Source organism: Pseudomonas sp. RIT288, assembly GCF_000631985.1.
Taxonomy (GTDB): domain Bacteria; phylum Pseudomonadota; class Gammaproteobacteria; order Pseudomonadales; family Pseudomonadaceae; genus Aquipseudomonas.
Genome location: NZ_JFYN01000012.1, coordinates 341,057 through 398,727 on the forward strand (window position 1 = coordinate 341,057; position 57,671 = coordinate 398,727).

Consider the following 57,671-nt stretch of genomic DNA (forward strand, 5'->3'; position numbering starts at 1 on the left):
ACTGCGCTCGTTCCATGGCTTGAGCAGGAAGCCGCCGATGCCCGCTTGCACACCGTTGTAGCCGTTGATCTGGAACGAGGAGTAGTACTCCGGAAACTCCTTGAAGATCTTGATGAATTCGTCGGTATAGGTGCTCAGGTAATCGAGGTTGGTCGGCTGCGGGGCGCTGGCCATCATGAAAATGATGCCCTGATCCTCATCCGGTGCCAGTTCCGACTTGGTGAATTTGAGAAACACCGGGATCAGGCACAGCACGATCACCGCGAACACCAGCACCACCGGCCGCGTATTCAGTGTGCCGTGGAGCATGCTCTGGTAGCGGCGCTTGAGTCTGTCGAAAATACGGTCGAGGCGGTGCGCCAGGCCACTGGGGTTTTCTTCGTGGCGCAACAGCAGGGCGCACATCATCGGCGACAGGGTCAGGGCAACGATCCCGGAGATCACCACGGCGCCGGCCAGAGTCAGGGCGAACTCCTTGAACAAGGCCCCGGTCAGTCCGGTGAGGAAGCCGATCGGCGCATACACCGCCGCCAGGGTGATGGTCATCGACACCACCGGCATGGCGATTTCCCGTGCACCTTCCAGCGCGGCCTCCAGCGGCGTCTTGCCCTCCTCGATATGCCGGTGGATGTTCTCCACCACCACGATGGCGTCGTCCACCACCAGACCGATGGCCAGCACCATCGCCAACAGGGTCAGGAGGTTGATCGAGTAGCCCATCATCTGCATGAAGAACATCACGCCGATCATCGACAGCGGGATGGTCACCACCGGGATCACCACCGAACGCAGCGCGCCGAGGAACAGGAACACCACCACGATCACGATCAGCACCGCTTCGAACAGGGTTTTCACCACTTCGTCGATCGAGGCCTGGATGAACTGGGTGGCGTCGTAGGCAATCTCGCTCTTGAGGTTGGGCGGCAATTGCGCTTCCAGCTCCGGCATCAGCTTGCGTACTTCCTTGATCACGTCCAGCGGGTTGGCGCCTGGGGTGGCCTTGATGCCGATGTACACCGATGGCGTGCCGCCGAACGAGCTGATCGAGTCGTAGTTTTCCGCGCCCATCTCGACCCGCGCGACATCGCTGAGCAGTACGCGGCTGTCGCCACTGACCTTGAGCGGAATCGCGGCGAAGGCTTCGGCGGATTTCAGTTCAGTGTTGGCGTTGATGCTGGTGACCACGTACTCGCCCTTCACCTCGCCGGCGGCGGAGAGGAAGTTGTACTGGCGCACCGCGTTGGTCACGTCGCTGGCGCTGAGGCCGAAACCGGCGAGCTTCACCGGGTCGAGCCACAGGCGCATGGCAAATACCTGATTGCCGAGTATCTCCGCTTCGGCCATGCCCGGCAGGGTCGCCAGTTTCGGCTGGATCACCCGCGACAGGTAGTCGGTGATCTGCGGGTTGCTCAAGTCCTTGCTGAAGAAACTGATGTACATCAGCGCCGAGGCGTCGGCCGATTCCTTGCTCAGCACCGGGTCTTCGGCGTCCTGCGGCAGTTTGTTCTTCACCTCGTTGGCCTTGGCCAGCAGTTCGGTAAACAAACGGTCGGTGTTGGAACCGATGCGCGCGTAGATCGAGATCACCGAGAAGTTCTGGCGACTGACCGAGGTCATGTAATCAATGCCCTCGGCGCTGGCGAGGCTCTGTTGCATCGGTTGGGTGATGTAGCCCTGAATGGTCTCGGCGTTGGCCCCGGGGTAGGCGGTGGTCACCGTGATCAGGGCGTTTTCCATTTGCGGGTACTGGCGCAGCGGCAGTTTGCTCCAGGCCTGGAAACCCAGCAGCACAATCAGCAGGCTGACCACGGTGGCGAGCACCGGGCGGCGGATGAACGGATCGGTAAAAGCCATGGGGATTCCTTGATCAGTCGGCGCGAGGCGGACTGTTCTGCTCGCCGAGGGTCTTGTCGTCGCTGATGGCAATGTGTGCGCCGTTGTCCAGTTTGATCTGGCCGGCGGTCACCACTTGTTCGCCGCTCTGCACGCCCTTGTTGATCATCACCAGGCCATCGCGGCGCTCACCGGTCTCGATGAAGCGGCGCTCGGCGATCAGTACCGGCTGGCCCTTGTCGTCTTTTTCGACACTGCCGTCCTCGGCCTTTTTCTGCCCGACCACGTACAGCGAGTTGCCGTAGAGGGTGTAGGTGATCGCACTTTCCGGCACCACGATGTGTTTCTGCGGGTCGGGCAGCAATACGTCGAGGCTGGCGAACATGCCCGGCAGCAATTTGCCGTCGGGGTTGGCCAGGGTCGCGCGCACCAGAATATTGCGCGTGGTGCTCTCGACAATCGGGTTGATCGCGCTGATGGCACCGGGGAAGTTCTGCCCGGGATAGGCCGCGACGCCGATCTGCACCAGTTGACCGATGGCCAGTTTCGGTACCGATTGCTCGGGCACATAGAAATCGGCGTAGAGGCTGCTCAGGTCCTGCAGGGTGGCGATTTTGGTGCCGCTGGCGAGGTAGTCGCCGACATCCACCTGACGGATGCCGATGGTGCCGCTGAACGGCGCAAGGATGCGTTTTTTCGCCAGCGAAGCGTTGAGCTGATTGACCGTGGCCTTGTTCTTTTGCAACACGGCGGAGAGTCGGTCGTACTCGCCTTTGGAGATCGCGCGGCTGTCGACCAGTTGGCTGCCGCGACCGAAATCCAGTTGCGCCAGACCGAGGTCGGCCCTGGCGGTTTCCAGCAGGGCGGTTTCGACCGCGCTGTCGAGTTGCAGCAGTGGCTGCCCGGCCTTGACCTTCTGTCCGGATTCGAATTTGAGTTCGGTGACGGTGCCGGCGACTTCCAGACTCAGCTCGACGCCTTGCAAGGCCTTCAGCGAGCCGACGGTCGGCAGCCGCATCTGCCACGGCTGTTCGGTGGCGCGGGCCACGGCGACGCTGATCGGCGGTTTCGGTTTGGAGAAGCCCTGGATCATGGTGTAGATCGAAAAGGCTTTGTACCCGCCCAATACCAGGACGACCAGCAAGACAACACCCAACATGATCAGCATGCGGCGACGCAGCATATTTCCAGTTCCTTGGATAAATCAGGTGAGACAGGCGGGCACATTACTCCGAGTCAGGTGGGGATTCCAACTGCCAGTTTTTATAGGGGGGAGCGCAAAAAGATCGCAGCCTGCGGCAGCTCCTACATTGGAATGCGATCCCTGTAGGAGCTGCCGCAGGCTGCGATCTTTTAATGGCGGGTCACGCCATCAAATGCAGATGGTTGTCCCAGAGCCCCGCCGGCAGATCCAGCGGTTTGGCCAGCAGTTGATCCTGGCGGCAATCGTAGTAGCGGCAACGGCCTTGACCGGAAGTGACGACGAAACCGTCCTTCACCGCACCAACGCCGGCGCAATCGGGCAGCGGTGCGTCGAGACGCACTTCGCCGCTGTCCAGATCCCAGATGAAGAAGCGGTTGCCGCGCGGCGCGGTCAGCGCCACCAGCCGCAGTTCGCTGTGCACCGCGACGCTGGCGGTGTAATGACCCATCGACTGCAACTGATGCTCCGGCACCGGGAACGCCACGAAGGGCTGGCCCGGACGCTTGATCGCCAACAGCTCGGAACGCTCGTGCGAAGCGCCCATGAACTGCTGGCCGGCGACGATGGTGCCGTCGCTGGCGATGCCCAGGTGGCGCACGCTGTTCATCTGCTGCGCAAGGGTTTCCTTGCTCAGCAGGGTGCCATCACGCTGCATCAGCACCAGGCTCGGTTCCATGGCGTTGAGGTTCATGTCGACGCGGCTTTCGGCCTCGGTCCGGATCCCGCCGTTGGCCACCACCAGAGTTTCGCCATCGGGCATCCACGACACCTGATGCGGGCCGAGGCCATGGGTGGAAATCTCGCCGCTGTGCACCAGCCGCTCGCCTTCGAACTTGTACACCCCGAGCAGGCCACGCCCCGGATCAGTGGTGTCGTTCTCGGTGGCGTACAGGTACTCGCCGTCCTTGTGCACCACGGCGTGGCCGTAGAAATGCCGGTTCGGCAGCGAGGTCACGGTTTGCAGCAACGTCCCGTCGCGCAGGTCGATCAGGTAGCTCTCGGTGCCCGGGCGGCGGGCGACGAACAGCGCGATCGGCAGCGTCGGGTGGTTGATGATGTCGTGGCAGCGCTGGCCGACTTCGGTGGCGAACACCCGAGCACCGTCCAGCCGATAACCGACGGCGTAATGCTTGCCGTCGGTATCGTCGCGCGCCGAGAGCAACAACGGGCTCTGATCCTTGCGCTTGAACAGCGTCCAGCCGCCCAGTGTCACTGCTCCCAGCAGCAAACTACCTAAAGTCAGAGCCTGGCGTCGCAGCATGGCACTTGCCCTCATCAGTCACCGTCGTTGGCGTTGAAGCCCAGTTGGATGCCCAGCGCCTTGGCCAGTTCGCCTTCGTGCAGGCGATGGACGACGTTGAGGCTGTCGTAGAGATCGTTGAGCTGCTGCCGACCGGCGTCGTCCTGGAGCATTTCGGTCAGCGAGCGCTGGTTGCTGTCGAACAGTTTCAGCGACGCGGCGTAGGCGGCGTCGATCTTGTCCGCCAACGGTTTCTGCTCGGCCGGCAACAGACCGCGCAGGCCTTTGTTGTCGACGCCTTCCCAGACGGTTTTGGCAGCAGCGAGGCTGGCTTCCAGCGCGGTCAGCGACGACTGGCTGCGCCACGCATCAGCCTGGAACGGTTGCGGCACGCCTTTGCTCTGGCGGCCCATTGGCGTGCCGAGTTTTTTCTTCAGGGTGTCGAGTGCGGTGACCTGTACACGCAGCAGATCGGCGATCGCTTCGTGGGAGTCGGCGTAGCGCTGGTTGGGGAACTTGCTCATTTGCGCGAGCATGCCGTCGGTGTTGTTCCAGCTCTGCAGAATCTCTTCGGCCAGTTGCTTCTGGCGCTCGCCGATGGCGATCAGCAACGGGCAGTATTTGGTTTTCTGCTCGGCGTTGGCGACGTCCGGTTTTTCATCGAACAGGATGTACTCGTAAGCCGACAGGCCCTGCACCACCACGCTGGATTTGGCCAGTGCGGCGGCGTCGATCTGCGGCTGGGCGATCACCAGTTGCTCGACCTGACGGCCGACGAGGTTCTTTTTGTCCGGCCAGAACTGCACCTGCCACGAACGGTTGCCCTCGGCCAGTGGGCCGATCAGCAGCGGTTGCAGCTCGGCCCAGGCTTTCTGCGCGTGCAGGAAGTCGGCGCGGGCGGTTTCCAGGGTTTCCTTGCCCTGACAGTAGGCGAGGGCGCTGACCGCCAGTTGTTTGTCGGCTTCGACCCAACGGGTGTAGGTCGGCAGGATCACCGATTTGGCGATGGCCGCCGACGTGACCGCTTGCGGGTCCTGCGGCGAGCAGGCACCGAGGGCGAGTGCGGCAAGGCTGGTGAACAACAACTTGGGACGGAACATGTCGGACTCCCGATTCTTTTAAGTGTTTAAAGTGAGTTCAAGAACGCCAGCAGCGCAGCACGCTGCTCGGCGTTGAAAGACAAAACCTGTTGCTGCGCCTGCTGCGCTTCGCCGCCATGCCAGAGCACGGCTTCGAGCAGATTACGGGCGCGGCCGTCATGCAAGAACTGGGAGTGGCCGCTGACCGCTTGCGTCAGGCCGATGCCCCACAGCGGCGGGGTGCGCCAGTCGCGGCCGGAGGCCTGGAATTCAGTGCGGTTGTCGGCCAGACCGTCGCCCATGTCGTGCAGCAGCAGATCGCTGTACGGGCGAATCACTTGATTGGCCAGTTCAGGTTCGGCGGCGTTGGCGGCGGTGGTGTATTTCGGTGTGTGACAGGACTGGCAGCCAGCCTGGAAGAACAGGTTCTTGCCGGCCAGTACTTGTTCGTCGTTGACGCCACGACGCGCCGGTACCGCCAGGTTGCGCGTATAAAACAGCACCAGACGCAGGATGTTGTCGCTGACTTCCGGTTCACCGTCCGGGCCATTGCCGTTGGGGGCCTGTTTGCATGCGGTTTGCGCGTCGGTGCAGTCATCGAAGGGTCTGAGACTGGTGGTGAGGCCCATGTCTCCGGAAAATGCGTGGACATTCTGCTGATTGAGGTTCGGTTGCCCGGCTTTCCAGCCAAAGCGGCCGGCCACGGTTTTCTGTAACTCATCGTCCCAGACCCGATTTACGCGACCCTTAATGCCGTTGTTCTCTTTGGCCTGTGCGGCGGCGTTGGCGAGGATCGCTTCTTCGGGAATGGCTTCGAGCAGGCCGAGGCCGATCATCGGCGGCGCGACCCGGGCCGAGAAACGCGTGTCCGGGTGCATCGGGCCGTAGCCCAACTGAGTGAATTGCAGAACCGGTTTACGCAGCTCGACTTCGGTGCCGTCCTTGAAGCGGATCGGCACCGGAGTGTACTCGACCCGCACCTTGCCTTCCGGGGTGACGCCGGGCACGGCCATGTCCTGGAACTGGCCGCCGTAGACCGGCTCCGGCACCACGCCGACTTGCTCGATGACTTTGGCGTAGGCCGGCGAATCAGGAATCGACAGACGCACCAGCATCGACACCGCGTTCGCCGCATCCGGCGCTGGCGGGTGGCCGCGGCCGTCCTTGATGTGGCAGTTCTGGCAGGCGTTGGTGTTGAACAGCGGGCCGAGGCCATCGCGCGCGGTGGTGGTCGACGGGGCGATCACCCACGGACTGCGGAAGAAGCTGTTGCCGACGCTGAAGTCGACCCGGCGCGACGGCGGCAGATTGGCCGAAGGCAGCGAGAACGCATTCTGATCGGTCTTGCGCACGGTCGCCGCCCCGCCCGAACGCGCTTCACCGGGCTCAGCCTTGGTAAAGCGCGGGGCGTCATCGCAGGCACTCAGGCCCAGGGCCAGAAACAGTGCGGACAAGCGAAGAGGCAGCGAGGGCATCAGACATCCTGCGGACGGGCGAAAACAAAGGCGCAAAGTCTAACAGGGCGAGTGAGTTTGAATAAGAGGAATTATCGTTTGCTTGATATGGCGCAAGCCTTGAAACTCATGCAAACCCTGTGGGAGCGAGCCTGCTCGCGAAAGCGGTGTCCGCCGCGCTGACGATGTTGCGCCAGATGACGCCTTCGCGAGCAGGCTCGCTCCCACAGGGTTTGGTGGTGTACCTGATATCGAACACACCATGGAGCAGTGTTTTGTGTACGGCAGGCATGAAAAAGGCGACCCGAAGGTCGCCTTTTTCAGTCGAACGCGCGTGATCAGAACTCGTGATCAGCGTTGTCCGGGTTCAGGTCGCTGATGCCCAGCTTGCCGGCAGCGGCTTCGATCGAGCCGGTCTGCTTGACCAGTGCGGCGATGGCGTCACGCACGATCTGGTTGCCGGCAGTGTTGCCCGCAGCGATCAACTGGTCGTAGTGCTCACCCTTGTTGGCGTGATCGACCATGACCTGGATCTTCGCTTCGGTAGCGGCCAGATCGGCTTTCAGCGCGGTGTCGGCAGCCGGGTCGGCCTTGGCCACCAGCGACGACAGGCTGGCACCGGTCATCTTGGTGCCGTCAGTGCGGGTGTATTCACCCAGGTACACGTTACGAATGCCTTTGGCATCGTAGAAGTGCGAATTGTGGGTGTTGTCGCTGAAGCAATCCTGTTCGTCTTCCGGGGAGTTGGCTTCCAGGGAAACCTTCATGCGCTCGCCCGCCAGTTCGCCCAGGGACAGACTGCCCATGCCGAACAGCATTTTGCGCAGGCCGCTTTCAGCCGGCTCGGCTTCCAGGGTGGCGCGGTAGTTGTCAGCCACGTTCGGCTTCCAGTTGCCGACCATTTCTTCCAGGTCGCTGACCAGCAGTTGGGTCACGGCTTTCAGGTACGCACGGCGACGATCGTTGTGACCGCCGGTGGCGCCTGCGCCTTCCAGGTAGTCCGACGCCGGACGGTTGCCGGCGCCCGGGCCGGTGCCGTTCAGGTCCTGGCCCCAGAGCAGGAATTCGATGGCGTGGTAGCCGGTGGCGACGTTGGCTTCGGAACCGCCGAGTTCGTTGAGGCTGGCGAGTTTTTCCGGCGTGATGTCTTTCACGTCGACCTTGTCTTCGCCGACCTGCACTTCAGTGTTGGCGATGATGTTGGCGGTAGCGCCCGGGTTGCCCAGTGCGTGCTCGTAGGATTTGTCGACATAGTCGATCAGACCTTCGTCCAGCGGCCAGGCGTTCACCTGACCTTCCCAGTCGTCAATGATGGTGTTACCGAAGCGGAACACTTCGCTCTGCAGGTAAGGTACGCGGGCGGCGACCCAGGCAGCCTTGGCGGCTTTCAGCGTGTCGGCGTTCGGCTTGGCGAGGAACGCGTCGACCGCGGTTTGCAGGGTTTTCGCAGTGGATTCGGCATCGCTGTAGACGGCGAAGACCATGTCGGCATAGTGCGCGACCACAGCCTTGGCGGCGGCTTCGTCGACTTTACCGGCTGCGGCAGGAGCAGCGGCAGCGGTGCTGGCGGCCGGCGTCGGCGTGGCCGGGGCGGCAGCCTTGTCTTTGCCTTCGCCGCAACCGGCGAGGGAAATAGCGATGGCCAGCAGACTGGCGGTAGCCAGAGGCATACGAATCATGGCGAACATCCTGCTTCGGTAAATGAATGGACAGGGCGCGGGGGCGCGCAAAGCTGCGACATAATGCAAATCTTTCGCATTATGTGTAAAGGGCTGTGACTGGAAATATTTCTTGTTTACGCCAGTGTGTTGGCGCTGATCAAAAGATCGCAGCCTCGTTTCGCTCGACAGCTCCTACAGGGGAATGCGGATCCTGTAGGAGCTGCCGCAGGCTCGGGCCGCGATCGGACGATCTTTTGATCTTCTAGAGAATGGCAGCATTGGTGCGTTGGGCTTGCTTGAGGTACGCGGTCAGCTCCCGGGCAGGCAGCGGCTTGCTGTAGTGGTAGCCCTGACCTTCGTGGCAGCCTTCGGAGATGATGTAGGACTCCTGCTCGGCGGTTTCCACGCCTTCGGCAATCACCTGCATGCCCAGGCTTTTGCCCAGTTGTATGATCGCGCGAACGATGGTTGCATCGTCGTCGTCATCCAGCAGATCCTGGACGAAGCTCTTGTCGATCTTGATCTTGTCCAGCGGCAGGCTCTTCAGATAACTCAGCGATGAGTAGCCAGTGCCGAAGTCGTCAATGGCGATCAACGCCCCGGAACGGCGCAGGCTCAGCAGATGCTGGGCGGCGGTGCTGATGTCTTCCATCAGGCCGGTCTCGGTGACTTCCAGTTCCAGGCTGCGCGGCGGCAGGCGATAGATCTGCAGCAGGTTATTGACCACCCGCGGCAGCTCGGCGTGGTGCAGTTGCACGGTGGACAGGTTGACCGCCATGCGCAGATCGACGAAGCCCTGATCGTGCCATTCGCGTAATTGCTTGCAGGCCTGATCCAGCACCCACTCGCCGATGGCGATGATCGTGCCGTTCTGTTCGGCCAGCGGAATGAACAGGTCCGGCGGCACCAGGCCGTGTTCCGGATGCTGCCAGCGAATCAGCGCTTCGACCCCGACCACGCGGTGATCGCGGTAGCTGATCTGCGGCTGATAGACGAGGTAGAACTGGTCGCGAATCAGCGCATCGCGCAGGTCTTTTTCCAGTTCGCGACGGCGACGCATCTCGCTGTCGACGCTGGCGATGTAGAACTGATAGCGATTGCGCGAACGAGTCTTGGCCAACGTCATGGTCTGCTCGGCCTTCTGCAACAGCTTCTCGGTGCTGTCGCCGTCCTCGGGGAACAGGGTGATGCCGATGGTCGCGCGCAGGCGGATTTCCTGATGGTCGAGGGCAAACGCCGCTTCCAGATCATCGAGGATGCTTTGCGCCAGCTCTGCCGCTTCGTAAGGTTGTTCGATATCGGCCTGCACCAGCGCGAACTGGTCGCCGCCAAGCCGGGCGAGGGCGCCGAGGCGACCGCTGTGGGCGCGCAGCCGGTCGGCCAGCGCCAGCAGCAATTGGTCGCCGGTCTGGTAGCTGAACTGCTCGTTGATGCCTTTGAAATCATCCAGTCCCACGCACAACACCGCGACCCGGCGTTGCAGCTTGCCGGCGTCGACCAGAATCTTGTCCAGTTGCTGCTGCAATTGCTGGCGGTTCGGCAGGCCGGTGAGGAAGTCGTACTGGGCCATGCGCAGCAGGCTGTTTTCCGCTTCGTGGCGCAGGTGCGTGTTGCGTTCTATCGATTCGAGCAACTGGTTGGCGGTGTTGATCCAGATACCGAGTTCATTCTTTTCGTGACCCTTGAGCTGCGGAATCTTGTGCTCGCTGGGACGATCGGGATTGATTTCGGTCAGGTGCTCGATGATCCGCGACAGTGGCTTGGTCAGCAGCCAGTGATAGACCAGATACAGCACCAGGCCCATGGCCAGGGCGCGCAAGACGCCGGAAATGAAAATGATCACCGAACTGACAATGAAACTCTCGCCATAGGTGGCGGTGTCGAGGGTGATGCTCAGGTCGCCGTAATACTCGCTGTACGGGCCGCGACCGACCAATTGGGTGGTGAAGGTGCGTTCCTGACCGAGAATCAGATCAGTCAGCCAGCGGCTGTTGGAGTGCTGCAACTCACGGGATTTTTGCGCGAGCATCGCTTCGTTGGGATGGCCGATGGAGGCCTGGCGCACGGCGTCGTCCTGAAACAGGCCTTCGATCACCTGCATGCCCATTTCCCGGTCCAGGCTGTAGACCGCCTGAGTCGAGGGATCGCGGAACATGTCGAGGATGCGCTGCGCATCGCCGGCCACCGCCTGGCGGGTTTTATAAGCATCGAAAACAATCTGGGCGCAGCTCAAGACTACACCGACGATCAATGCCGAAAGGAGCACGACCCGGAGCAACTTCACCGACAAGCTGTTCTTGAGTTCCAGCTTCAAAGGGTAATTCCTTGTTCCGTGCGGGTAGCGTCAAGTTGCCATGAGTATTGGCAATCCCGTGTTGCCAGTCAAAGGGACAATCGAGCCTCGGAACATTTGCCCGTGGCCTTGGCCGAAATGCTGCTGTCTGGAGTATCAGCTCTATTTGTACTGTGTCGGTAGTGTCGGCCCTCAACTTGAGCAGTCTGGAACAAATTTTCCTCGGTTTGATGTTAGTCCGCTGGGCCGCACCAGCAAGTGGCCGGAGCCAGCGTTCATTGTGAGAAAAACGCTATTCCCTGCGGCAGCTCCTACAGGGGAATAGCAGGCATAAAAAAACCCGGCCGTAGCCGGGTTTCTTATCTGGCGCGCAGCTTAAGCGGTGAAGGTTTTGCCTTCGAACTGCTCAGCGACGAACTTCCAGTTGACCAGGTTCCAGAACGCCTCAACGTACTTCGGACGCAGGTTGCGGTAGTCGATGTAGTAAGCGTGTTCCCAGACGTCGCAGGTCAGCAGCGGGGTGTCGCCGCTGGTCAGCGGGTTGCCGGCGCCGATGGTGCTGGCCAGGGCCAGGGAACCGTCAGCCTTTTTCACCAGCCAGCCCCAGCCGGAACCGAAGGTGCCGATCGAGGTTTTGCTGAACTCTTCCTTGAACTTGTCGAACGAACCGAAAGCCGCGTTGATGGCCTCAGCCAGTGCGCCGGTTGGTTGACCGCCGGCGTTTGGCGCCAGGCAGTTCCAGTAGAAAGTGTGGTTCCAGACCTGAGCGGCGTTGTTGAAGATGCCGCCCGAGGAAGTCTTGACGATCTCTTCCAGGGTCTTGCCTTCGAACTCGGTGCCTGGCACCAGGTTGTTCAGGTTCACGACATAGGTGTTGTGGTGCTTGTCGTGGTGAAATTCCAGGGTTTCCTTGGAAATGTGCGGCTGCAGGGCATCGTGTGCGTAAGGCAGCGGCGGCAATTCGAAAGCCATGATGATTCTCCTAATCAGGTCTGTTGCGGTGAGCGCAAGGCCGATCACGGGCGGCCAGAAATGCACCGACGAGTTTTTACTCTTTGCGGCGCAGGGTTCGGATCATAGCACCGGGGTCAAGGCTTAACCACGCAACAACTGTGTGGGATAGAGGTTCCAGAGCCTTTTGGAATAAATCAGTTGGCGATAATCAATTGGCCCGCCACCGTGAACATCATCACTGCCACCAGAAGATCAAGAATCCGCCAGGTACTCGGGCGAGCCAGCCACGGCGCAAGCCATGCCGCACCAAGGGCGAGTGTGAAGAACCACAGCAGCGACGCACTCGCCGCTCCCACGACATAAGCGCCCGGCACTGATTGCTGCGCGCCAAGTGAACCGATCAGCAATACCGTATCGAGATAAACGTGTGGGTTGAGCAGAGTCACCGCCAATGCACTGAGCATCACCGCGCGCAACGAGCGTACGGTGTGGTTTTCGCCCTGATCCAGACTCTGTTTCGAGAACGCCCGGCGCAGCGCCTGACTGCCATACCAGATCAGAAAAACTGCGCCGCCCCAGCGTGCCACCGCGAGCAATGTCGGGTTCTGCGCCAACACGGTCGCCAGACCAAACACTCCGGCCGCCACCAGCAGCGCATCGCACGCTACACACAACGCCGCCACCGGCAGGTGATGTTCGTGGCGCAGGCTTTGAGCCAGGACAAAAGCGTTCTGGGTGCCGATCGCCATGATCAGCCCCAGCGCCACCAGCAATCCGTTCACATAGCTTTGCCACATAAGGATTACTCCGCGTTGGCTGCGAGATCGCGCAGCACTTGCATGGCGCGCTCGGCGTCGGCCTGACCGACAAACAAATGATCGTGGTAGTAACCGGCGATCACGTTGCAGCTGATCCCTGCCTTGCCCAGCGCGCTGGCGAACGCAGCGGTGAGGCCGACCGCTTCCAGTGCCGAATGCACATTCAGGGTGATCCACGCCGCGACATAATCAAAACTGAACCCGGCGTGTTCAGCCTGGGAGCGTTCGAGGATCACGGTCAGGCCTTCCTGTTCGCGAAAGCTGCCGACAATCTCTACACCGCTCGGCAACTGGCCGTCACACAGGGTGCAAAACACATATTCGCCGGCATTGAGCTGCGGGCTCATGCTGCGTAGCAGAGTCGTGAGTAAGGTTTCGCCAGCCATTGCAGTGTTCCTTGATAAAGAGTGCTTGCTGGCTATTCTCCGGTCGAAAGCGGTATAAGAAAAACCAATAGTGCTGATCGCTCATTAGGAAAACTGATGTTCGACTACAAATTGCTTTCCGCGCTGGCCGCCGTGGTCGAGCAGGCTGGATTCGAACGCGCCGCGCAGGTGCTGGGCTTGTCGCAATCGGCGATTTCCCAGCGGATCAAACTGCTGGAAGCGCGGGTCGGCCAACCGGTGCTGGTGCGCGGCACACCACCGTCACCGACCGAGATTGGCCGGCGCCTGCTCAACCATGTGCAGCAGGTGCGCCTGCTTGAGCGTGACTTGCAGACGCTGGTGCCGGCGCTCGATGAAGAGGGTCTGCCGGAACGTCTGCGCATCGCCATCAACGCCGACAGCCTCGCCACCTGGTGGGCCGAAGCCGTGGGCGATTTCTGCGCCGAGCAGCATTTATTGCTGGATCTGGTGGTGGAAGATCAGACCGTCGGCCTCAAGCGCATGCGTGCCGGGGAAGTCGCGGCGTGTGTCTGTGCCAGCGAACGCCCGGTAGCCGGCGCGCGCAGCGTGTTGCTCGGGGCGATGCGCTATCGGGCGCTGGCCAGTCCGGCGTTTATCGAGCGGCATTTCCCCGACGGCGTGCGCGCCGAACAGTTGCCGCGCACGCCGGCGCTGGTGTTCGGCCCGGATGATTTTCTCCAGCATCGCTACCTCGCATCGCTCGGTGTCGATGGTGGTTTCGAGCATCATTTGTGCCCGTCCTCCGAAGGATTTGTGCGCCTGACCGAAGCCGGGTTCGGCTGGGGACTGGTGCCGGAACTGCAAGTGCGCGATCAGCTGCAACGCGGCGTATTGCGCGAACTGTTGCCAGATAAACCGATCGATGTGCCGTTGTACTGGCATCATTGGCGCAATGGCGGTCAGTTGCTGGGGTTGCTGACCGAACAATTGCTACGTTCTTCATCACGCTGGCTGGTGCCCTTGGGCTGACGGTCAGCGTCAAGACAGACGTATCAGGTAAACGAAAGACATCGGAGCGTTACATGAAAATTCTGGTCACCGGCGCAAGCGGCTTCATTGGCGGACGCTTTGCGCGTTTCGCTTTGGAGCAGGGCCTGGACGTGCGGGTCAACGGTCGCCGGGCCGAGAGCGTCGAACATCTGGTGCGCCGTGGCGCCGAGTTCGTCCCGGGCGACCTCACCGATGCGGATCTGGTGCGCGAGCTCTGTGCCGACGTCGAAGCCGTGGTGCACTGCGCCGGTGCCGTCGGTGTGTGGGGGCGCTATCAGGACTTTCATCAGGGTAACGTGCAGGTCACCGAAAATGTCGTCGAAGCCTGCCTCAAACAGCGCGTGCGGCGGCTGGTGCATCTGTCGTCGCCGTCGATCTACTTCGATGGCCGCGATCACCTCGGCCTGACCGAAGAGCAAGTGCCCAAGCGCTTCAAGCATCACTACGCGGCGACCAAATACCTGGCCGAGCAAAAGGTCTTCGGCGCGCAGGAATTCGGTCTGGAAACCATCGCCCTGCGCCCGCGCTTTGTCACCGGTGCTGGCGACATGAGCATCTTCCCGCGCCTGCTGAACATGCAGCGCAAGGGGCGTCTGGCGATCATCGGTGACGGCCTGAACAAGGTCGACTTCACCAGCGTGCAGAACCTCAATGAAGCGCTGCTCAGCAGTCTGCTGGCGGCTGGTTCCGCGTTGGGCAAGGCCTACAACATCAGCAATGGCGCGCCGGTGCCGTTGTGGGATGTGGTCAATTACGTGATGCGCAAGATGGAAGTGCCGCAGGTCAGCAAATACCGTTCATACGGCCTGGCCTACAGCGTCGCGGCGCTCAATGAAGGCGCCTGCAAACTCTGGCCGGGCCGCCCGGAGCCGACCCTGTCGCGGTTGGGCATGCAAGTCATGAAGAAAAATTTCACCCTCGACATCAGTCGCGCCCGGCATTATCTGGACTACGATCCGAAAGTCAGCCTGTGGTCGGCCCTCGACGAGTTCTGTGGCTGGTGGAAAGCTCAGGACATCCGTTGATACAAGTCGTCCGCCGGCAATGAACCGCACAGCCGCTTGAGGGTCAATCCCTGCGGCTGCGGCGGTTATACTTCGCAGCATTTAGCCATCACCGCGTTCCACAAAGGTTGCCTCAATGTCCATGCGTAACGATGCCAACGACGATTTCGACGATGTACCGAGCCTGCGGGCCGACACCTTTGACGACGATGACATTCCGCCCACCGCCCGCACCTCCGTGCACTCGCGTACGCCGCCGGTGGTCAAGGTCAAGGCTGCGAGTACCGGGCCGCTTTGGGCACTGGTCGGCGCGTTGTTCTTTGCCTTCATCGGTCTGGCCTGGTGGAGCTTCCAGCAGATCTCGCTGATGGAGCAGCAATTGGTTGCGACCCAGGAAAGCTTTGCGCGCATCAGCGAGGAAGCGGCGGGGCGCCTGCAGGACATTTCCGGCAAGGTCGTCGCCAGTCAGAGCAACGTCAACAGCGACAGCGAAGCACTGAAGCAGCAGATCAAACAGCTGGAAACCCAGTTGCTGGACCAAAGCAAACAGCAGCAAGGCGTGGTCGGTCAGGCCAGCGATCTGGACAAGCGTCTGGCGCAGATGACCGCGCAGACCACCGAACAACAGAACGCCAATACCCAGTTGCAGGCTCAGGTCAAAGCCTTGAGCGCCGAACTGGCGACCCTGAAAAGCGCCCCGGCCGACACCGGCAAGTTCGATGCGCAGCTCAAGAGCCTGGGTGCCGACATCGCCGCGCTGAAGAAGCAAGGCAATCCGAGCGCGGCGATCGAGCGTCTGGAGCAGGAAATCGTGGTTCTCAAGAGTGAACAGGACAACCGCCCGGCCGCTGCGCAGGGTGGCGGCAATACCGCCGAGTTCGACGCATTCCGCGGGCAGATGACCCGCAACATCAACACCCTGCAGGCGCAGATCCAGAACCTGCAGCAGCAGATCAACGCCCGGCCGTAGGGCCTGACTCAGGAAATCTTGTGGCGAGGGAGCTTGCTCCCGCTGCAGTGCGAAGCGCTCCCCTGCTTTCGTTCAGGTAGAGCGCATTTGCAGGTTTTGCGACTGCTTCGCAGTTGAGCGGGAGCAAGCTTCCTCGCTACCGGAAATGCGGCAACTTCTGGATTCATCTTCGACCGCCGTCCGCCCCCAAGCCGTCTACGCTCTTGAAACATCAACAAGAACGAGGGATGCGTTATGGGGTTTTTGCATAAAGTGGCGTGGCTCGGGGTGATGCTTTTTGTGGGGGCAGGGCAGGTCAACGCTGCCGCCACACAAAAGGACGACAGCAAGGCTGCCATCGCTTTGCTGGAAAAGGCGCTGGCCTATTACCACGACAATGGCGACAAGGCCTTCGCCGCGTTCAGCCGGCAGGGTGAGTTCGTCGACAAGGATCGCTACGTGTTCGTGGTCGACACCAAAGGCGTGATGCTCGCCAGCGGCGGACCATCCTCTGCCTTGATCGGTCGCGATGTCAGCGAAGTGCTAGGGCCGGATTTGCAAAAGGCCTTCAAGGACGCGTTGTTGGTGCCCGAGGGCAACGGTATCCAGCAAGCCGAATATCGCTGGCAGAACTGGGCGGACGGCAAGGTCGAGCGCAAGCATGTGTACTACCAGCGCATCGGCCAGCGGATTCTGGCCGTCGGTTATTACTTGCCACGGGCGTCGGCGGAACAGGCCAAGACCCTGCTCGACAAAGCTGCGACTGACCTGGGCAAGGACGAGAAAGGCACGCTGACAGCCGTCAACTCGCTCAAGGGCGGTTATCTGCAGGACGACCTGTACGTGTTCGTGGTCGATCTGGACACCCAACGCTACGTTGCCCACGGCACCAACCTGCGCTTGATCAACACCGATTTCAGCAAGATCAAGGATCCGGAAGGCAAACCGGTGGGCGAGCCGATTCTGGCGCTGATCGCCAAACAGGATGACGGCGAATATGAATACCGCTGGAAAAACCCGGTGACCGGCAAGGTCGAAGACAAACACGCCTACCTGAAGAAGGTCGGGCATTTTCTGGTGGCGGTGGGCTACTACAGCCCCTGAAAACACCTTTGTCCCCCTGTGGGAGCGAGCCTGCTCGCGAAGGCATAGTGTCAGCTGACATCACAGTTGAATGACACACCGCTTTCGCGAGCAGGCTCGCTCCCACAGGTTTTCGTGGCACTTGTGCCTATTTAGCGCCGTGCTCGCGCCCGCGCAGCAGGTTGTTCGGCATTGCAATCGCCGCCGCCAGCCCCAGCAGCGACACCGCCGTACTCACCCACAGCAGATGCCGGAACGTCACCGAAAGCTCTGCGCGCAAGGCGTTCTGGGCATCACCCGGTGCGGCGTTCAAACCGTCGAGCAGCACGTTGCCCGAATGCCCCTCGCTGATCAGCGAGTTGCTCGCCAGATGGGCAAAGCTCGAATCCTGCAACAAGGCCAGCAACAACGCCGACATCAACGCCACACCCACCGCGCCCCCCAGCGAACGGAACAGGTTGGTGGTGCTGGTGGCGACGCCGATGTCGCGTTGGTCAACCGAGTTCTGCGTGCCCACCAGTGAGGTCGGGAACTGCATGCCGCCGGCAATCCCGCTGAGCAGCATGAACAGACTGCTGACCAGCGTTGCATCCGGTGGGCTGAACGCCATGCCGAGAATCGACAGCGGCATCAGGATCGCACCGGTCAGGATCTGCGGTTTGTAGCGTCCGGTGATCGACGTGCGCCTGCCGGCGAAATAGGCACCGATCGGCAGGCCCATGGCCAACGGCAACAGGTGCAATGCGGCACTGTCGGCCCCGGCACCGGTGACACTCTGAAAGCGCAGCGGCATTAGCACGATCAGCGAAATCGCCTGAAAACTGGTGAAGAAAATCGTGCACCAGCACAGCAAAGCATTGCGGTTGGTGAACAGGTGCATCGGCAGCAGCGGCTCGCGTGCCCGACGTTCATGCCAGACGAACACCGCGAGCACCAGCACTGCACAGGCGAACAAACCGAGCACTTCACTGCTGCGCCACGAATGACCCTGACCGACCTGGGTGATGGCCAGCAGCAGGGCGGTCAAACCGATGATCATCAACAGCGTACCGAGGTAGTCGATGATCGGTTTGCGCTGCGGAATCGGCAGCCCGCGCAGATTGCGATTGGCAACCCACCAGGCGCCTAGCCCCAGTGGCAGATTGATCAGAAACACCCAGCGCCACGACAGGTACTCGGTCATGTAGCCGCCGAGCACCGGCCCGGCGACGCTGGCCACCGCGTACATGCTGCTGAAGTAACCCTGATAACGCCCGCGCTCGCGCGGCGGGACGATGTCGCCGATGATCGCCTGACTCACCGAAATCATTCCGCCGGCACCGATGCCCTGGAGAATCCGCGCCAGCACCAGTTGTTCCATGCTTTGCGCCATGCCGCAAAACAGCGAGGCGAGGGTGAACAGGCCCATGCCGAACAGCATCAGTTTGCGCCGTCCGTACAGGTCGCCGAGCTTGCCGTAGATCGGCACGGCCACGGTCATCGCCACCATGTACCCGGAAATCACCCAGGCCAGCAGACTGACGTCCTTGAACTGTGCGGAGATGGCGGGCATCGAGACGGCGACGATGGTCTGGTCCAGCGCGCCGAGAAAAATCGCCATCATCAACGCCACCAGCACGCTGCGAATGGCCGGTTTGGGCGTTTCAGGGTGATTGAGATTGGTCACGGGCGAGCCTGCGGGCAGTGATGGACCCGCGCTGCCATCGCGCGCGGGTGGATGCTCGCCAGTGTAAGTCGATAGCAGGCTATTCGATAGCCTCGTACGGAAGTCCGACGTAATTTTCTGCAATGGTTTTTCGACCCGCTTCTGAACTGACAAAGTAGTCCAGTTCCGAGGCGCTGATCCGTTGGCTGAAATCGTCGTGCTCGTCGAAGCGGTGCAGCATGGTGGTCATCCACCAGGAAAACCGTTCGGCTTTCCACACCCGGCGCAGACAGATCTCCGAGTATTTCTCCAGCAGATCGGTGCGTCCGTCGCGATAAACCTTCAGCAGAATGTTGAACAGCGTGCTGACATCGCTGGCGGCCAGGTTCAGGCCCTTGGCGCCGGTGGGCGGCACAATGTGCGCGGCATCGCCGAGCAGAAACATCCGTCCGTACTGCATCGGCTCGACGACAAAACTGCGCAGCGGCGCGATGCTTTTTTCAATCGATGGGCCGGTCACCAGTTTCTCCGCAAGCGTCGCCGGCAAGCGGGTTTTGAGCTCATCCCAAAAGCGCTGATCGGACCAGTCGGCGACGTTTTCCTCGGCCGGCACTTGCAGGTAGTAACGGGTGCGCGTGGCCGAGCGCATGCTGCACAGGGCAAAGCCACGCTCGTGACGGGCATAAACCAGCTCTTCGTGCACCGGCGGGGTGTCGGCAAGAATCCCCAGCCAGCCGAACGGATAGACCCGTTCGAAAATCTTCAGGCAGTCCTCGGGAATCGACTGCCGGGCCACGCCGTGAAAGCCGTCGCAACCGGCGATGTAATCGCAATCGACGCGCCAGGTTTCACCGTCTTTTTCGAAGGTGACAAACGCCTCGTCGCTTTTCATGCCGTGAGGAGCGACATGGCTCGCCGTGTAAATCGTTGGCGCACTGGTCTCCCGACGAGCGGCCATCAGGTCGCGAGTGACTTCGGTCTGACCGTAAACCATGACGGTTTTGCCGCCGGTCAAACCCTTCAGATCGATGTGCGCCAGACGCCCGTCCAATGCCAGATCGAAGCCGGTGTGCACCAGCCCTTCGGCATCCATGCGTGCACCCACGCCGGCCTGGCGCAACAGCTCTACCATGCCTTGTTCAAGCACGCCGGCGCGAATTCGCCCGAGGACATAGTCGGGCGACTGACGTTCAACAATCAGGGTGTCGATGCCGGCGTTGTGCAACAACTGGCCGAGGAGCAATCCGGACGGACCGGCGCCAATGATGGCGACTTGGGTTTTCAGCGTTTTCATTGTTTTTATGACTCGCAAGCTTCACACGACAGAAGAAGGTGAATGATTTTTTATGGATCGAGTGCTTGCATTTTTCCCTTGCGGGTCTGTCAATTGAAGGTGAAAACTGAGCCGATACCTGTACATTCTGCCAATCGGTGCGATTATCGCCCGCAACCTCGAGGCCTGGATTGAAGTGATGAACAAGCCTGCCCTGCCTTCGATTCCGGTGTTCAAGCTCTACGGTGAAAGCCTGGACTGGCCGACCCCTGACTTGCTGCACTGTGAAACCATTTCCAAACGCAGCCGCGAACATCAATGGGAAATCAAACCCCACCGCCACGCCGATTTGTGCCAGTTGCTCTTCGTCTTCAAAGGTCAGGCAGAGCTTGAAATCGAAGGTCAACGCACGCAGCTCAACGAACCCGCCATACAAGTCCTGCCACCATTGTCGGTGCATGGCTTTCGCTTTTCCGAGGACGTCGAAGGATTCGTCGTCACCCTCGCCAATCCGCTGATCAATCACCTGCAGGCGCAACTGGGCAATTCGGTCCATGCACTGGCCCAGGCCGAACACTACCCGGCGGGCAAGGATGCGCAGTACCTGAACAGTCTGTTTTCCGCGTTGCAGGCCGAGTACAACGGCCATCAGCCGGCGCGGGAAATGCTCATGCATTCGCTGGTCAGCGTGATCATGGTCTGGGTCAGCCGGCAGGCGCTCGTGCGCCATAACGCCAGCCAACGGCCGCAACGCCAGCGCGAGTACCTCAACGGTTTTATTCAATTGGTGGAGGAGACGTACCGCCAGCATGTGAAGGTCGAAGACCTGGCCCATCGCCTGGGAATTTCGGTGTCACACCTCAACGGCACCTGCCGCGAACTGGCAGGGCAGCCAGCGCTGCAGATCATGCATGAACGTCAGTTACTGGAAGCCAAACGTTTGCTGACCTACACCAGCATGACCATTTACGAGATGTCGGAGTTGTTGGGGTTTTCCGATCCGACCAACTTCACGCGCCTGTTCCGGCGTAGGGTTGGAATTTCGCCAAAGGCCTTTCGTGACCGGCTGAAGGCCGATCAGTGATCTTGTAAACGCTGCAAAGTCCTGTGTGAGCGAGCCTGCTCGCGAAGGCGGTTTTTCATTCAGCATTGTTGTTGGCTGACACACCGCTTTCGCGAGCAGGCTCGCTCCCACAGGATCGCATTCCAGCTCAGATCATTCAGCGCAACGCATTAAGCGTCGCGTTATGCGGAATGCAGCGCTCGAAATTGCAGCTCGCATACTCGCGCGGCAGTTGTCGCAGTTGCTCGACCCGCCAGGCCGCGGTGCCGTACAGCGCAAGCGTGGCGGCGCAGGTGATGAAAATCGCGAAGTACCTTCTTGTTCTGATGTTCATGGCGTAGACCTCTGAACGCATACCCTGCGGTATTACTTTCAGCATAGGTCAGCGGCATAGAGTTGCCAGCCACAAACCTGTGGGAGCGAGCCTGCTCGCGAAAGCGGTGTGTCAGCCACGATACTGTCGACTGACACACCCTTTTCGCGAGCAGGCTCGCTCCCACAGGGGATTGAGTTTACAAGCCGATATCCCAGTCGGGATTTTCCGGGAATCGTTCGACGAGAAAATCCAGCATGCTGCGCAACGCCGCCGGCATGTGCTTGCGTGAGGCGTACACCGCGTAGATGTTCATCTGCCGTGGCTCGGCGTCGGGCAGCAGGCGCACCAGTTCACCGGCATGCACATGCACCCCGGCCTGATAGGTCGGCAGCATCGCCACGCCCGCACCGGCCAGGGTTGCGCGCAACAGAGTGCTGGCCTCGTTGGCGCTGATGTTGCCCTGCACCGGCACCGACACGGGCTCAGCGTTCTCCTCGAAATGCCACAGGCTCTTGCCGAAGTAGGAGTGGGTCAGGCAGTTGTGTCGGCTCAGGTCCTCGACCCGTTGCGGTGGCGGGTTGTCGCGCAGATAAGCCGGTGCGGCGCAGACCACCGAACGGCACACGGTCAGGCGCCGGGCGATCAGGTTCGGGTCCAGGTCATTGCTGGTGCGGATCGCCAGATCGATGCGTTCATCCACCAGATTCACCGTGCGGTCGAGCATCTGCATGTCGATGCTGACCCCGGGGTAGCGTTTGACGTACGCCGCCATCGCATCGGCCAGTTGCGCCTGACCAAACGAGGTACTGACACTGATGCGCAGCAGTCCGCGCGGTGCCTCGTCGGGTTCGCTGACGGCGGCCTGCATGTCAGTCGAGAGTTCGAGCATCTGCCGGCAGCGCGGCAGGATTTCGCTGCCGGCGGCGGTCAGGCTCAACTTGCGTGTGGTGCGGTGCATCAGGCGCGCACCGACCCAGTCTTCCAGCTCCGCCAGATAACGCGACACCACCGGCCGTGACAGGTCCAGATGATCGGCCGCCGCCGATTGGCTGCCCAGATCCACTACGGTGACAAACACCCGCATTGCTTGAAGACGATCCATGATTTGCCCGCTTTCAGAAACAAACTATGTCCAAGCATCGCATTTTTTGTACCGAGTCAGGCAACTAAGCTCTGTCCCATCGCCAAACACGGCATTCGGACCACGGAGCAACAGATGATCGGCTTCACTACCCTCAAGCGCGTTTTGCTGGCCACCGCCACCCTCGGTTTCGCGGCCCACGCCGCTGCCGCCAACCTGACCCTGGATGTCTACAACCCGGGCACTCATGCGATTTTCCCGGTGACTTCGGTGCTGGTCAGCGGCGAGAAAGACGCGATTCTGGTCGATGCGCAATTCGGCAAGGCCCAGGCCGAGCAGGTGGTGGAAAAGATCCGCGCCAGCGGCAAGCACCTGACCACCATTTACATCAGCCACGGTGACCCGGATTACTACTTCGGCCTCGACACCTTGACCCAGGCTTTCCCCGACGCCACCGTGCTGGCCTCGCAGCCGACCGTTGATCACATCAACAAAACCGTCGCCGGCAAACTCGCCTTCTGGGGCCCGAAAATGGGTGCGGACGTGCCGGGCAAAACCATCGTACCGGGCGTGCTCAAGGGTGACAGCCTGATGCTTGAAGGGCAGAAGTTGCAGGTGGTCGGCCTTGAAGGCAAACAACCGGATCGCAGCTTCGTGTGGATTCCGTCGCTCAAGGCCGTGGTCGGTGGCGTTGTAGTCGCCGAGAACATTCATGTGTGGATGGCCGACACCCAGACTGCGCAATCCCATGCCGACTGGCTGCAAACCCTGCATTCGATCGAAACCCTGAAGCCGAAAACCGTGGTGCCCGGTCACTACCTGGGCGAGAGCAGCCACTCGCTGGCCAGCGTGAAATTCACCGCCGACTACATTAAGGCTTTCGACGAAGAAACCGCCAAGGCCAAGGATTCCGCCGCACTGATCAAGGCCATGCAAAAGCGCTACCCGACACTCGGCGAAGAAAGCTCGCTGGAGCTGAGCGCCAAAGTCGCCAAGGGCGAGATGAAGTGGTAACCCGATTTATCTGAAACAGAGATCCAGAGGACTTTTGTGGCGAGGGAGCTTGCTCCTGCCCGCCTGCGCAGCAGGCGCAAAACCTGCACATGCGTTGTATCTGAAACAGGCGGGGAGTGCTTCGCCCTCCAGCGGGAGCAAGCTCCCTCGCCACAGGGAATACCGCTTCAAGATTAGATTTATGCCGTCGTTGAAACTCTCAAGCCAACTGGAGAATGTCATGAGCAAGATCGCAATCATTGGTGCCACCGGCCGTGCCGGTAGCCAACTGCTGGAAGAAGCCCTGCGTCGCGGCCATAACGTCACCGCCATCGCCCGCGACACCTCGAAGATCGGCTCGCGTGCCGGTGTGGTCAGCAAGAATGTCGATGTGCTGGATTCGGCGGCGCTGCAAGCCGCAGTCGCCGGTCACGACGTGGTGATCAGCGCCGCGCATTTCGCCACGGTACCGGCCAGTGCCGTGGTCGGCCCGGTGAAGCAGGCGGGCGTGAAGCGTCTGCTGGTGGTCGGCGGTGCCGGTTCGCTGTTGCTGCCGGACAACACCCGAGTGATCGACAGCGCGGGTTTCCCGGCCGAGTACAAAACCGAGGCCAGTGCTGGCGCAGCGTTTCTCGATGCCTTGCGTTCGGAGCAGGAGCTGGACTGGACCTTCCTCTCGCCATCGGCAGAGTTTGTCGAAGGTGAGCGCACTGGCACCTTTCGCGTTGGCAAGGATCACTTGCTGGTGAGTGCCGAAGGTCGCAGCTGGATCACCTTCGCCGATTACGCGATTGCGTTGATCGACGAAGTGGAAACGCCGAAGCATTCGCGTCAGCGGTTTACGGTCGGCTACTGACCTGCAAACGCAACCCGTGTAGGAGCTGCCGCAGGCTCGGGCCGCGATCGGACGATCTTTTGAATTTGATCCTAAAATAAGATCAAAAGATCGCAGCCTTCGGCAGCTCCTACAGGGTGTTTGTGTGTTTCAGCGGGCATGCGCCTGTTCCACCAGCCAGATCATCAATGCCTCAAGCTGCGGCGACGCCCCGCTGCCTTGCGGCATCACCACGTAGTAGCCCAACCCCGTTTTCACCTTCAGATCAAACGGCATCACCAGCCGCCCCGCGCGCAGGTCGTCGCCGATCAGCGACCAGTCGCCAATCGCCACCCCCGTTCCATGCGACGCCATCGACATCGCCTGATCCAGGGTCTCGAAATGCTGCCCGTTGTTGACGTTGCTCAGCTGCAATTCGGCAGCGGTCAGCCACACCGTCCAGTCCTGGGTGTCGCGGGTCGGATGCAGCAGCAGATGCTGTTGCAGATCGGCCAGCTCGTTCAGCGCCGGTGGGCCTTTCAGTAACGCTGGCGAACAGACCGGCGTCAGTTGTTCGTCGAACAAGTGCAGGGCGGTCGAGGAGTTGTCCGGCGGCGTGCCGTAGATCACCGCCGCATCGAATTGCTCGCGCTGAAAGTCGACGCCATGGGCCAGCGTGGTGGTCAGTTTGACCGGCACGTCCGGGCGTTCCTTTTGCCATTGCAGCAAGCGCGGCACCAGCCAGCGCATCACGCAGCTCGGCGCCTTGAGTTGCAGGGTTTGCCGCTTGCGACCGATCTGCTCGGTGGCCTCGCTGATCAAACCGAAGATCTTTTCCACCCGGGGCAGCCATTCACGTCCTTCGGCGGTCAGCTCCAGGCCTCGCGCCAGACGAATGAATAGCTCATACCCCAGATGATCCTCGAGCCCGGCGATCTGCCGGCTCACGGCACCCTGGGTGATGTGCAACTGCTCGGCTGCCCGGGTGAAGTTGCAGCACTGCGCGGTGATCAGAAACGTGTGCAGGGCGGGCAGGGGAGGCAGTCGTTTCATGTGGATCCAAGGTATGACGTGAGGACATGGCTAGTATGACTTTTAATCGATTGTTGCCGCTACCTGCCGCCCGTTCAATGAGCCCATGTTCAGGTCATGTGGGAGCGAGCCTGCTCGCGAAGGCTGTTTCACATTCAGCATTGATGTTGGCTGATCCAGCGCTTTCGCGAGCAGGCTCGCTCCCACACGGGATCTGTGTTTTTAGCTGAAAAAAGGGCAATCGACATGGCGACGTGTGGCGAAGTACTGGTCAAGTTACTCGAGGATTACGGGGTCGAGCAGGTGTTCGGCATTCCCGGGGTGCACACCGTGGAGCTGTATCGCGGGCTGGCCCGTTCGAGCATCAACCACGTCACTCCACGGCACGAACAGGGTGCCGGATTCATGGCCGACGGCTATGCGCGCACCAGCGGCAAACCGGGTGTGTGCTTCATCATTACCGGCCCGGGCATGACCAACATCACCACCGCGATGGGTCAGGCGTACGCCGATTCGATCCCGATGCTGGTGATCTCCAGCGTACAGACCCGCAGCCAGTTGGGCGGTGGTCGCGGCAAGCTGCATGAGCTGCCGAACCAGAGCGCACTGGTCGGTGGCGTGGCGGCGTTCTCCCACACCCTGATGTCCGCTGCAGAATTGCCGGGCGTGCTGGCCCGTGCCTTCGCGCTGTTCCAGGCCGGGCGTCCGCGTCCGGTGCACATCGAAATTCCGCTGGACGTGCTGGTGGAAGAGGCCGATGAACTGCTCGCCAGCATTCCGGTGCATATCGACCGCGCCGGGGCCGCACCGGCTGCCGTACGGCGCATGACTGAGTGGCTGGCCGGCGCTCAGCGCCCGCTGATTCTCGCTGGTGGCGGCGCCATCGATGCCGCCGCCGAACTCACCGAACTGGCCGAGCTGCTCGACGCCCCGGTGGCGCTGACCATCAACGCCAAAGGCATGTTGCCGTCCAGCCATCCGCTGCTGATCGGCTCGACGCAAAGCCTGGTCGCGACCCGCGCACTGGTGGCCGATGCCGACGTGGTGCTGGCGATCGGTACCGAACTGGCCGAAACCGATTACGACGTGACCTTCGCTGGCGGCTTTGAAATCCCCGGCAAGCTGTTGCGCATCGACATCGATGCCGATCAGACCGTGCGCAACTATCCGCCGCACGTGGCGTTGGTCGCCGACTCGCGCAACGCCGCGCAAGCGCTGCTCGGCGCACTGTCGCGGCAGGCGCTGGCCGAGCGGCGCAACGATTGGGGCCAGGTGCGGGCGGCGCGTCTGCGTGATGATCTGGCCGCGACCTGGGACGCGCCAACACTGGCCCAGACACGCTTCCTCGAAACCGTCCTGCACGAGTTGCCGGACGCAGTATTCGTCGGCGACTCTACACAACCGGTGTACACCGGCAACCTCACGTTCAACCCGGAACGTCCACGACGCTGGTTCAACTCGTCCACCGGTTACGGCACCCTCGGTTACGCCTTGCCGGCGGCGATTGGCGCGTGGCTCGGTGGCGGCATTGAGGGCGGCGCTCGTCCGCCAGTGGTGTGCCTGATCGGCGACGGCGGCTTGCAGTTCACCCTGCCGGAACTGGCCAGCGCGGTTGAAGCGCACACGCCGGTGATCGTCCTGCTGTGGAATAACCAGGGCTATGAAGAGATCAAGAAGTACATGGTCAACCGCGCCATCGAACCGGTCGGCGTCGACATCTACACCCCGGATTTCATCGGCGTCGCCAAGGCCCTTGGCTGCGCCGCCGAAGCGATCAGCACGGTTGAACAATTGCGCAGCGCGCTGCGTGCCGCCACCGATCGTCAGGGCCCGACCCTGATCGAAATCGACCAGACCCAATGGATGCAGGCGGTGGCCCAATGATCAATTTTCCAACCACACTCGATGGTCTGTACATCAACGGCCAATGGTCGGCCGGGCGTGAACACCTGCGGGTGATCAACCCGGCAACCGAGGCGCTGCTGACCACGGTCAATGGCGGCGATGAAAGCGCGGTCGATCTGGCCGTCAGCGCCGCCACTGAAGCGTTCAAGCACTGGTCGAAAACCAGCGGTGCCGAACGCGCTGCGATTCTGCGCAACATCGCCAATGGCGTGCGCGACGGTCGCGATCACCTGATGAAATTGCAGTCGAGCAACAACGGCAAACCGCAGTTCGAAGCGACGATCGACGTCGATGATGTGATCGCCACCTTCGAGTATTACGCCGGGTTGGCCGAGGGCCTCGATGCGCAACTTGATAGCAACGTAGAACTGCCCAGCGATGATTTCAGCGCGCGTCTGCGTCGTGAGCCGTGCGGTGTGGTCGGGCTGATCGTGCCGTGGAATTTCCCGATGGTCACCACCGCGTGGAAACTTGCGCCGGCGCTGGCCGCCGGTTGCTGCGTGGTGCTCAAACCGTCGGAAGTCACGCCGCTGCCGGAGCTGGAACTGGCGGCGATCATCGCTGAGTCCGGTCTGCCCAGCGGCGTATTCAACGTGGTGTGCGGCACTGGTCTGGCGGTCGGTGCGCCGCTGTCGGCGGATCCGCGCATCGCCAAAGTTTCCTTTACCGGCAGCAACGCTGTGGGCGTGCAGGTGATGCAGCGTGCCGCCGAAACGGTGAAGGGCGTGAGCCTGGAACTGGGTGGCAAATCTTCGTTGCTGGTGCTCGAAGATGCCGATCTGGAACTGGCAGTGGAACTGGCTTGCGGCGGTGGTTTCTTCAATGCCGGGCAGATGTGTTCGGCCACCAGTCGCGTGCTGGTTGCCGATGAGCTGGCCGATGAGTTTCTTGAGCGTCTGCAAAAGCGCGCGCAAGCGATTCGCGTGGCCGATCCGTTCGACCCGGACGTGGAGATGGGCGCGCTGGTCAATCAGGCGCAATACCAACGCGTGCTCGGTCACATCGACCGCGGTTTGAGTGCCGGCGCGAAGCTGTTGTGCGGCGGCAATCGTCCGGCAGATCTGCCGCGCGGCTATTTTTTGCAGCCGACGGTGTTCACCGACGTGCCCCTCGACAGTGCGCTGTGGTGCGAAGAGATTTTTGGCCCGGTGCTCTGCGTGCGCAGTTTCAGCAACGAAGCCGAGGCGATTGCCCTGGCCAATGACAGCCAGTTCGGGTTGGTCGCCAGTGTGGTGACGCGTAACGCCGAGACTGCCGACCGGGTCGCCAACGCCCTGCAGGCGGGGCTTGTGTGGCTCAACGCGCCGCAAGTGATCTTCCCGCAGACGGCGTGGGGCGGCTACAAGCAGAGCAGCATCGGCCGTGAACTGGGGCCGTGGGGCCTGGCCGCGTTTCAGGAAATCAAACACGTGATCCGGGCGCTCTGAACGCCCGAAAAAGGTGAGCGCATGCCTCGCAACGAGGCATGCGTCGGTGTCATGGCTTCGATGAGTTTTTATCGATAGTCAGGTGTATTGCACGACCTCAGGATGACCCCGTCGGCAGCGCTGCAGGCCTTTGAATACAAGGCCTGTAGCGGATCCGGTCGCGCGGGTGCAACGGTTGCGACCAACCTCATACTTAAAAGAACAAAGGGAGTCCTTCATGGGCGAGCATGATCTGAACAGGCGTCAATTCATTAAAACCGTCGGCGTCGCCTCGGTAGCGGCGGCAGCCCTGAGCATGCCCTTCATCCGGGCCAGTGCCAGCGACACGCGATTCGCTGGCAAGACTTTGCGCCTGTTGACCTGGTCGGATGACACCGGCCTCGCCGCACTGCGCAACATTGCCGCGACCTTCGAGGCCAAGACCGGCGCCAAGGTCATCGCCGACCGCACCGGCAGCACCTCGGAAATGGTCGCCAAACTCAAGGCCGGCGGTGACCGTCCGCAGTACGACATCATCACTCTGGCCGGAGTCGGCGCCGAAGGTCTGGCCGCTGCCGGGCTGCTGGAAAAACCCGACCTTAACCGCATTCCCAACCTGATCGACGTACCGGAAAAATACCGCACCGGCGCCAACGGGCACGGTATCGGCTATCTGCTGTGGTGCAACAGTCTGGTCTACAGCACCCGCACCCTCAAACAGGCACCGGACAGCTACGCCGCGTTGTGGGACGCCGATCTGGCGCCGAACATTTTCCTGCCGCCGCCGAACTGGACCGAGGCCATGGATCTGATCATCATCGCCGCGAAACTCGCCGGCGGTGACGAACACAACATCGAACCGGGCTTCAAGAAACTCGCCGAGCTGAAGGATCGCGTGGTCACCCTCGGCGAGAACCCGAACCAGATCGCCGAGCTGTTCCGCACCGGTTCGCTGGACATGGGCGGCTTGTATGCTCCGGCATTCTTCCCCAAGCAGATCCGCGATCCGAACTACGGCCTCGGTGCCACGTTCGGCATGAAGGAAGGTTTCTACACCGACCTGATGCTCTCGGTGATGCCGAAGAACCGTCCGGGCGACACCGACCTGGCCTACGCCTTCATCGACCACTCTCTCGACCCGCTGGTGCAGGGCAAGATGGCCGAAGACATCTTCAACGGCCCGGTCAACGCCAAGGCGATCATCTCCGCCGAAGCGCGCAAGAGCCCGTACATCCTCACTCCGGAGCAGATTGCCGAGAAGGCGATCATGCACGACAACGCCTTCCTGGCCACCGTGCATGACCAATGGATTCGTCGTTATACGGAAATTTTTTCTTCCTGACCTTAACACCCCCTGTAGGAGCCTTCGGCAGCTCCTACAGGGATGTGTTGTTTGGCTTTCCATTGACGAGATCATTGCTATGGAACATCAATCCCTGACCCAACCGGTCGGCGCCGCTGACGTGCGCGCGGCGCGCGGTATTTCGCCGACCGCCCGGGCGTGGTTTTTCCTCACGCCGTCGATGCTGTTTCTCGGTGTGCTGGTCGCCGCCAGCCTGCTGGTGCTGCGCATGAGCGTCGGCACCAAAGGCGCGGAATGGAGCGGATTCAGCCTTGCCAGTTACGCGCAATTGCTCGAACCCTACTATCTGAAATCCCTGCTGCTGACCCTGCGTCTGGCGCTGATCAGTGCAGTGATCGCCGTGCTGCTGGCGATCCCGGTGGCGTACACCATGTCGCGGCTGACCTCGCCGTTCGTGCGGCGGATTTTCCTCGCGGCGGTGCTGTTGCCACTGCTGGTCAATCTGTTGCTGCAGAGCTACGGCTGGCTGGTGATCCTCGGCCCCGGCGGGATGCTCAACCAGACGCTGATGGGCCTGGGCCTGATCAAGCGCCCGATCATGCTGCTGTACAACCAGAACGGCGTGCTGATGGGCCTGGTGCAGACCGCGTTTCCATTGGCCGTGTTGCCGATTGCCAGCGCCATGCGCGGTGTCGCCCGTACTTACGAAGAGGCCGCCGCGACGCTGGGCGCCAGCCGTTTTCAAGTGTTCCGTCAGGTGGTGTTGCCGATGAGTCTGCCGGGGATCATCACCGGGGCGACGCTGGTGTTCGCCTACAACGCCAGCAGTTTTGTCGTGCCGTTGTTGCTCGGTGGCCGCCGTGTGCCGATGCTCGCAGTGATGGTGCATGACCAGATTGCGCCGCTGATGAACTGGCCCGCCGCGTCCGCTGCCGGGGTGGTGCTGATCGTCACCACGCTGGCGATCATGACCTTGTCCGAATACATCACCGGCCGTCGTCGGCGTCTGCTGGAGGCTTCGCAATGAGTACCCTGTTCAAGAAGCGCATGGCGCTGCTGCCCGGCGACACCGGCAAGTTCGCCGGGATCCTCTCCGGGTTCATTCTGCTGCTGGCGGTGTTGCCGATCCTGACCATGATCGTGATGTCGTTCAGCGGTGCGTCAAACCTCGACTTCCCGCCGAGCAGCTACAGCCTGCAGTGGTACAAGGCGGCCTGGCACACCTTCGTCTCGCCAGACGCCAGCGACGTGCTGAGCCTCGGCCAGGCCATGGCCACCAGCCTGCTGGTGTCGTGCCTGACCATGGTCTTCGCCACGCTGATCGCGGTGCCTGCCGCCTATGCGCTGACCCGTTGCGAATTCCGTGGCAAAGCCGTGGCGCTGCAACTGATGTCGCTGCCGCTGGTGTTTCCGATGGTGGTGTTGGGTCTGGCGTTGCTGCTGGTGTTCGACAGCCTGCCGTTCCACCTGACCACTTCGCGACTGGTGATTGCCCACGTGATTCTGGCGCTGCCGTTCGTGGTGAAAAACTGCACCGCCGCGATGCTCTCCATCGGCAGTGAAGTCGAGGAGGCGGCGCGGATGCTCGGCGCTTCGCCGCTGCGGGCGATTGTCGACGTGGTGGTGCCGTTGATGAAGTCGGGGATTCTGGCGGGGATGCTGCTGGCGTTCATCGTCTCGTTCAACGAATTCACCGTGACCTATTTCCTCTACACCATCGACGTCATGACCGTGCCGATCTGGATGTACAGCCGCACCGTGTCATCGCTCGACCCTACCGTGTTCTCGTTTGCCGTGCTGATCGTGCTGATCGACTTCGTCCTGATCTGGGCGCTGGAGAAGCTGGTGGGCGAGGGCGGCGTTTCCTTTTGATTTGAGGTGCAACATGACTGGTCTGATTCTGGAAAACGTCGAGAAATTCTATGGCTCGGCTTGCGCGGTACAGAACGTCAATCTGCATTTGCCGGAAGGCAAACTGGTGTGTTTTCTCGGCCCCTCGGGCTGCGGCAAAACCACCTTGCTGCGGATGATCGCCGGGCTGGAAACCCTCACCGGCGGCGAGATTCGCCTCGACGGCGAGAACATCGGCCACACCCCGGCGCACCTGCGCAATTTCGGCATGGTATTCCAGTCGCTGGCGCTGTTCACGCACATGACCGTCGGCGAGAACATCGCCTATCCGCTGAAACTGCGCGGCGTGAGCAAGGCCGAGCAGCAGGCACGGGTGGTGGAGTTGCTTGAGTTGATCCAGCTGCAAGCGATGATCGACCGGCCGGTGGCGAAACTCTCCGGCGGGCAACGGCAGCGGGTGGCGATTGCGCGGGCCATCGCCTCGCGGCCGAAAATCCTCCTGCTCGACGAACCGTTGTCGGCGCTGGACGCCAAGCTGCGCGAGTCGATGCAGGTGGAAATCCGCCAGTTGCAGCAGCGCTTGAACATCACCACGATCATGGTTACCCACGACCAGCGTGAAGCCATGACCATGGCCGACCTTGTCGTGGTGTTGGGCGAGCACAAGGTGCAGCAGGTGGGCACGCCGATCGAAATCTATCGGCACCCGGCCAACGAGTTCGTCGCCGACTTCATCGGCTCGGGCAACATTTTCCCGGCCACGGCGCTGGGCGACGGCAAGGTCAGCCTGCCGGGCGGTGATGCGCTGCAAGTGCCGATCTGCAGCAGCATCGAGGCGGGGCAGAAGGTGAGGATGCTGATTCGTCCGGAGGACCTGCAACTGTCGGCGCCACAGGCGACGGCGGGCAATCGCTTGCTCGGCAAGGTGACGTTCGTGCGCGATATCGGCGCGACCATCGAGACCACGGTGGAGTGTTCCGGGGTGACGTTCACCGCGTTGAGCACGCCGTGTCAGGGGATTGGTTTGGGGATCGGGCATCCGGTGTCGGTGACGTTGCCGAGCGAGGCGTGTCGGGTGTTGGGGGCTTGATCCGGATTTGATGGTGGTCTTGCCGGCGCCATCGCGAGCAGGCTCACTCCTACAGGGGAACGCATTCCAACTGCAGGAGTGAGCCTGCTCGCGAAAGCGCCAGATGCAGCAACGCCAAGTCCGGATCAGACCGACTGCCGCAACCGCGCCAGATCCCTTAACGGCGGCGCACCAAACAAGCGGCTGTACTCGCGGCTGAACTGCGACGGGCTTTCATACCCCACGCGATAGCCCGCCGCCGACGCTTCCAGCCCTTCGGCCAGCATCAGGCGCCGCGCTTCTTGCAGGCGCAATTGCTTCTGATATTGCAGCGGACTCATCGCGGTCATCGCCTTGAAGCGGTGATGCAGGGTCGAGACGCTGAGGTTGACTTCTTTCGCCAGATCATCGATGCGCAGCGGCTGTTCGAAGTTGCCGTTGAGCCATTTGATCGCCCGGCTGATGCGATGGCTCTGGCTGTTGGCAATCGCGATTTCATACAAGTGATGGCCCTGCGGACTGCGCAGCAGGCGATAGAGAATCTCCCGGCGGATCAGTGGCGCGAGCATGGCGATGTCTTTCGGCGCATCCAGCAGTCGCGCCAGACGCAACACCGCGTCGAGCATCGCGCTGTCGATCTTTTCCACATACAGGCCACGCCCGGTCGGTCGGGTCGGCACGCCCATGGGGCCGGCGTCGGCGATCAGTGCGGTGATTTCCGCCGGGTCGATGTCCAGGCGCACGGCGAGGATCGGCTCCTCGGGCGAGACATTCACTACCCGCCCGCTGAGCGGCATCGAGACCGAGACCACCAGGTAATTCAGCGGGTCGTAATTGAAGTACTCATCGGCCAGGCGCACCTCTTTGCGGCCCTGGGCCATGATGCACAGCGCCGGTTGCGCGAGTACCGGGGCGAAGTCATGGGACTGGGTATGGCGCGACATGAACAGCGAGCCGATGGCGGTCTGATAACTGCCGTCGTCCGTGGTGTTGCGGCGGATGATCGCCGCGAGTTCTGCGCGCTGTTTTTCCATGTCGGCATCGGGTGGAGACTGGAAACGATCGAATGACGTCATGCACGGCATCCTCGGCAAGGAATCTGGAATGGAGCAGAGCATATGTTTGTGCAAGCGCCAGCGGTAGACACATCCTGTCAAATGCTTGCCTGATTCTGCATCGGGATGACTTTGCACCTGTCGCCACTCAACCCTGTAGGAGCTGCCGAAGGCTGCGATCTGTTGATCTTCAAGGCAAAATCAAAAGATCGCAGCCTTTGGCAACTCCTACACAAAACTTGTATGACAGCGGTATGACAGGGGTTTAGCGGTGGTTGCCGGACATTTGTGCAGTCTCGCAGGATTGTGCAACGCAGCGGCAGGAATCGACTAACGGCACCTTGCGCCCGGCCCTTAACCTTGGATCCTGTCGCAGCCCGTCCCCCGGCTGCCACGCGACTCCCTGGGAGGGTTGAACATGTCCAAGCAGATTCCCGTCAGTCATATGGCCTTCGTTCGAGCGCGCGCCGGACGCTCCGCCGAACTCGGTGTACGCCTCAGTGCCTTGATCGAACCGTCACGCAGCGCCCCCGGTTGCCTGAACTTCGCCCTGCAGCATTCGCAATGCGATCCGGAGCTGTGGCTGGTCTCCGGTTTCTGGAGCCATCAACAAGCGATGACCGCCTATTTCAACAGTCCGTCGATGCAGATTTTTGCCGAATTGGTCCAGGACCTGGTGGTCAACAGCCTGGATTTTCACACCTTCAAAGAGGTGTCGGCGGCGCAGGCGCTCGGACAATGTCCGGCACCGATACACAAACTCGCCGGTTGAGGGTTTAATGTCCGGCTTATTGGTCTGAGCCAGGATGTGTGCCATGGCACGTAAAGAGTTTGAACACTTCGAAGCAGTCTCCGCAGTCGTCCCCGTCGAGTTGGGCGGCAACAAGGGTTATCACGCGGCAATCGCGGTCAAGGCCCTGGTCGATGGCGGTGCCCCACGTTTTCACAAACTGCTGGGTGATCAGGTGTTCCCCGGCGCCATTGCTGCCGATGACGCGGCGACCCAGGAGCTGGAACGTCTGCAGGGCGTCACTGATGACGCCGAGCTGATCTGGTAACCGCGCTTACTTGCCCGCACCCGGGCGCCACATCTTGAACAGGGCTTCAGGCCCCAACTGGAAATAATCCGCCGGCCCGCCGCCGCGCAGAATCGGTTCTGCCGCGGCGGTGTCGTAGATCCCGTTCTTCAGCAGCCACTTGGCGATATGCACGGCGACCACTTCGCCGAGAATCAGCCAGCTGGGCACGGTTTCGCCATCGGCGCGCTGCAACTGAATGATCTGCGTGACCTTGCATTCAAAGGAGACCGGGCTTTCGGCCACCCGTGGCACCGCAATCACCCTCGACGCCGCTGGCGTCAGTCCGGCCAATTCAAACTCGTTGACCTCAGGCGCGACCATCGCGCAGCTCTGGTTCATCTGCTCGGCCAGCGGCCGGGTGGCGAGGTTCCAGGCGAACTCGCCGGTCTGCTCGATGTTGTTCAGGCTGTCTTTGCGCCCGACGCTGGAAAAACCAATGATCGGCGGAATGTAGTTGAACGCGTTGAAGAAGCTGTAAGGCGCAAGGTTCAGCTGGCCGTCGGCATCCTGCGAAGATATCCAGCCGATAGGACGCGGACCGACGATGGCGTTGAACGGATCGTGGGGCAGGCCGTGGCCGTTGGTGGGTTCGTAGAAGTGGATGTCATCGGACATGGACGGGGTTCCTCAAGAGGGCAATCTGAAAGACGCCATAGTGTAAGAGCGCTCCGCGTATTTCCAGTCAAACGCTGATCCCCCTGTAGGAGCTGCCGCAGGCTCGGGCCGCGATCGGACGATCTTTTGATTTTGTTTTTAAGATCAAGATCAAAAGATCGTCCGATCGCGGCCCGAGCCTGCGGCAGCTCCTACAGGGGATTTGGGTGGATTTGAGAATTGTGATGTTTCAGAAACGACTAAGCCCGGCCTAAGCCGGGCTATGAAGAACTGCTGATACTCAGCTGATGGCTGCAGCAGTACCGGTTTTATCGAAGCCATCAGCGGCGATGGCGTTGGCAGTACCGGTCTTGTCGAAACCATCGGCGGCGACGGTTTTGCCGATGTTGGTTTTATCGAAACCGTCGGCAGCGTAAGTGCCCGAGTGGCTGGTTTCGATGGCGGCGGTGGCGCCGGAAATGAAGTCGGCCGATTTGGTTTTGTCCGAGCCATCGGCAGCGAAGGTGTTGGCGGCCAGTACGGACAGGGTCAGGGCGAGGATCAGTTTGGTTTTCATGTCAGGTACTCCAGATGGGTTGGCGGTGTGTCTTGCTTGGATTTAATGCTACGCCAACTAAATTGATTAAAAAGCGCAAATTAATGCTAAAAACAATCGATTAACTTGATATTAAGAGCGGCGCATTGATTGGCTTCCACCGTCGGGAGCGAACGCCGCGCAGGTCATCGATCAGGTATTGGCAGGATGCCGGGGCAGCATTAATGGGGGATTAATCGCTGTTTTTCTCGATATGACGGATTTTTCATCTGTTGCCGACCGGTTTTCACCGGCGCAACGCCAGTCTGCCCTCGGCCAGAAAACCAGGAACCGGCCGTCCCACACTGGAGCTTTGCTTGCGATGAACAAACTGCCTCAAATCACCCTGGCGTTCTGGGTCAGGTCTGACTTGATAATCGAGTCGCCTCATTCGCGAGCAGGCTTGCTCCCACAAGGGATTTATGTTGATCACAGATCCAATGTGGGAGCGAGCCTGCTCGCGAAGGGGCCACCACAGCCACCGTTGCAGTGGCTGTGAAAGCCCGATCAGTCAGTCACGATCCGCGAGTGTTTCTGCGTGTCTTTCATGGTGATGTACACCAGCAGCGACACCGCGATGCACGCGGTCACGTACCAGTAGTAACCGGTTTCCATGCCGATGCTCTTGAACCACAACGCGATGTATTCGGCCGTGCCGCCGAAGATCGACACGGTCAGTGCGTACGGCAGGCCGACGCCCAGCGCGCGGATTTCGGTCGGGAACAGCTCGGCTTTCACCACGGCGTTGATCGAGGTGTAGCCGCTGACGATGATCAGTGCCGCCATGATCAGGAAGAACGCGCCCCACCAGGTCTGGATGGTGTGCAGGGTCATCAGGATCGGCACGGTGAAGATCGTACCGAGCACACCGAAGGCGATCAGGATCGGACGACGACCGATCTTGTCCGACAGGCCACCGATGATCGGTTGCAGGCACATGAACAGGAACAGCGTGGCGGCCGAAATGGTGGTCGAGTCGGAGATGCTCATGCCGACGGTGTTCACCAGGTATTTCTGCATGTAGGTGGTGTAGGTGTAGAACGCCAGCGTGCCGCCCATGGTCAGGCCGACCACGGTCAGCAGTTCTTTCGGGTGGCGCATCAAGGTGCGCATCGCGCTTTCCTTGGACTTCTCTTTCTTGGTGAAGGACTCGGTTTCTTCCATGCCGCGACGCAGGTACAGCGCAACGATCGCACACAGTGCGCCGATGGCGAACGGAATACGCCAGCCCCACGCGTACAGCTGTTCGGTGGTCAGCATGTTCTGCAGCACGATCAGCACGCCCAGCGCGATGAGCTGGCCAGAGATCAGGGTCACGTACTGGAAGCTGGAGAAGAAGCCGCGACGTTCCTTGGTCGCCATCTCCGAGAGGTAGGTGGCCGAGGTGCCGTACTCGCCGCCGACCGACAGGCCTTGCAGCAAGCGGGCGAACACCAGCAGGATCGGTGCGCCGATGCCGATGGTTTCGTAGTTCGGGCTGAGGGCGATCAGCAAGGAGCCGAAGCACATCAGGTAGACCGAGGCCATCAAGGCTTTCTTGCGACCGACCTTGTCGGCGTACAGGCCCATCAGCCAGCCACCGATCGGACGCATCAGGAAGCCCACGGCGAAGATCGCGGCGGTGTTCATCAGTTGCGCGGTGGTGGAACCGGCGGGGAAGAAGGTCTTGGCGAAGTACAGCGAGAAAGCGGCGTAGACGTACCAGTCGTACCACTCGACCATGTTGCCTACCGAGCCGCTGAAGATCGATTTGATCCGGCTGGCGGTGGTTCTTTCTTTGGCGGGCGCGGCAGCCGACCCAAGGGGCAGGGTGTTGGAGTTATCCATTGAAGGATCCTTCGTTTAATTGTTTTTGTGGAGCGCGTAGAAACGCAGCCTGCAGGGGCTATAGCAGGAGCTGTGCCAACGGGGAGAGGGGCGGTTTAGAAGGGGTGGCAGGATTTGATGAGCGGAAATCCGCTTATGCCTGGATTGTGGTGAGCGGAAAATTGCTCATTAGAGTGGATATTTGCTGCGGCTCAACGGGCCCCTTCGCGAGCAGGCTCGCTCCCACATTTGAAATGCATTCCCCTGTAGGAGTGAGCCTGCTCGCGAAGGGGCCACTAGCGACAATCAATAAATCAGCTGCCCGGAACAAACATCTCCCGACTCAACCCATGCCGCTGCAGCTTTTCATTGAAGGTCCGGCGCGGCAGTTGCAACTCCTCCAGCACCGCTTTCACGTCACCCTTGTGCCGGGTCAGCGCCGCGCGCAGGCACTGCGCTTCAAACGCTTCCTGTTGCGCGGCGAGGGACTGGCCCGGATCGATGCCTTGCACCGGCTCATCCAGCCCCAGCACCTGGCGCTCGGCGACATTCGCCAGTTCGCGCACGTTGCCTGGCCAGTCGTGGCTGAGCAGGTGGCTCAATTGTGCACCGCTCAACGGCGGTAGGGTGCGGCCCAGGCGCTGGGCGGCGCTGAAGGCGAACGATTCGAACAGCAGCGGAATGTCTTCGCGGCGATCGCGCAGCGGCGGCAGGCGCAGCTCGGCGACGTTCAGGCGATACGCCAGGTCTTCGCGAAAACGTCCGGCCCGGGCCTCATCCAGCAGATCAGGTTTGGTTGCGGCAACAATCCGCAGATCGACGCGAATACTCTGGTTCGAACCGAGGCGCTCCAGCTTCTGTTCCTGCAACACCCGCAGCAGCTTCACTTGCTGGGCCAGCGGCATGCTTTCGATTTCATCGAGAAACAGCGTGCCGCCGTCGGCATATTCCAGCTTGCCGATGCGCTTGCCGGAAGCGCCGGTGAACGCGCCACTTTCATGACCGAACAACTCGGCTTCGAACAACTGCTCGGGAATCGCCGCGCAGTTCAGCGCCACGAAGGGCTTGGCGGCGCGCGGGCCGAAATCATGCAGGCAGCGGGCGATCAGTTCCTTGCCGCTGCCGGTTTCGCCACGGATCAACACGTTGACCGGCAGCGCCGCCAGATCCAGCACCTGTCGACGCAAAGTCTGCATGCCACGGGACACGCCGAGCAGCGTCGCATCGAGTCGGGCGCGGTGGTCGGCCTGCTCGTGCAGGGCACGGTTTTCCAATACCAGGCGCCGCTTGTCGAGGGCACGGCGCAGGCTGCCGAGCAGGGTTTCCGGGCTGAACGGTTTTTCCAGAAAGTCGTAGGCGCCGTCACGCATGGCTTCGACCGCCATCGGCACATCGCCGTGACCGGTCAGCAGTATCACCGGCAAATCGCTGTCACGGCGCTGCACTTCGGCCAACAACTGCAGACCACTGAGCCCGGGCATGCGCACATCGCTGAGGATCACCCCGGGGAAGTGCGCGGGCAGCGCCGCGAGGCAGTCTTCGGCGCGGCTGAACAGCTGCACCTCGAACCCCGACAGGCTCAGCCATTGCTCGACGGCGCTGCGAATGCTGCTCTCGTCATCGACCACCATCACTGAGTTGAGCATCAGATATGTGCCTCCAGATCGATCGGCAGGGTCAGGGTGAACACCGCGCCGGACTCGCCATTTTCGGCGCTCAGGCGTCCGCCGGATTCATGCACGATGGCAAAGGATACCGCCAGCCCCAGCCCCAGCCCGTCACCCACCGGTTTGGTGGTGAAGAACGGGTCGAACACCTGATTCAGGTGCTGTTCGGCAATCCCGCCGCCATTGTCGATCACGCTCAGGCGCCACAGTTGTTCGTCCACCTCCAGGCGAATTTCCAGGCGCTTGCACGGTTTGCCCTGCATTGCATCGAGGGCATTGCGCAGCAGGTTGATCAGCACCTGCTCGAGGCGTATTGCATCACCACGCACCCAGGCCGGACGCGTCAGGTGCAGCACCAGACTGACCTGTTCGTCGCGCAGGCGCGCATCGAGCAGTTGCAGGGACTGATCGACCACGGTCGCCAGGTCCAGCCGTTCGCGCAGTCCGCTGGGGCTTTTGCGGGCGAAGGTTTTCAGGTGGCCGGTGAGCGATGCCATGCGCGTGAGCATGTCGTCCACCGGTTTGAGCGCCTTGTACGCATCGTCGACGCGGCCATGCTCAAGCAGCAGGCGCAGCGTTGCGAGCTGCATGCGTTGCGCGGTCAGCGGTTGATTGATTTCGTGGGCCAGTGCGGCGGACATCTGCCCCAGTGCGGCGAGCTTGGCCGATTGCACCAGACCGTCCTGCGCGGTGCGTAGATCACGGGTGCGTTCTTCGACCAGTTGTTCGAGTTCTTCGCGGTTGCGCTGGCGGATTTTCGACAGGCGCCAGCGCTGATTGAGGAACAACAGCAAAAACACCAACGCCAGCCACACACCCGCAGCGGCCAGCCCGGCGTTGCGCAAGTCTTCGAACGCCACTTGCGGACGCCGCAACAGGTGCAGGGTCCAGCCTTCGGTAACGAGCGGTAGCGATTCCCACAGATAGTCCGCCGTTCCGTCCGGACCTTCAACCCGGCGCAGGTCGCTGTTGTCGTCGAAGTGGCGCAGGGACAGATGCGTCAACGGCAGCAGCGATTGTTTGTCGTACTGCCGCGTGCGCTTGATCTCGGCCATGTCGCGGCTGTCCAGCGGCCGCAACGAGCGATAGCGCCAGCCGGGCTGGTTGGCGATGAAGATGATCCCGCGTGCATCGCTGACCAGCAGCGTGTCGCTGCCCTGGCTCCATTCGCGCTCAAGCTCGGGGAACTCGAGCTTGACCACCATCGCGCCGAGGAACTCGGCGTTGTCGCCGAGTACCGCGCTGGACAGAAAATAACCGGGGATGCCGCTGGTCACACCCACCGCATAAAAGCGCCCGCTGCCCTGCGTGCGAGTCTGACTGAAGTACGGACGAAAACCGTAGTTGTGACCGACGTAACTGCTCGGCAGGCGCCAGTTGCTGGCGGCCACCGCGAGGCCGGTACGATCAAGCAGTTCGAGGGTCGAGGATCGCGCCGCGCCGTTGATCTGCTCCAGCTTCAGATTCAGCGCGTTCTGTTGTTCAGCACCCACCGGCCCGGCCAGCGCCCCGCGCAATTGCGGGTCCAGCGCCAGTACGGCGGGCAGGGCGCGGTAGCGGTCGATCAGGGTGTGCAGCGAGTTGGCATACAGCGCCAATTGCTGACTGGCGCGGGTGGCGTCTTCCTCCAGCGCCTGACGTTCGGCGTGGCGGATGGCAAGGGTCGCAGCGAGGGCCGTGCCGGCAATGATCAGCAGGGTGTACAACGACAAACGCAGGGTACGGGAAGTCGGCAGCATGCTGGATGCAAACAGTCAGAAAGTCGGGCCGAGACCATAGCATGGCCCCGGCCCGAAAGGATAAGAGCGGCTGAGCGTTAGCTCATTCTAAAGAGCCGTCGCGGGTTTACGTCTACGCGGTATACGAGAAGCATCACCTCGCTGAAAATCGGTGTTCAGAGAGAAAGCAGAAGGCGCTGAGTTCCTGCGCGACAATTGGCTGGCCTTGGGTGGTCGCATTCGGGTAATTTTCTCGAGCATGCCCATGCTTCGCCAACTGATCCCGGTCAATTCCTCGGACTCCAGTACCTGGTCATGCAACGCATTCAGTGCTTTGTCCGAAACGTGCTCTTGCAATCGCAGTTCCGCAATCAATTCGTCGGCCTTGTCGAGCCATTTTCCTGCTTGAGCGTTTTTCGCCGCCTTGTCTTTGGTGCCCCTCAGCTCGTCGACATAGCCGCCCACTATCGGCCCCAGTATCATGCCGCCAATCGTCGCAGTAGTCGTGACGCCGAGCGTGGTCATGTTGAACGTCCGGTTGATTTGCTGCGTAACATCGGCGGGCGGCAGCGCGCCGTCTCCACCCGGATTCCATGTCCCCGGTGGGGACCAGCCCGGATTGAACAGCGTGGTGCCCAGTGTGAATTGAGCAGCAGCCGTCAAAACTGTTGCAACGATGGCAGCGTTGGCGGGCGACGATGTACCGACGGGTAACAGGGCCAGCCCCACCCTGGAGTTCACGGCTGTCAGTACGCTCGCCTTACCCCACTGGCGCCATGTCTGCTCGGGTTTTGGGGGAAGGTGGCCAGGCGGATTATCTTGAGGGTTATCCACCCATGCCGGCACATCGGGTGCTTGCGCCGCCGTGCTTTGCGTTGACGGTCTGCGTGTGGGGCCGGGAGAAGGCATATTGATCGCAGTTTGTGCGGGCACGACCGTCGCACCTTGCCGGTCGACAAAGTTGATCGGGTTGTTACCGCTCATGCAGTACAGATTCAACCCATCCACCACGCCGTGCCTGTCCGGCTGCGTCCAGCGCCCCAGCCACGGAGCGTAATACCGTTCGCCATAGTAATAGAACCCGCTGCGATCCAGCTCTTTGCCGCTGTAGCGGATGGTTTTGTAGTCGACCTCGACATCTGAACGCGTTGTGAACGAGGCGGTCGCGCCAAACGGGAAGAATCGTTCGTGGCTGATCAACTGTGCTGTCTGATCAAGTTCGATAAGGCACGAACTCAGGTGATCGTTCAGGCCGTAGCGCAGTTGCGTGCTGCCGATATTCGAAGGATCGCTTTCCCAGTACAGGCAACGAACAGTGCCTGCGCCGGTCGTGACGGTGATGGTATGCAGTTCTTCACCATTTTCCTTACAGGATATCTCCAGGCCCGGCAGGTAGCGCACTTCGTGAAAGTGGCTGATTTTTGTGCTGTAGCGGTCGTGACGTTTATAGATCCTCAGGCCCTGGCTATACAGGTAGTGTTCGGCGTCGTCCGGGGCGTCGGGACGGGAGACCATCACCACTGACTGCAATTGATCGCGGCTATTCCATAGCAGCGGTTGCCCAGGCAGTCTTTCCATCAGGTTGCCGTGCGGGTCGAACAGGCGGGAGAGGTCCGGAAGCGGATCACCCGGCTCATGCCAGACGCCGCGATTGCTGTGCAGGTCAATGAACATCTGCTGGGTACGGCTCGCCCCCTCGCGCACCTGAATGATTTTGAACAGATTGCCGCCATGATCATATTCGTAGGTATGTCGGTATTGACGCAGGTCTTTGGGGTCGGTGGGGGGCGGCCAGGTCGGGCCTTGCGGGTGTGCTGCGGCACTGCAGCCGGTGGCGCCACTCAGTTGGTAGAGGGAGTCGTAATCGAACGTACGGGTGCCGTCGGAGCGTTGATTGGCAAAAAAGACCGGCTTGAAGGCTGCATCGACGATTCGGGTGATCAGTCCCACAGGATCATAGGTGTATTCGAAGTCCTGAATGGGAGGCTCACTGCCTTTTTGTGCCCATTGCCTGATCAGGCGAGCATTGGCCGGGTCGTACTGCCAGTGTTCGCTCACGCCGTTGCCATTCCTTTGCAGGACAAGCTGTCCGGCGGCGTTGTATTGAGCGTCGAGCAGCACCTCCCACGACTGAACGCCACCCTTTAACGTCAGATGTGTGGCTTTGAGTTGCCCGGCCAGATCGTAGTGCATCTGTTGTCGATGCTGACCTGCATCCGTCTGCGCCACCAAAAGGCCCTGCGGGTTACAGGTGCGTTGACTGATAAAGGTTTTCTCGTCGAAAAAGATGCGTTGTTCTCTAACGGCTTGACCGACGAGGTTATAGCTTTGTACTTGCAAAGAACCTGAAGAATCATCTTGCCTTAGCGGTCGCCCGCGCAGGTTGTATCCGGCATCAGCCGACGCATCAGCGTAGGTGAGCGTTTCATCGTCTGCCGGGCTGGCGGAATTCTTGATGCTCAGTGGTCGCAATTGGCGGTCATACGTCATGAGCCAGATTGCATTTCGGCCATCCCAGCGTTGCAGTGTCTGTCCTGCCAGCCCTGGCAGGCTCAGGCGGGTGCCTGCGTCAACGCTTTGGGTCTCCAGAGGCTGCCCCGTCAGGGTGTAGACAGTCATGAGACTGGGCCTGGGCAAACGTGGATCCCATTGGGCGATATTACGTCCGGCCAAATCATGTTCCAGACGAGTCACCAGCGTCACCGGCGTGGCTTCGGCATCGCTGCGCCAATAGGCGATCCGACGTACCGCGAGTCCACGACTGTCGGTCGCTTCCAGCAAAGGGGTACGCCGGTGGATATTCAATGCAGAGGTACCTCTTCGACGGTGTCGTTGAAGTCCTCACTGGCCTGATACCACGGATGATAGGTCTCGCGGGAAAAATAGCCCTTGGCGTTGATCAGTTTGATCGGGCGACCGAGCGGGTCATAGAACAGTTGATCGAAGTAGCCAAAGCGTTGCAGGGACTGGTCATTGACGTAGCCATGGGTGTCGGCAAAAAACGGCCGGAACTGCCGCACCGCCAGCCCTTTGTTGTTGTACTCGACCCGCGCGCTGACCCGCCAGCGCGACTCGGCATGCACCTCGAGAAGCTTGCCGTCCTCGACGATCAGCGCGCCGTCATTACCCACCGCATAGGCGATGCCGGGTTCGACCAATTGCTGCGTTTGCAGCGTGCGGCCAAAGCCGTCGACGCAGGTTTTGCTGATCTGTATCTGCGCTGCAATCGTCTCGCCGGGGTAGCGGTCAGCGCTGAAGACAACGCTGTGCAGTGGCTCTCTCGGGACACTGGCAATCACTTCTCTCAGGGCTTGATCCGCAGCAGTCAGCGCCCCTCGTTGCCGCAGCCGTTGACGGGCACTGGCGCAGATGTGGCCGCTGGGCAGTACATCGCCGCTGGCAATCCAGGTGGCGAGCAATTCGGCGCTGATGCCCGCAGGTAACACCCCCATCCAGCTGAACAGGTCCTTGCGCAGGGTGCTGGCGGCGCCTTGCACAGCCCCGACCGGATCTTCAATGGCGGGCCCTGGCAGAAGATTGTCGGGCCGTACGAAATCGCTCAGCGCATGGAAACCGGCGGCAACACCGTTTTCGGTGCCGTGAAAGCTCAGCGCAAGCGGCTGGCCTGCGGCGTCATACATGACCTCTTGGATATTTCCGTTGGCATCGAGAATGCTGGAGGGTAATAGCGTGTGGTAGTCGTGCGTGACCGAAGTCGTGCAGCCGTCCGGCAATTCGACACTCCGGACCCTGAGTCGATAATCGTCGTACTGGGTTTTTGTCACGCCGTGGCTGGGCGTTTCGTTGTATTCCCGCACTTTGAAAAAACCGGCGAGGTCGGCGTATCTGGCGAAGTTGCAGGTGCTTGACCACAGGTTTTCTTCTTCGCCGGGCTGCGATGTTTCGAAAAACAACTTCATCGGCAAATAACCGATTTCGCGCAACGCTGCACGAATCTCAAAGGGCGGTGGCAGCACGTCGTAAGCTTGCAGGGCGGTCTTGTCAATCTGCGCGATTTCCGTGGGGCCGGCCAGCGCTTCGTATTCGGCCTTGCCACCGTCCAGCAAGGACTGATCCAGGGTTTTCAGATAGCGCTGTTCAGACTGTTGCGTCAGCACGCGCAGCGCTTTCCATTGAGTTGAATCCAGGTGCGGGGTCAACAGCTCGAAAGACACCTCGCCAGGGTTGAGCCCGTTCGGAAGGTTGCCTTTGGGCAAGACCAGGGCATCGCTGCGCGCCTGCCACACCAGCCCCAGTTGGCGACGTTGTGCACCGTCATCGAAGTCGATGAATCGCGCCCGACTCTCGCTTATGTGATACGACTTCTGAGCTTCGTCGTGAGCGTCGATCCACCAGCGCTGTTCATCCTTGTCCACGAAGGGCGGGGTGTCCGCAGCGATCCGGCGGCGTGCGTAGCTGACGAGCAGCGAATGGGTGGGCGCGCCATATGCGCTCCAGCGCAGATCGAGTTCATGCCTGCACAAGGGATCGTCGATGAACTGCTCATACTGATAGCTGATTTTTTCCAGTGACAGGGGCAGGATGATAGCGTCGGGATAGTGATCACCCTTGGGGCGAACCTCGCGCACCAGGTAGCGATATTCCTCGACCGTGTAAGGTTTTGCCGTCAGTGGAGGATCTTCGGCGTTGTAGATTTCGGTGCGCATGAGCGTGCCGGACATGCCCCGGGCGATTTCATACGGTAGAACGCTGTCCGGCTTCGGGGTGAAAGGAATATCGCGCTCCAGCTCCGCGTCATATCGCGTGATCACGGTCCCGCCCAGCGGCACGTCTTCGCGGTCGCTGGCGAAGTAACCGTCGCGGGGCCGGTTCATGTACTGGCCGATGATGTACCAACTGCAGGCACGAATCGGCGCGGTGAAGCTGGTGTCCTCGGTCCCCGACAGGCTCTCGCTGTCGGTTTGTTCCAGGTAGCCGAAACCCCGGTATTCACGGGCCAGGGGGTCGTAGTAACCCTCGCGGTAGCTGAAACTCTGGCTCAGGCAATTGCCGGTGATTTCGTCCAGTTGGAACTGTTGCTTCACCACCTGAACATTGAGTGGCAAATAGCATGACGGTACACCCTCGGGATTGACGGCAAGCCATTGCTGCTTTTCGTCCAGCCATTCCTGCGCGGAACTGCGATAGACGATGCTGGCGCTGCAGCCCGTGTTGTTGTTGCTCGACCTCATCAGGTAGGGTTTGGCCGCAACAAAATCGTAACGCCAGTGGCACGGTTTCATGTGCGGCACGCTCAGGATCAGGCTGGAACAGCCCAAGCCTTGCAAGTCGGCAAATGTCACCTCGCAGGTTCGTTCGAACTGCACACCCTCAGGCCACGGTACGCGGATCGGAACGGTTGCCAGACTGTTGCCGCCATGATTGAGGTAGATATCGAAGGTATTGGCATTCAGGTAAATCAGCGCCGGCGCACCGGAACCGTCAAGGTCGGCAATGCGTATTCGCGAGGCGTCAAAGGTGTCGTATTCAAAGACCGGACCGCTGAGCACGCGACCCTTGCCGAACTTGCCGAAGCCCAGATTCGGCCAGCATTTGATTTCGTCGTGGCGGATGCGACACAGCTCGGTGGTATCGCTGGCAAGCAGATTGCCGAACAGCACCAGCTCGCTGCGGACATCGCTGAACAACGGCAGGCGATCATCGTCGGGGTCATGCAGGACTTCTTCCGCTTGCGCAAAGCCCTCCTCAACTTTGCTGCGATAAAAACGCACGGAGCGAGGCCCGATCAAGGCGACCGACATCAGGCCTTCGTTGGCCAGGTCGCCGAGCTGTGCGAATGCGCCGAACAGTTCTATGGGGATTTGATTGAACTCCTTGAATTCGGACCAGGTTCGATCCGGGTTCATTGAGCGTATCCCCGCAAATCCGGGTTGCGCCGTGAGCCAGTCAAAGCGTCCGCTGCCCGACAGGGTGGTGAGTATCTGCATCACCGATTTTTTACTGTTGATTACCGGGAGGTTGTCCAGCACCGACCAAGGTCCGTAGGCGATGTCATCGGGCCCCGATTTTCCACGAACCGGCTCGCGGTAATACCAGGCCTGGTCATAGCGGCAGAGAAAACCCGGCACGCCCTCGCCATACAGATCAACGCAGTGATAATGCTGGCCCCCATCAATGCCCGGCATGTTCTCCTCGGCAAACAAGGGCGTTGGCGTTTGATCGAGTTCCAGGGGCGCGTACTCGAACTGTACGGGTGGGGAGAGTTCCATATCGTCATCGCCACCGGGACCCCAGGCCTGGTAGTAAGCCGAGGTGAGCAGGCTGTAGCTCCAATCGGCTATGTGCTCGTTGTACTTGAGCAGCAAGCGCCGGACCAGCACCGGGTCGTCACCCGTTTCGGTGGGGAAATAGTGAAACATCAACACTTGTTCGCAGCGTCTGCGTGTGGCGATTTCGAAGCCGTGGCCAAACGCCGAGCTGGCATCGGGGCGAACCGGCCGAGGCTGCGTGCCCGGGACGTCATAGTCCGGTTTCACGCTCAACGATGTGCTGCGTTCGCCATAGTCGAACAGCAGATGAAAGTGCCAGTCCAGCTCGCCGGGGTTTTCCAGAGTCCAGCAGTACAGTTCCTGACTGGCGCTGAAATTGCCGTAAAGCAACCGGCGCAAATAGCGCTGTGACCGGTAATCGCGGAAGTTGTCCGGATCGGTGTCGTCGGGTTTGTATTCGTAATAGATGTGTTCGCCATGGGCAGTCATGGTTTCACAGAGCAACCACGTCGCCACGCGAAGCGGGTTTTGCGGATCCGCCACGCGTGAATCAACGGTTTTGCCGTACATGTGCAAAGAGCCATTGGGGCCAGAGACCAACCAGAAGGTCGGCAGTTTTATTTTCGGATCTGTCGGGTGCATCGGCTCCCAGCGTTCTCTGAGGCTGAAATTGCTTTCGACCTCGGGCGTGTAGCGCACCACGGTGTGCCGGCCGATGTCCTTGTCGTTGAACGTCGTTTCGATTCGGCTCTTCAACGAGCCATCGACATTGCGCTCCTTGGTACAGATCTGCTGGTCGTGACCGATGATTTCGTCATCGTCGTCGTAGCGCGGCGTGCCTTTGTCGGTTCGACGGCTGATTTGGCCGTGGCCCATGCTCCAGCCCAGACCGAGCGGACCATTGCCCGACTGGCTGTTGTAAGTCAGTGCCAACTGCGGATCGGCACCGCGGCCGCTGGAAACGGGGATTGGCAATTGAAACGATGCTCCACCCGTGGGCCCCACGTTGTTGAACCCCTCGCCAGTCATCGTGAACGAAGAGTGCGTGGCAATAGAAGGGGTGGGGATATTCAGTTCTTTATCGGCCATCGGTCCATCCGTTCCGCACAGGTGAGGGTGGAGTAACGCTATCAAGTAGCGGGCTGCGGATAACCTGTCAGATCTGACAGGTATGCCCGATTTTTTAGATCAAAAAAGATTCCTGCCGATGGTTTTTATTGCGAAGAGCAAATGAACAGACAAAAAAAGGCCGGGTCATCTTGCGATGGCCCGGCCTTTTTAAGCAGGCGAAGCGCTTACTGCACTTCTACCGCGAGGCTTTCGGCGATCTTCTGTTGCCAGATCGCCGGCCCGGTGATGTGTACCGACTCACCGTTGCTGTCCACCGCGACGGTGACCGGCATGTCCTTGACCTCGAACTCGTAGATCGCTTCCATGCCCAGCTCGGCGAAGGCCAGCACCTTGGACTTCTTGATGGCCTGGGCCACCAGGTAAGCGGCGCCGCCCACGGCCATCAGGTACACGGCCTTGTTGTCCTTGATCGCTTCGATCGCGGTCGGGCCGCGCTCGGACTTGCCGATCATGCCCAGCAGACCGGTCTGCTCAAGGATCTGACGGGTGAACTTGTCCATCCGCGTCGCGGTGGTCGGGCCAGCCGGGCCCACCACTTCGTCGCCGACCGGATCAACCGGGCCGACGTAGTAGATGAAGCGACCCTTGAGGTCTACCGGCAGGGTTTCACCCTTGTTCAGCATCTCGACCATGCGCTTGTGCGCCGCGTCGCGACCGGTGAGCATCTTGCCGTTGAGCAGAACGGTTTCGCCCGGCTTCCAGCTCTGTACTTCTTCCGGGGTCAGGGTGTCGAGGTTGACCCGACGGGCAGACGGGCCGGCTTCCCAGACGATTTCCGGGTAGGCGTCCAGCGATGGCGCTTCCAGCGAGGCCGGGCCAGTGCCGTCGAGCACGAAGTGGGCGTGACGGGTGGCGGCGCAGTTCGGGATCATGCACACCGGCAGGGAGGCGGCGTGGGTCGGGTAGTCCATGATCTTCACGTCGAGCACGGTGGTCAGGCCACCGAGGCCCTGGGCGCCGATGCCCAACTGGTTGACCTTCTCGAACAGTTCCAGACGGATCTCTTCGATGCGGTTCTGCGGGCCACGGGCTTTCAGTTCGTGAATGTCGATGGACTCCATCAACACTTCCTTGGCCATCACCGCGGCTTTCTCGGCGGTGCCGCCGATACCGATGCCGAGCATGCCCGGTGGGCACCAGCCGGCACCCATGGTCGGAACGGTCTTGAGCACCCAGTCAACGATCGAGTCGGACGGGTTGAGCATGGCCATTTTCGACTTGTTCTCGGAACCGCCGCCCTTGGCCGCCACGTCCACTTCCACGGTGTTGCCCGGGACGATGGAGTAGTGGATGACCGCCGGGGTGTTGTCCTTGGTGTTTTTACGAGCGCCCGCCGGGTCGGCGAGGATCGAGGCACGCAGGACGTTTTCCGGCAGGTTGTAGGCGCGGCGCACGCCTTCGTTGATCATGTCGTCCAGGCTCATGGTCGCGCCATCCCAACGCACGTCCATGCCCACACGCACGAACACGGTGACGATGCCGGTGTCCTGGCAGATCGGCCGGTGGCCCGTGGCGCACATGCGCGAGTTGATCAGGATCTGCGCGATCGAGTCACGGGCCGCTGGCGATTCTTCGCGCAGGTAGGCTTCGTGCATCGCCTGGATGAAATCCACGGGGTGGTAATAGGAAATGAACTGCAGGGCGTCGGCAACGCTCTGAATCAGGTCGTCTTGCTTGATCACGGTCATGAGTCGCGCTCCTCTAAAAGACGGGAACATTCAATAAGGTGCCTGCGGCTTGGGTGCATCGGTCGGTCGCAAGCACCTTTCAAGGCACGCCGGGGCTGCTGGCGCGACGCTAAAAAGGCGCGGCAGTATACCGCGCCTCTTCAGGGCATACACGCGTCGGCAGTCATTCGTTGGTCGCATGGTCGGCGCACAATCTCTGTAGGAGCTGCCGAAGGCTGCGATCTTTTGACTTTTTCTTTTGAAAGGAAGATCAAAAGATCGCGGCCCTCGGCAGCTCCTGCAGGGCAATGTACAAGGGTTTTTGACGTCAATTATCAGGCCCGAAAATCGGTGGTCATTTATCGACCGCCCCTCTAAAGTGGCATCCGGTCTGTAGAGTAGGACACTCGGTCAGCCTCCTATCGCACGGTGAGTCAACGATTGACCCATAACGCTATTCAACGTCTTTTGCTCAAACGCTTTGCCCTCGCTGCAGCCACCTATGGATTGGCTTTGCTGCTGCTGTGGCTGGCGTTTTTCACCGGGCATTACCCGCAATCATTGAATAGCGTGGCCATTGGTAGCGCGCTGGTGGTGATCTGCCAGGCGACGTTGTTTACGCTGTTCTGGTCCGGGCGCAATCAGCGCTTTTCCGACCCCAGTCTGACCGAGGCGCAAGTGCTGCTCGGGCTCGGCTGGCAGACCTGGCTGATCGCCCATCTGGATGAAGCACGCGGCGCGTTTCTGGTGTTCTACGTGCTGATCCTGCTGTTCGGCCTGTTCCATTTATCCCGACGCGCGTTCATTCGTTGCGCGCTGCTGGTGTTCTTCAGTTTCTGTGCGATCACCCTCTGGGACGGCTTCAACTTCCGTCTGCCGGATCCGGCATTGGCGGCGTTGCAGGTGTGCATTCTGGCGATGGTGCTGGCGTGGCTGGTGATTTACGCACGCTTCGTCCAGGTTTCACGGCAACGCATGCGTCAGCGCCGGTTTGCCTTGCAGGCGCATCAGGACACCCTGCGCGGGATGATGCGCCAGCTCGAAGATCTGGTGGCCACCGATGAGCTGACCGGACTGTTCAATCGCCGGCATTTTCTGCGCCTGGCCTCACGGGAACTGGCGGAGATGGAACCGGGTGTGGTGCATGGTCTGGCGCTGATTGACCTTGATCACTTCAAACATATCAACGATCTGCACGGCCATGCCGCCGGCGATCAGGTGTTGCAGGCGTTCGCCGGCGTGGCGGGCGCCTGTCTGCGTGACGGCGACGTGCTGGCGCGTTACGGTGGTGAAGAATTCGTGGTGTTGCTGCCCGACTGCGATGCCGAACGCCTGACCGCCTGTTGTGAACGCCTGCGCATGGCTTTCACCGACGTCGAACTGGTGGGCCTGAACGTGCGCAACCTGAGCCTGTCGGCAGGCATGACCCTGCTGGAACTGGGCGATCATCTGGACGACGCCTTGCAGCGTGCCGATCAGGCGCTGTACCGGGCCAAGCGCGACGGGCGCAATCGCTGTGCAGCGGCATGGGAGAACGTGGATGCCTGAACTTCGCGTCGGTGATCGGCAATGGTCGGTGGCGGCGGGCAGCAATTTGCTCGACGCGCTGAATCAGCACGGCGTCGCGGTGCCTTACAGCTGCCGCGCCGGCAGTTGCCATGCCTGTCTGGTGCAGTGCGTGAACGGCTTGCCCGCCGACAGTCGCCCGGATGCCTTGAGCGCCGAACAGCGCCAGGAAGGCTGGCGGCTGGCCTGTCAGTGTCAGGTGACGGAAGACCTGCAGGTGCACACGTTCGATCCGGTCACCGATGGGCGCCCGGCGGTGGTCGAGGCGCTGGACTGGCTCAGTGACAACGTCCTGCGTTTGCGCCTGACCCCGCAACGACCGCTGCGCTACAGCGCCGGGCAGCATCTGGTGTTGTGGATCAATCAGATCGCCAGACCCTATTCGCTGGCGAGCCTGCCGCAGGAAGAGCGTTTTCTCGAATTCCACCTCGACTGTCGCCAGCCTGGCGAATTCAGCGATGCGGCGCGGCGCCTGCAGATCGGCGACCCGATCCGCCTCGGCGAACTGCGTGGCGGCGCGCTGCATTACGACCCGGACTGGCACACCCGACCGCTATGGCTGCTGGCGGCCGGCACCGGGCTGGGGCCATTGTTCGGCGTGCTGCGCGAAGCCTTGCGCCAGGATCATCAGGGCGCCATCCGCGTCATTCACCTGGCCCATGACGAGCGCGAGCACTATCTGGCCAAACCCCTGGCGGCGCTTGCCGCGCAGCGTGAAAACCTCAGTGTCGAGCTATGGACGGCGGCCGAGTCAGCCGACGCTTTGGCGCAACTGCGCCTTGTTTCCCGGCAAACCCTGGCCTTAGTCTGCGGCTCAACTGCCAGCGTCGATGCCTTTGCCAAGCGTTTGTACCTGGCCGGATTGCCGCGCAACCAATTGCTGGCCGATGTGTTTCTGTCCCGCGGTTAAGCGCTGACTTTCATAGGCTCAATGATTTCTGTGGCAAGGCCGAACTCCTATGGTGAGGTTGACTCCGGTGGTGAGGGGATTTATCCCCGATTGAGTGCGCAGCGCTCACAAAACCCTGGGGCCGCTGCGCAGCCCATCGGGGATAAATCCCCTCACCACATAGCCAGTTCACCGCAGGGTTGGCTCACCACAGAAGTTCTGGCTCACCACAAAAGAACTCTGTCGCCCTTTTTAATGTTGAGTAACGCTGATGACCGAAACCATCCTGCTCAAACGCGAACGCGGTTTGCTCACCCTGCGCCTCAACCGTCCGGACAAGAAAAACGCCCTGACCCGCGCGATGTACAGTCACCTTGCCGAGGCCTTGAAGCAGGCTGACAACGATCCTGAAATCAACGCCGTGCTGATCACCGGCGGCGCCGAGTGCTTCACCGCCGGCAACGACATCGCCGACTTCATCCAGCAACCGCCGAGCGACCTCGACAGCCCGGTGTTTCACTTCATGCTCAATCTGCTCGAATGCCGCAAACCGGTGGTCGCCGCAGTGGCCGGCGCAGCCGTGGGCATTGGCACCACGTTGCTGCTGCATTGCGATCTGGTCTACGTCAGCCGCGATGCGCGGTTGCGCATGCCGTTCGTCAATCTGGGGCTGTGTCCGGAGTTCGGCTCCAGTCTGATCCTGCCGCGTTTGCTCGGGCATGCGAAAGCGGCAGAGCTGTTGCTGCTCGGCGAAGGATTCAGCGGTGAACAGGCGGCGCAGTGGGGGATTGCCACCGAGGCGCTGGGCAGCGGCGAAGCGGCACTGAGCAAGGCCCGGGAGATGGCGTTGCGTTTCGATGAACTGCCGACCGAAGCGGTGCGCATCAGCAAGCAATTGATGAAGGCGCCGGACCGCGAGCTGATCCGTAAGGTGATTGAGGAGGAGGGCGCATTGTTCACCCAACGGTTGCGTTCGCCGGAGGCATTGGCGGCGTTGACCGGGTTTATCAAACGGCATTGAGTCTTCGGGTGGCTGTACTGCCCTCATCGCGAGCAGGCTCACTCCTACAGGGGAACGCATTTCAAATGTAGGAGTGAGCCTGCTCGCGATAGCATTGGGTCAATCGACACATCTTCAGGCTCAGAATGCAAAAAGCCCCGGCACTCACATGCCGGGGCTTTTGGTTTTCAGCGAGTCACTCAGACCTGCGGGTCGCCAACGTGCAGGATTTTCATGCCGTTGGTGCCGCCGGTGGTGTGGTAGCTGTCGCCCTTGGTCAGGATGACCCAGTCGCCTTTTTCCACAACGCCGCGCTTGACCAGTTCGTCGATCGCCTTCTGGCTGACTTCGTTCGGAGCCAGCGAAGCCGGATCGAACGGCACGGTGTACACGCCACGGAACATGGCTGCGCGAGCCTGGGCTTCGCGGTGCGGAGTGAACGCGTAAATCGGCACCGAAGAACGGATACGCGACATGATCAGCGGGGTGTAGCCGCTTTCAGTCAGCGCGATGATCGCTTTCACGCCCGGAAAGTGGTTGGCGGTGTACATGGTCGCCAGGGCGATGCTTTCGTCGCAGCGCTCGAATTCCTTGCCGATACGGTGGCTGGAAGTCTTGCTGGTCGGATGCTTTTCAGCGCCGACGCAGATGCGCGCCATCGCCTGAACGGCTTCCAGCGGGTACAGGCCGGCAGCGGATTCGGCCGAGAGCATCACGGCGTCGGTGTAGTCGAGCACGGCGTTGGCCACGTCGGACACTTCGGCACGGGTCGGCATCGGGTTCTGGATCATCGACTCCATCATCTGGGTCGCAACGATCACCGCTTTGTTGTGGCGGCGTGCGTGCAGAATGATCTTCTTCTGAATGCCCACCAGCTCGGCGTCGCCGATTTCCACACCGAGGTCGCCACGGGCAACCATCACTGCGTCGGAAGCCTTGATCAGGCCGTCGAGGGTTTCGTCGTCGGCCACGGCTTCGGCGCGTTCGATCTTCGCCACCAGCCAGGCAGTACCGCCGGCTTCGTCACGCAGTTGCCGGGCGTAGTTCATGTCAGCCGCGTCACGCGGGAAGGACACCGCGAGGTAGTCGACTTCCATTTCGGCGGCGAGCTTGATGTCGGCCTTGTCTTTTTCAGTCAGGGCCGGCGCGGTCAGGCCGCCACCGCGACGGTTGATGCCTTTGTGATCGGACAGCGGGCCGCCGATGGTCACCACGCAGTGCAGTTCGGTAGCGGTGGCGGTTTCGACGCGCATCACCACGCGACCGTCGTCGAGCAGCAGCTCGTCGCCCACGCCGCAGTCCTTGACCAGATCCGGGTAATCGATGCCGACCACCTGCTGGTTGCCTTCGGTCAGCGGATGGCTGGTGGAGAAGGTGAACTTGTCACCGATCTTCAGCTCGATGCGCTTGTTGGCGAATTTGGCGATACGGATTTTCGGGCCTTGCAGGTCACCCAGCAGGGCAACGAAACGGCCGTGCTTGGCCGCGAGGTCACGCACCAGCTTCGCGCGAGCCTTGTGCTCGTCGGGGGTGCCGTGGGAGAAGTTCAGACGGGCGACGTCCAGACCAGCCAGAATCAGCTGTTCGAGAACTTCCGGCGAGTTACTGGCCGGGCCAAGGGTAGCGACGATTTTGGTACGACGGACGGACATGCAAAGACTCCTGAGTTCAAGCGCCAGCGAAGGCTACTATGCTCCGAGGGTGTAGTCATTGTTCGAATGCACTACTTATCGTTTTCTTTATTGAACGTGGCAACTTTGGGACAAACGCGCCTGAAGATTTCCGACCAGGGGTCGATACAGAACTCAAGACAGGAGAACCCCCATGCGATTGTTGCCCATTGCCGCCCTTGCCCTCAGCGTCCTCGCCGTCACGGGTTGTACCCGTTGGTCGATGAACCATCATTTGAACAACGCCTACAGTGCCTATGATCGCGGCAATTGCGAGCAGGTGATGCTCGAACTGTCCAAGGTCGAACGCGCCAGCCGGGCCCGCCCGTATGTGTGGCCGGAAGTGTCGATGATGCGCGGCCAGTGCCTGGAGCGGCAAAAAATGTACATTGATGCGGCGCAGACCTACCAGTTCATCATCGCCTCGTACCCCAACAGCGAATACGCCTTCCGTGCTCGCGCGCGTCTGGAAACCCTGCAGAGCCTGGGTCATTACCCGACGCGCAGCGCAGCGGCAGTGCCAGGTCCGCAACGCTTCTGATGCTGGGTGTCATACAAACGCTGGCCGACTGTACAAGCTGAGCTATAGTCCAGTGATCCGGTTCAGAGCCTGACTCTGGATCGGGGCAACACCTGCGACTGGTCGTTGTTGAGGTGATGGCGTATTGGCGACCATCCCACCGGAAGCGGGGAGAGCGCGTCTGCGCGACAGGCACGTTCCGAAGCAAAGGTGCGGCTCTGTGATGGAGCCTTGCATGGCGTACTGCGCATGTTTACCGATCGTCGAATCGAACGGCATCAATTGCCGTACTTCCTCCGGGTGTACAACAGCGTCACCGACAAACCCATCGGTTTTCTGGGCAACGTGTCCGAAGACGGGCTGATGCTTATCAGCCAGTTGCCGATGATGATCGGTGCCGAATTCCATCTGCGCCTGAAAATCCCCGCCAGCGATGGTTGCCAGCAGGTGATCGACCTCAATGCGTGCTGCCTGTGGTGCCACGAAGACGCAACACCGCTGCATTACGACGCCGGTTTCAGCCTGCAGCGTCCACCCCCGGAATATGCGCAACTGGTGCAGGCGTTGAAGCAATACTTCAGTTTTCAACCTTTGCCGGCGTCTGCCTGATACAGCGAAAGCCAAAGCAAAAGATCGCAGCCTGCGGCAGCGCCTACAGGAAAATTGCATTCCCTCTGTAGGCGCTGCCGAAGGCTGCGATCTTTTGATCTTTGCTTTACGCCGGGCTGATCGCCCGCTCGTTATCCAGCGACCGCTCCGCCAGCATCAACCCTATCTCGCTCAACTGATAAATCGCCATCGCCAGATGCCGTGGTTTGTCTTCCAGGCTGTCCGCCAGATTTAGCAGCAGAATGCTTACCGAGGAAAAGCTTTCGTAGGTCTGGATGGCGATGGCTTCGGGATCAGCACGATCTCGCGACTAAACGAGAGGGTGGCGGCTGCACGCAGGTTAGTCGACCGGGGGAAATCATCATCAAAACCATCGCGCCCGACGGCGCCCTGCGAACAGCCACCATCGAGTGCGGCGCAAGGCTTTGTAGTTCGCTGCGGATGTCGAAGCAGGGCGTGGCAAGTGTTAGCTGGTTTGGTAAGCAAATTACGTTTTTTTAGACGTATTGGATCTTTTCAACTGTCAGTTCTGACAGTGGTTGCGCGCAATCAGTGCACGTATGTTGATCCCACAACGTTAGCTGCACATTGCTCGGAGCATTAACGAAATGAACGATACCGTTGATAACGACGAAACAGGCAGAGCCTGTCTTGATCCCGAAAAGTTTCAGATCAGTATTGCCCAGGCCACGCAACTGGATGACGAGCCACCCCGGCAGTTGGACAACGGTCAGCAGTTTTCCGAGGTGTTCTGGGCCAATGCAATCAAGACCACACTTCATCAGACTCATCCTCGGGTGCCGACGTTGAGGACTGAGCTGGAGTGTGAGTACAAGTTTGAGAACGGTCGCATCTATGTGCGAACGAAGCGTTACAAGATGACCACGCGCTATGGCAACGTTTACAGGGCCAATATCAATATAGCCCTGAATGCCGCCAGTTATGTAAGCAGGGATTCACCCGATTCAATGTCGCAAGACCGAGAATGGCACGATTATGAGATTTATCTGGATGCCGCTCTCGCTGCGCCCAGTTTCAACATGTATCTGGTTATTCAAGTCGAATACGATGGCACGGATAATGGTGTCGGCTCCGGTGGAGGGTGGGGGGTGCATATTCGACCCGCCCGCAAACCGGTGATAGACGTGCCGCGAA

46 protein-coding genes and 1 pseudogene (2 of these 47 running past the window's edge) are annotated in these 57,671 nt (G+C 60.8%); 21 read left to right on the forward strand and 26 right to left on the reverse strand.

The features are described 5' to 3' along the window. The 10 genes from BW33_RS13215 to BW33_RS13260 form a co-directional block, all read right to left on the reverse strand. A protein-coding gene (locus BW33_RS13215) for a multidrug efflux RND transporter permease subunit (RefSeq protein WP_047599413.1) crosses the window boundary here: on the reverse strand, nt 1–1,854 show its 5' portion. 1,176 nt of this gene lie to the left of the window's left edge; 1,854 of the gene's 3,030 nt are visible here — the first part of the coding sequence; its start codon is at nt 1,852–1,854; its stop codon lies off the left edge, out of view. Nucleotides 1,855–1,867: 13 nt separating this feature from the next. Continuing rightward, complete coding sequence (locus BW33_RS13220; RefSeq protein ID WP_047599414.1) at nt 1,868–3,016, reverse strand: efflux RND transporter periplasmic adaptor subunit; 1,149 nt, start codon at nt 3,014–3,016, stop codon at nt 1,868–1,870. A gap of 181 nt (nt 3,017–3,197) precedes the next feature. Further along, nucleotides 3,198–4,298: a DUF1513 domain-containing protein gene (locus BW33_RS13225; RefSeq protein ID WP_047599415.1), complete on the reverse strand. Its 1,101-nt coding sequence runs from the start codon at nt 4,296–4,298 to the stop codon at nt 3,198–3,200. Nucleotides 4,299–4,312: 14 nt separating this feature from the next. Beyond that, nucleotides 4,313–5,377: an imelysin family protein gene (locus tag BW33_RS13230; RefSeq protein ID WP_047599417.1), complete on the reverse strand. Its 1,065-nt coding sequence runs from the start codon at nt 5,375–5,377 to the stop codon at nt 4,313–4,315. A 26-nt stretch (nt 5,378–5,403) separates the two neighbouring features. Continuing rightward, entirely contained in the window at nt 5,404–6,831 is a 1,428-nt protein-coding gene (locus BW33_RS13235) for a di-heme oxidoreductase family protein (protein ID WP_047599419.1), read from the reverse strand. A gap of 317 nt (nt 6,832–7,148) precedes the next feature. Beyond that, nucleotides 7,149–8,489, reverse strand: a complete 1,341-nt coding sequence (locus BW33_RS13240) for an imelysin family protein (protein WP_047599420.1) — start codon at nt 8,487–8,489, stop codon at nt 7,149–7,151. A gap of 244 nt (nt 8,490–8,733) precedes the next feature. Next, nucleotides 8,734–10,785, reverse strand: coding sequence for a putative bifunctional diguanylate cyclase/phosphodiesterase (locus BW33_RS13245; protein ID WP_027612474.1), 2,052 nt, complete (start codon nt 10,783–10,785; stop codon nt 8,734–8,736). 354 nt (nt 10,786–11,139) lie between these two features. Further along, a complete protein-coding gene (locus BW33_RS13250; RefSeq protein ID WP_003227660.1) occupies nt 11,140–11,736 on the reverse strand; it encodes a superoxide dismutase in 597 nt (198 codons plus the stop codon). 176 nt (nt 11,737–11,912) lie between these two features. Further along, nucleotides 11,913–12,515 (reverse strand): LysE/ArgO family amino acid transporter, encoded by a 603-nt coding sequence (locus BW33_RS13255; protein ID WP_047599421.1) that lies wholly within the window; start codon nt 12,513–12,515, stop codon nt 11,913–11,915. Nucleotides 12,516–12,520: 5 nt separating this feature from the next. Continuing rightward, the gene (locus BW33_RS13260) at nt 12,521–12,922 is read right to left on the reverse strand and encodes an ACT domain-containing protein (protein ID WP_047599422.1); all 402 of its coding nucleotides are present in this window, start codon (nt 12,920–12,922) and stop codon (nt 12,521–12,523) included. A 96-nt stretch (nt 12,923–13,018) separates the two neighbouring features. Between BW33_RS13260 and BW33_RS13265 the strand changes: the two genes are divergently transcribed. The 4 genes from BW33_RS13265 to BW33_RS13280 all read left to right on the forward strand — a co-directional run bounded on the left by BW33_RS13265 (nt 13,019) and on the right by BW33_RS13280 (nt 16,990). Beyond that, the gene (locus BW33_RS13265; RefSeq protein ID WP_047599425.1) at nt 13,019–13,912 is read left to right on the forward strand and encodes a LysR family transcriptional regulator ArgP; all 894 of its coding nucleotides are present in this window, start codon (nt 13,019–13,021) and stop codon (nt 13,910–13,912) included. 53 nt (nt 13,913–13,965) lie between these two features. Then, complete coding sequence (locus tag BW33_RS13270) at nt 13,966–14,958, forward strand: NAD-dependent epimerase/dehydratase family protein (protein WP_047599426.1); 993 nt, start codon at nt 13,966–13,968, stop codon at nt 14,956–14,958. A 115-nt stretch (nt 14,959–15,073) separates the two neighbouring features. Continuing rightward, on the forward strand, nt 15,074–15,907 hold the full coding sequence (locus BW33_RS13275; protein WP_047599427.1) for an ATPase: 834 nt from the start codon (nt 15,074–15,076) through the stop codon (nt 15,905–15,907). Nucleotides 15,908–16,141: 234 nt separating this feature from the next. Beyond that, the gene (locus tag BW33_RS13280; RefSeq protein WP_047599430.1) at nt 16,142–16,990 is read left to right on the forward strand and encodes a cache domain-containing protein; all 849 of its coding nucleotides are present in this window, start codon (nt 16,142–16,144) and stop codon (nt 16,988–16,990) included. A 127-nt stretch (nt 16,991–17,117) separates the two neighbouring features. Here BW33_RS13280 and BW33_RS13285 read toward each other — a convergent pair whose 3' ends face one another. Continuing rightward, nucleotides 17,118–18,635, reverse strand: a complete 1,518-nt coding sequence (locus tag BW33_RS13285; protein WP_047599431.1) for an MDR family MFS transporter — start codon at nt 18,633–18,635, stop codon at nt 17,118–17,120. Between the two features lie 79 nt (nt 18,636–18,714). Then, nucleotides 18,715–19,908 (reverse strand): 4-hydroxybenzoate 3-monooxygenase, encoded by a 1,194-nt coding sequence (gene pobA / locus BW33_RS13290; protein ID WP_047599433.1) that lies wholly within the window; start codon nt 19,906–19,908, stop codon nt 18,715–18,717. 178 nt (nt 19,909–20,086) lie between these two features. Between pobA and BW33_RS13295 the strand changes: the two genes are divergently transcribed. Then, entirely contained in the window at nt 20,087–20,971 is an 885-nt protein-coding gene (locus BW33_RS13295; protein WP_047599435.1) for a helix-turn-helix domain-containing protein, read from the forward strand. Between the two features lie 136 nt (nt 20,972–21,107). On the opposite strand, the gene BW33_RS29985 is transcribed toward BW33_RS13295, so the two are convergent. Both BW33_RS29985 and BW33_RS13300 read right to left on the reverse strand, forming a co-directional pair. After that, complete coding sequence (locus BW33_RS29985; protein WP_007964044.1) at nt 21,108–21,284, reverse strand: hypothetical protein; 177 nt, start codon at nt 21,282–21,284, stop codon at nt 21,108–21,110. 178 nt (nt 21,285–21,462) lie between these two features. Next, on the reverse strand, nt 21,463–22,368 hold the full coding sequence (locus tag BW33_RS13300; RefSeq protein WP_201771627.1) for a LysR family transcriptional regulator: 906 nt from the start codon (nt 22,366–22,368) through the stop codon (nt 21,463–21,465). A 114-nt stretch (nt 22,369–22,482) separates the two neighbouring features. On the opposite strand from BW33_RS13300, the gene BW33_RS13305 reads away from it, so the two are divergent. Next, nucleotides 22,483–23,361 (forward strand): MBL fold metallo-hydrolase, encoded by an 879-nt coding sequence (locus BW33_RS13305; RefSeq protein ID WP_047599438.1) that lies wholly within the window; start codon nt 22,483–22,485, stop codon nt 23,359–23,361. Nucleotides 23,362–23,581: 220 nt separating this feature from the next. Beyond that, nucleotides 23,582–24,196, forward strand: a complete 615-nt coding sequence (locus tag BW33_RS13310; RefSeq protein WP_047599439.1) for an NAD(P)-dependent oxidoreductase — start codon at nt 23,582–23,584, stop codon at nt 24,194–24,196. A 129-nt stretch (nt 24,197–24,325) separates the two neighbouring features. Here the strand turns inward: BW33_RS13310 and BW33_RS13315 are convergent, their stop codons facing one another. Further along, nucleotides 24,326–25,207 (reverse strand): LysR substrate-binding domain-containing protein, encoded by an 882-nt coding sequence (locus BW33_RS13315; RefSeq protein ID WP_047599440.1) that lies wholly within the window; start codon nt 25,205–25,207, stop codon nt 24,326–24,328. Between the two features lie 225 nt (nt 25,208–25,432). Between BW33_RS13315 and BW33_RS13320 the strand changes: the two genes are divergently transcribed. The 6 genes from BW33_RS13320 (at nt 25,433) to BW33_RS13345 (ending at nt 32,741) form a co-directional block, all read left to right on the forward strand. After that, nucleotides 25,433–27,070, forward strand: coding sequence for a 5-guanidino-2-oxopentanoate decarboxylase (locus BW33_RS13320; protein ID WP_047599442.1), 1,638 nt, complete (start codon nt 25,433–25,435; stop codon nt 27,068–27,070). After that, nucleotides 27,067–28,518 carry an aldehyde dehydrogenase family protein gene (locus BW33_RS13325; RefSeq protein ID WP_047599443.1) on the forward strand — a complete coding sequence of 484 codons (1,452 nt, stop codon included), beginning with the start codon at nt 27,067–27,069 and terminating at the stop codon, nt 28,516–28,518. Before BW33_RS13320 ends, BW33_RS13325 begins: the two co-directional genes overlap by 4 nt. A 217-nt stretch (nt 28,519–28,735) precedes the next feature. Further along, on the forward strand, nt 28,736–29,839 hold the full coding sequence (locus tag BW33_RS13330; RefSeq protein ID WP_027612490.1) for an ABC transporter substrate-binding protein: 1,104 nt from the start codon (nt 28,736–28,738) through the stop codon (nt 29,837–29,839). Nucleotides 29,840–29,918: 79 nt separating this feature from the next. After that, nucleotides 29,919–30,827: an ABC transporter permease gene (locus BW33_RS13335; protein ID WP_047599444.1), complete on the forward strand. Its 909-nt coding sequence runs from the start codon at nt 29,919–29,921 to the stop codon at nt 30,825–30,827. Then, nucleotides 30,824–31,672 carry an ABC transporter permease gene (locus tag BW33_RS13340; RefSeq protein ID WP_047599445.1) on the forward strand — a complete coding sequence of 283 codons (849 nt, stop codon included), beginning with the start codon at nt 30,824–30,826 and terminating at the stop codon, nt 31,670–31,672. The genes BW33_RS13335 and BW33_RS13340 overlap by 4 nt, the downstream gene beginning before the upstream one ends. A gap of 13 nt (nt 31,673–31,685) precedes the next feature. Further along, complete coding sequence (locus tag BW33_RS13345) at nt 31,686–32,741, forward strand: ABC transporter ATP-binding protein (RefSeq protein WP_047599446.1); 1,056 nt, start codon at nt 31,686–31,688, stop codon at nt 32,739–32,741. A gap of 125 nt (nt 32,742–32,866) precedes the next feature. Here the strand turns inward: BW33_RS13345 and BW33_RS13350 are convergent, their stop codons facing one another. After that, complete coding sequence (locus BW33_RS13350) at nt 32,867–33,796, reverse strand: AraC family transcriptional regulator (protein ID WP_047599447.1); 930 nt, start codon at nt 33,794–33,796, stop codon at nt 32,867–32,869. A gap of 397 nt (nt 33,797–34,193) precedes the next feature. Here BW33_RS13350 and BW33_RS13355 point away from each other — a divergent pair, with 397 nt between their 5' ends. Beyond that, nucleotides 34,194–34,547 carry an antibiotic biosynthesis monooxygenase family protein gene (locus tag BW33_RS13355; RefSeq protein ID WP_007965870.1) on the forward strand — a complete coding sequence of 118 codons (354 nt, stop codon included), beginning with the start codon at nt 34,194–34,196 and terminating at the stop codon, nt 34,545–34,547. A gap of 43 nt (nt 34,548–34,590) precedes the next feature. After that, nucleotides 34,591–34,833 carry a hypothetical protein gene (locus BW33_RS13360; protein WP_047296118.1) on the forward strand — a complete coding sequence of 81 codons (243 nt, stop codon included), beginning with the start codon at nt 34,591–34,593 and terminating at the stop codon, nt 34,831–34,833. Between the two features lie 6 nt (nt 34,834–34,839). Here the strand turns inward: BW33_RS13360 and BW33_RS13365 are convergent, their stop codons facing one another. The 8 genes from BW33_RS13365 to BW33_RS13400 all read right to left on the reverse strand — a co-directional run bounded on the left by BW33_RS13365 (nt 34,840) and on the right by BW33_RS13400 (nt 50,283). Continuing rightward, nucleotides 34,840–35,469 carry a flavin reductase family protein gene (locus BW33_RS13365; protein WP_047599450.1) on the reverse strand — a complete coding sequence of 210 codons (630 nt, stop codon included), beginning with the start codon at nt 35,467–35,469 and terminating at the stop codon, nt 34,840–34,842. Nucleotides 35,470–35,749: 280 nt separating this feature from the next. Next, nucleotides 35,750–36,025 carry a hypothetical protein gene (locus tag BW33_RS13370; protein ID WP_047599451.1) on the reverse strand — a complete coding sequence of 92 codons (276 nt, stop codon included), beginning with the start codon at nt 36,023–36,025 and terminating at the stop codon, nt 35,750–35,752. Between the two features lie 525 nt (nt 36,026–36,550). Next, nucleotides 36,551–37,870 carry an MFS transporter gene (locus BW33_RS13375; protein ID WP_047599452.1) on the reverse strand — a complete coding sequence of 440 codons (1,320 nt, stop codon included), beginning with the start codon at nt 37,868–37,870 and terminating at the stop codon, nt 36,551–36,553. A 293-nt stretch (nt 37,871–38,163) separates the two neighbouring features. Further along, entirely contained in the window at nt 38,164–39,495 is a 1,332-nt protein-coding gene (locus BW33_RS13380; protein ID WP_047599453.1) for a sigma-54-dependent transcriptional regulator, read from the reverse strand. Next, on the reverse strand, nt 39,495–41,255 hold the full coding sequence (locus BW33_RS13385) for an ATP-binding protein (RefSeq protein ID WP_047599455.1): 1,761 nt from the start codon (nt 41,253–41,255) through the stop codon (nt 39,495–39,497). The genes BW33_RS13380 and BW33_RS13385 overlap by 1 nt, the downstream gene beginning before the upstream one ends. Nucleotides 41,256–41,342: 87 nt before the next feature. Continuing rightward, nucleotides 41,343–44,015, reverse strand: a complete 2,673-nt coding sequence (locus BW33_RS13390) for an RHS repeat domain-containing protein (protein WP_052032718.1) — start codon at nt 44,013–44,015, stop codon at nt 41,343–41,345. Between the two features lie 20 nt (nt 44,016–44,035). After that, a complete protein-coding gene (locus BW33_RS13395) occupies nt 44,036–48,553 on the reverse strand; it encodes a SpvB/TcaC N-terminal domain-containing protein (protein ID WP_047599456.1) in 4,518 nt (1,505 codons plus the stop codon). Nucleotides 48,554–48,759: 206 nt separating this feature from the next. Then, on the reverse strand, nt 48,760–50,283 hold the full coding sequence (locus tag BW33_RS13400; RefSeq protein ID WP_003227616.1) for a fumarate hydratase: 1,524 nt from the start codon (nt 50,281–50,283) through the stop codon (nt 48,760–48,762). A 420-nt stretch (nt 50,284–50,703) separates the two neighbouring features. Here BW33_RS13400 and BW33_RS13405 point away from each other — a divergent pair, with 420 nt between their 5' ends. From BW33_RS13405 to BW33_RS13415, 3 genes are all read left to right on the forward strand, one after another. Further along, nucleotides 50,704–51,810 (forward strand): GGDEF domain-containing protein, encoded by a 1,107-nt coding sequence (locus BW33_RS13405; RefSeq protein ID WP_047599458.1) that lies wholly within the window; start codon nt 50,704–50,706, stop codon nt 51,808–51,810. Continuing rightward, nucleotides 51,803–52,738, forward strand: coding sequence for an iron-sulfur-binding ferredoxin reductase (locus BW33_RS13410; protein ID WP_047599460.1), 936 nt, complete (start codon nt 51,803–51,805; stop codon nt 52,736–52,738). Before BW33_RS13405 ends, BW33_RS13410 begins: the two co-directional genes overlap by 8 nt. 250 nt (nt 52,739–52,988) lie before the next feature. After that, the gene (locus BW33_RS13415; RefSeq protein WP_047599463.1) at nt 52,989–53,738 is read left to right on the forward strand and encodes an enoyl-CoA hydratase-related protein; all 750 of its coding nucleotides are present in this window, start codon (nt 52,989–52,991) and stop codon (nt 53,736–53,738) included. 179 nt (nt 53,739–53,917) lie between these two features. On the opposite strand, the gene pyk is transcribed toward BW33_RS13415, so the two are convergent. Beyond that, entirely contained in the window at nt 53,918–55,369 is a 1,452-nt protein-coding gene (gene pyk, locus BW33_RS13420; RefSeq protein WP_003227610.1) for a pyruvate kinase, read from the reverse strand. Nucleotides 55,370–55,541: 172 nt separating this feature from the next. Here pyk and BW33_RS13425 point away from each other — a divergent pair, with 172 nt between their 5' ends. Then, complete coding sequence (locus tag BW33_RS13425) at nt 55,542–55,928, forward strand: tetratricopeptide repeat protein (protein ID WP_047599465.1); 387 nt, start codon at nt 55,542–55,544, stop codon at nt 55,926–55,928. A 228-nt stretch (nt 55,929–56,156) separates the two neighbouring features. After that, complete coding sequence (locus BW33_RS13430) at nt 56,157–56,516, forward strand: PilZ domain-containing protein (protein ID WP_047599467.1); 360 nt, start codon at nt 56,157–56,159, stop codon at nt 56,514–56,516. 106 nt (nt 56,517–56,622) lie between these two features. On the opposite strand, the pseudogene BW33_RS30210 reads toward BW33_RS13430, so the two are convergent. Then, nucleotides 56,623–56,814 (reverse strand): annotated as a pseudogene (locus BW33_RS30210) (DUF6124 family protein); the annotation flags it as partial. Between the two features lie 310 nt (nt 56,815–57,124). On the opposite strand from BW33_RS30210, the gene BW33_RS28065 reads away from it, so the two are divergent. Beyond that, nucleotides 57,125–57,671: the start of a hypothetical protein gene (locus tag BW33_RS28065; RefSeq protein WP_052032719.1), read on the forward strand. Its footprint extends 3,548 nt past the window's final position; 547 of the gene's 4,095 nt are visible here — the first part of the coding sequence; it begins with the start codon at nt 57,125–57,127; its stop codon lies off the right edge, out of view.

Coding starts and splice junctions, on each gene's coding strand:
- BW33_RS13220 (WP_047599414.1), bottom strand. CDS start 3,016: ATGCTGCGTCGCCGCATGCTGATCATGTTGGGTGTTGTCTTGCTGGTC.
- BW33_RS13225 (WP_047599415.1), bottom strand. CDS start 4,298: ATGCTGCGACGCCAGGCTCTGACTTTAGGTAGTTTGCTGCTGGGAGCA.
- BW33_RS13230 (WP_047599417.1), bottom strand. CDS start 5,377: ATGTTCCGTCCCAAGTTGTTGTTCACCAGCCTTGCCGCACTCGCCCTC.
- BW33_RS13235 (WP_047599419.1), bottom strand. CDS start 6,831: ATGCCCTCGCTGCCTCTTCGCTTGTCCGCACTGTTTCTGGCCCTGGGC.
- BW33_RS13240 (WP_047599420.1), bottom strand. CDS start 8,489: ATGATTCGTATGCCTCTGGCTACCGCCAGTCTGCTGGCCATCGCTATT.
- BW33_RS13250 (WP_003227660.1), bottom strand. CDS start 11,736: ATGGCTTTCGAATTGCCGCCGCTGCCTTACGCACACGATGCCCTGCAG.
- BW33_RS13255 (WP_047599421.1), bottom strand. CDS start 12,515: ATGTGGCAAAGCTATGTGAACGGATTGCTGGTGGCGCTGGGGCTGATC.
- BW33_RS13260 (WP_047599422.1), bottom strand. CDS start 12,922: ATGGCTGGCGAAACCTTACTCACGACTCTGCTACGCAGCATGAGCCCG.
- BW33_RS13265 (WP_047599425.1), top strand. CDS start 13,019: ATGTTCGACTACAAATTGCTTTCCGCGCTGGCCGCCGTGGTCGAGCAG.
- BW33_RS13270 (WP_047599426.1), top strand. CDS start 13,966: ATGAAAATTCTGGTCACCGGCGCAAGCGGCTTCATTGGCGGACGCTTT.
- BW33_RS13275 (WP_047599427.1), top strand. CDS start 15,074: ATGTCCATGCGTAACGATGCCAACGACGATTTCGACGATGTACCGAGC.
- BW33_RS13280 (WP_047599430.1), top strand. CDS start 16,142: ATGGGGTTTTTGCATAAAGTGGCGTGGCTCGGGGTGATGCTTTTTGTG.
- pobA (WP_047599433.1), bottom strand. CDS start 19,908: ATGAAAACGCTGAAAACCCAAGTCGCCATCATTGGCGCCGGTCCGTCC.
- BW33_RS13295 (WP_047599435.1), top strand. CDS start 20,087: ATGAACAAGCCTGCCCTGCCTTCGATTCCGGTGTTCAAGCTCTACGGT.
- BW33_RS29985 (WP_007964044.1), bottom strand. CDS start 21,284: ATGAACATCAGAACAAGAAGGTACTTCGCGATTTTCATCACCTGCGCC.
- BW33_RS13300 (WP_201771627.1), bottom strand. CDS start 22,368: ATGGATCGTCTTCAAGCAATGCGGGTGTTTGTCACCGTAGTGGATCTG.
- BW33_RS13305 (WP_047599438.1), top strand. CDS start 22,483: ATGATCGGCTTCACTACCCTCAAGCGCGTTTTGCTGGCCACCGCCACC.
- BW33_RS13310 (WP_047599439.1), top strand. CDS start 23,582: ATGAGCAAGATCGCAATCATTGGTGCCACCGGCCGTGCCGGTAGCCAA.
- BW33_RS13315 (WP_047599440.1), bottom strand. CDS start 25,207: ATGAAACGACTGCCTCCCCTGCCCGCCCTGCACACGTTTCTGATCACC.
- BW33_RS13320 (WP_047599442.1), top strand. CDS start 25,433: ATGGCGACGTGTGGCGAAGTACTGGTCAAGTTACTCGAGGATTACGGG.
- BW33_RS13325 (WP_047599443.1), top strand. CDS start 27,067: ATGATCAATTTTCCAACCACACTCGATGGTCTGTACATCAACGGCCAA.
- BW33_RS13330 (WP_027612490.1), top strand. CDS start 28,736: ATGGGCGAGCATGATCTGAACAGGCGTCAATTCATTAAAACCGTCGGC.
- BW33_RS13335 (WP_047599444.1), top strand. CDS start 29,919: ATGGAACATCAATCCCTGACCCAACCGGTCGGCGCCGCTGACGTGCGC.
- BW33_RS13340 (WP_047599445.1), top strand. CDS start 30,824: ATGAGTACCCTGTTCAAGAAGCGCATGGCGCTGCTGCCCGGCGACACC.
- BW33_RS13345 (WP_047599446.1), top strand. CDS start 31,686: ATGACTGGTCTGATTCTGGAAAACGTCGAGAAATTCTATGGCTCGGCT.
- BW33_RS13350 (WP_047599447.1), bottom strand. CDS start 33,796: ATGACGTCATTCGATCGTTTCCAGTCTCCACCCGATGCCGACATGGAA.
- BW33_RS13355 (WP_007965870.1), top strand. CDS start 34,194: ATGTCCAAGCAGATTCCCGTCAGTCATATGGCCTTCGTTCGAGCGCGC.
- BW33_RS13360 (WP_047296118.1), top strand. CDS start 34,591: ATGGCACGTAAAGAGTTTGAACACTTCGAAGCAGTCTCCGCAGTCGTC.
- BW33_RS13365 (WP_047599450.1), bottom strand. CDS start 35,469: ATGTCCGATGACATCCACTTCTACGAACCCACCAACGGCCACGGCCTG.
- BW33_RS13370 (WP_047599451.1), bottom strand. CDS start 36,025: ATGAAAACCAAACTGATCCTCGCCCTGACCCTGTCCGTACTGGCCGCC.
- BW33_RS13375 (WP_047599452.1), bottom strand. CDS start 37,870: ATGGATAACTCCAACACCCTGCCCCTTGGGTCGGCTGCCGCGCCCGCC.
- BW33_RS13380 (WP_047599453.1), bottom strand. CDS start 39,495: ATGCTCAACTCAGTGATGGTGGTCGATGACGAGAGCAGCATTCGCAGC.
- BW33_RS13385 (WP_047599455.1), bottom strand. CDS start 41,255: ATGCTGCCGACTTCCCGTACCCTGCGTTTGTCGTTGTACACCCTGCTG.
- BW33_RS13395 (WP_047599456.1), bottom strand. CDS start 48,553: ATGGCCGATAAAGAACTGAATATCCCCACCCCTTCTATTGCCACGCAC.
- BW33_RS13400 (WP_003227616.1), bottom strand. CDS start 50,283: ATGACCGTGATCAAGCAAGACGACCTGATTCAGAGCGTTGCCGACGCC.
- BW33_RS13410 (WP_047599460.1), top strand. CDS start 51,803: ATGCCTGAACTTCGCGTCGGTGATCGGCAATGGTCGGTGGCGGCGGGC.
- BW33_RS13415 (WP_047599463.1), top strand. CDS start 52,989: ATGACCGAAACCATCCTGCTCAAACGCGAACGCGGTTTGCTCACCCTG.
- pyk (WP_003227610.1), bottom strand. CDS start 55,369: ATGTCCGTCCGTCGTACCAAAATCGTCGCTACCCTTGGCCCGGCCAGT.
- BW33_RS13425 (WP_047599465.1), top strand. CDS start 55,542: ATGCGATTGTTGCCCATTGCCGCCCTTGCCCTCAGCGTCCTCGCCGTC.
- BW33_RS13430 (WP_047599467.1), top strand. CDS start 56,157: ATGTTTACCGATCGTCGAATCGAACGGCATCAATTGCCGTACTTCCTC.